Here is a 57,671-nt window from a genome sequence, read left to right as displayed (position 1 = left end):
CCGATTACGGCGATCGAATAGCGGTTGTCGCCTTGCAGCTTGCTCCCGATGGCCATGCCGAGCGCCGCCGAGATCGACGTGCTCGAGTGCGCAGTGCCGAACGTGTCGTAGTCAGACTCGTCGCGACGCGGGAAGCCCGAGATGCCGCCGCGCTGGCGCAGCGAGTGCATCTGATCGCGGCGACCGGTCAGGATCTTGTGCGGATAGGTTTGATGGCCGACGTCCCAGACGATGCGATCGTTCGGCGTATCGAACACATAGTGCAGCGCAATCGTCAGCTCCACCGTGCCGAGATTGGACGACAGGTGGCCGCCGGTCTGCGACACGCTGTCGAGCACGAACGCCCGCAGCTCGTCGGCGAGCGGCTTGAGTTGGCGACGATCGAGGCGGCGCAGGTCCGCCGGATCGTCGATGGTTTTCAACAAGTCGTACATCGTCGTTCCATTGTAGGAAAACTTACGTGCCCGCCTTTCTCTCGCGCACCCCGTAGCGATTCGCGCGTGGCAGCGGACTTCGTGTTCAGCTGACCCGGTTCACGACCAGGTCGGCAAGCTCGGCCAGACGCTGCGCGCGTTCGCCGAACGGCGCCAGCGCATCGTGCGCGTCACGGCGCAATTGCGCGGCCAGTGCACGCGAGGCGTCGAGCCCGAGGATCGACACGTAGGTCGGTTTGCCGTCCTTCGCATCCTTGCCGGCCGTCTTGCCGAGCGTAGCGGAGTCGGTCGTGACGTCGAGAATGTCGTCGACCACCTGGAACGCCAGCCCCACGGCTGCCGCGTAGGCGTCGAGCGCTTGCAGCGCCCCGGCATCGGGCGTGGTGCCGGCCAGCGCGCCCATGCGCACCGACGCACGCAGCAGCGCGCCGGTCTTCATGCGATGCATCGTTTCGAGCTCGGGCCGCGTGAGCTTCAAACCCACGCTCGCGAGGTCGATCGCCTGACCACCCGCCATGCCGACCGAGCCGCTTGCCAGCGCGAGCTCGCGCACGAGCGCCGCTTGCGCGGGCAGCGCCAGCGCCGCCGAATCGGTCAGCGCGACGAAAGCCTGCGATTGCAGCGCGTCGCCCACGAGCAGTGCCGTCGGCTCGTCGTATTGCACGTGAACCGTCGGCTTGCCGCGGCGCAGCGCATCGTCGTCCATGCACGGCATGTCGTCGTGAACGAGCGAATAGACGTGGATCATTTCGAGTGCCGCCGAAGCCGCTTCGAGCGACTCGGCGCGCGCGCCGGTCAGCTCGCCGGCCGCATGGCACAGCAACGGGCGCACGCGCTTGCCGCCACCCAGTACCGCATACCGCATCGCCTCGTGCAGACGGTCCGGCAGGACGTCAGGGCCGGGCAAATAATGTTCGAGTGCTGTCTCGACGCGCGCGAGCACCGCGCGCATCCATTCTTCAAAAGTCATAGATCGTCTCCGCTATCCGCGGGAGCTGCGCCGGTGGGCAGCGGCTTGAGCGTCTCGCCATCGAGCACGCGCACCTGCTGCTCCACCTTTTCCAGTTGTTGTTGACAAAAAGCGACGAGGGCCGCCCCACGCCGATACGCCGCCAGTGATTCCTCGAGGCTCAGCGTACCGCCCTCCATGCGCGCGACCAGCCCCTCCAGTTCCGCCACGGCCGCTTCATAGCTCTCGGGCAGCGCGGCGTCGCCGTTCTGTCCGCCGGACGCGGAAGCGGTGGGGTCCTGGGGTGCGGTTTTCGCCATCTGAACAGGGTGAATTAAAAGACAAGTCGGACATTCTACGGCAAAAGCGCCAATGCCGACCCATTCTGCCCCCGTCACCCTGCTCCAGTCGCCCCACTGAACCCTCGCCACGGCCGGCATTCGGCGCCGTAGCCCATGATGAAAAGTGATGGAGCCGCAGCATCTGTCTATCGGGATAGTTTCCACGCCGTCGCGATTTTGCGACAAACGACGGGGCGCATGGTCATTCTGATCCCGCCCGATTTTCCGCAGGGCGACGCAGGCCGTCGCCGGCAATCCCCCCGATAGTCCCGAGCACGATGCGCCCATGGCGCCGTCAGGCCGGCGGGCGGCTCACGCAAGGCGCGCCACTGTCACTATTTTGCATGTAACGTTCGTCGATTTTTCATACGAACGGCCGGCGCTGCATGGCGCCGATCAAACACCCGTGGATCTCGGGTGCACCGCTCCGATTTCGCGCCCCCTCTTGGCCCGACGGGCATCCGCGCATTCCGTTGACGAACGCACTCGAACACGCCTCGTCTCAAGGCTGGGCAAAACCCACCTCACCTCCGCTCATGCCACGCGACCACCGGCGCACACGCCCACCCGCAAATGCGTAGAGTGGCTACGCTTTCCGGTTCTTCTCCCGATCGCTCCCCTCGCACGGCCATTGCATGGCACCTGAGCCACGGCGCTCCGGCGGCAGCTGGCAGGCCTGCCTTTCCGCCGTCACGTTCACGCATCGGTGGCTGCCCGGAAAGCCAGGTGTTGTGTCGTGGCTCTGTTCGTCTTTCGTTTCGTTCGCGCGCGGTTGCGTGCTGGCGGTTCATACGCGTTGCGCGCGCCCCTCACCTCTACGATAGGAAGAACATGCAATGAATCTGAGAAACCATGTCGCGCTGCTGGCCATGCTCTCCGCCTTGACGTTCGCGGGCCCGAGCTGGGCGCAAGTGACGGTCCAGGGTACCGTCACCCAGCTGATGCTGCCCGATGACGGCGCACCGCTCCTCGACTACGAGCACCTCGACTTCGAACACGCTTCACCGATGCCGCTGCCCGATCCGGGCATGAAGATTCCGAGCCTCACGCAAACGTTGTCGATGCAGGCAACGTCGGCGCAGCCCGAGATGGACAACATGTTTCGCTGGAAGAAGGCGTTCCCCGCCTCGCCCGGCGACGGCAAAGAAACACCCATTCAGATCGTGCCGGCCGCGTCGCCCGGCGTACAGCCCGCGGTCATCCCGTACGACTACGGTACGTCATTACAGCAATACACGACGGCCCGCGCCAATGCTTACGGCGACGATACTCAGCATCACTATCCATTCAGCGCCACGGGCAAGCTGTTCTTCAACGTCGGCCATTCGACCTACGTGTGCACGGGCGCACTGGTCTCACCCGGCGTCGTCATCACAGCCGCGCATTGCGTCGCGAATTTCGGTCAACGGCAGTTCTATAGCAACTGGACGTTCGTGCCGGCCTACGAAAATGGCAAGGCGCCGTTCGGCGTTTGGAAAGCACATGCTGTACAACTGCTGACGGCCTATTACATCGGCAGCGATCGATGCGCGGTCAAGGGGGTCATCTGTCAGAGCGACATAGCGGTCATCACGCTGCGCGGCCAGAACGGCACCTACCCCGGCCGTCGAGCCGGCAACTATGGCTATATTTGGGACGAAGGCGGCTACTCGAACGCCACCGCACAGGTCACACAGCTCGGCTACTCGAACCTGCTCGACGGCGGCGCATTGATGGAGCGGACCGATTCGCTCGGCTACATCGCACCGCAACTGGCCAGCAACACGGTCATCGGTTCGATGATGGACTCAGGCTCAAGTGGCGCGCCGCTCATCATGAACTTCGGCGCGTGGCCCACTTTGCCCAACGGCTCGGTCTGGGGCGAGTTCCCCGTCTACAACGTCATCGTCGGCGTGACAAGCTGGGGTTCCAAGGACCCTCAAGCCAAGCAGCAAGGTGCGTCGCCGTTCCTGCGCTCCACCCTCGATCCGATCATGACCGCTGCGTGCACAGTCGAAACAGGGGTCTGCAACTGATCGACGCGCCCCGCCGCCGCTGCCACCCACTAAGCACCTTTGCCGTTAATCGCCCTCGTCGCGCGTTCGATGCCTGCCCATCATCAGACGTTTCGCAGACGGGGCTCCAGGCGGGGCACGGCTTCGGGGCATTTTTTACGCAAATCATAGACTTAGTACCCCAAAAGGAGGGGAACGGGTATAATCGCGGGCTCCCTAAATCGAATTTTCGATGGTTGGGTTGTTCACTGCTTTCACGTCTTCATCGGGAGTGGGAATGTCCAATCTGAGCAATGCATTGCAGCTCAAGGCCATTTCGAGCCAGCTGCCAGTCACGGCTTACTTTGACGAAGCGCTTCTTGCGCGCGAACTAGAAACACTATTCAAGAAAGGTCCCCGCTACATCGGGCACGAGCTGATGGTGCCTGAAGCGGGGAATTATTTTGCGCTGCCCAGTGAAAACGAAGGCCGCATCCTCGTGCGCAACCAGCGCTCGCAGGTCGAACTGCTCTCGAACGTCTGCCGTCACCGGCAGGCCATCATGCTCAACGGGCGCGGCCAGACTGAGAACATCGTCTGCCCTCTGCACCGCTGGACGTACAACCTCGACGGCGAACTGCTCGGCGCACCGCACTTCGCCGACAACCCGTGCCTGAACCTCGGCGCCTCGCCGCTGCAAAACTGGCAGGGGCTGCTGTTCGAAGCTTCGGGCCGCGACGTGGCGAAGGATCTCGCCAAGCTCGGCACCGCGCATCACTTCGACTTCACGGACTACATGTTCGATCACGTCGAAGTGCACGAGTGCAACTACAACTGGAAGACGTTCATCGAGGTCTACCTCGAGGACTACCATGTCGTGCCGTTTCACCCGGGCCTCGGCAGCTTCGTCAATTGCGACGAGCTGACCTGGGAATTCGGCGAGTGGTACAGCGTGCAGACGGTCGGCGTGCACGCCGGCCTTGCGAAGGCAGGCAGCCCGACGTACCGCAAGTGGCACGACGAAGTGCTGCGCATGCGCGGCGGCACACCGCCCGAATACGGCGCGATCTGGATGGTCTATTACCCGGGCCTCATGATCGAGTGGTATCCGCACGTGCTCGTCGTGTCCTGGCTGATCCCGCGTGGCCCGAGCAAGACGACCAATATCGTCGAGTTCTATTACCCCGAGGAAATCTCGCTCTTCGAACGTGAGTTCGTCGAAGCGGAGCGCGCCGCCTATATGGAAACCGCGCGCGAAGACGACGAAATCGGCGAGCGCATGGATGCCGGCCGTCTCGCGCTGATGCAGCGCGGGGAATCGCAAGTCGGCCCGTATCAGAGCCCGATGGAAGACGGTATGCAGCACTTCCACGAGTTCCTTCGGCGCGAACTCGTAACGATCTGAGTTTTTGCGTCATGCCGCAAGCGGACGGGCAAGAAGGGTATGCTCCCCTTCTTGCCCGTCTTTTTGTCTAGACTGGGATTAACGCCGCTTCAGTCGGATTCGCTCGCATACGAGGAGCCACATCATGCCGCACACCCACTACACGACACTGATCTCGGCCGCCAACCTCGCGGAACGCCTCGCGAATGCGCCGGGCAGCGTGTTCGTCTTCGACTGCAGCTTCGACCTCGCGAACCCCGATGCCGGTGAAAAAGCCTATGCGGCAGCGCACCTTCCGGGCGCACACTATCTGCATCTGGACCGCGACATGTCCGGCACGAAAACGGGCACCAACGGCCGCCATCCGCTGCCCGATCGCGCCGCTTTCCTTCAGGCGCTGGTCGCTCGCGGCGTCAAGCAAGGCCAGCAAGTCGTCGCCTATGACGCACAAGGCGGCGTCTACGCATCGCGGCTATGGTGGCTGATGCGCTGGCTCGGCCACGATTCGATCGCCGTGCTCGACGGCGGCCTGCAAGCATGGCAAGCCGGAGGCTATCCGGTCGAAACGACTGTACCGGCGCCCGCCGCTGCCGGCGACCTCAAAGCCGCCGCGCCGCTGGCGGTGACGGTCGACGTGCAGGCGGTGCTGCACAATCTGACGACTCGCGAAAACATCGTCCTCGATGCGCGTGCGGCCGATCGCTATCGCGGCGAGAACGAAACGATCGACCCGGTGGCCGGCCACATCCCCGGCGCGCTGAATCGCTTCTTCAAGGACAACCTCACGGCGGACGGCCGCTTCAAGTCAGCCCATACGCTGCGTGACGAGTTCACGGCCGTCATCGGCAACCAGCAGCCCGAACATGTGATCCTGCAATGCGGCTCCGGCGTAACGGCCTGCCACAACGCGCTCGCCATGGAAGTGGCCGGCCTGCACGGCGCCGCGTTGTACGCAGGCTCGTGGAGCGAATGGTGCGCCGACAAGTCGCGCCCAATCGCTACCGGCGCGAACCCGTAAGCCCCGTTCCCGCACGGCGCAGCCGCGACGTCAGGCTACGCCGTGCACCCTGAGGCCAACGGGTCGCCTTGACGCGAGTAAAGAGTGGGGGCGATCGCGAGATAGCCGAGCTCGGCTAAGCGGCCACAGACGTCCGCCCCCTTGTTGCGCCTTAATGCAGTGTCAATGCAGTTTCACGCGCGGCAGCGTGGTACGCCTCAGCCAGTGAGCCACCGTATCGAGCATCATCCGCGGATAGCCGTGCAACGCCGCGATATGCAGCCGATACAGCGACATGTACATGAAGCGTGCAAACAAGCCTTCGACGAGCATACTGCCGCCGATCAGCCCGCCCATCAGATTGCCGACCGCACTGAAATGGCCGAGCGAGACGAGCGAGCCGAAATCGCGGTACGTGAATTCGGGCAACGGCTTGCCCTCGAGCCTGCAAGCGAGCGCCTTCAGCAGAAAGCTCGCCTGCTGGTGTGCCGCCTGCGCGCGTGGCGGCACGTTGCGCTCGTTGCCTGGCCACGGGCATGCAGCGCAGTCGCCGAGCGCAAAGATGTTGTCGTCCAGTTCGGTCTGCAACGTGCGCCGCACCGACAATTGACCGAGCCGCGTGACGGAAAGCCCATCGAGCTTGCCGAGCACGGTCGGCGCCTTGATGCCGGCCGCCCACACGCAAAGATCGGCGCGCACCGCCTTGCCGCTCGCCGTACGCACCGTACCGGGCGCGACCTCCGCCACGGTCTCGCCGATCATCTGCTTGACGCCGAGCTTGGACAGCAGCTCCGACGTCGCGCTTGAGACGCGCTCCTGCAGCGCGGGCAGAATGCGCGGCCCGGCTTCGATCAACACGATGCCGATGTCGTAGCGCGGGTCGAGCTTATGCAGCCCATATGCGGACAGCACCTGCGCGGTGTTGCGCAATTCGGCCGACAGCTCCACGCCCGTGGCCCCACCACCGACAATGGCGACCTGAATGCGCGGCTCCGGTTCGGGCGACGCGCCGGGACCATTTTCGACTGCCTCGGGCTGCTGGTGCTCTGCACGCATGCATGCGGCAATCAAACGCTTGCGAAACCGCTCGGCCTGCTCGACGGTATCGAGTGCGATCGAATGCTCCGCAGCCCCCTGCACGCCGAAGAAGTGCGTCGTGCTGCCGATCGCGATCACGAGCGTGTCGTATTCGAGCTCACGCTCCGGCAACAGCTCGGCGCCGTCGTCGTCGATGACGGGCCCAAGCGTGATGCGTTTCGCGGTGCGGTCGACGCCCGTCAGCTCACCCTGCTGAAATTCGAAGCCATGCCAGCGCGCCTGCGCCGCGTATTCGAGCTCCTGCGTGAACGGATCCATGCTGCCGGCCGCCACCTCATGCAACAGCGGCTTCCAGATATGCGTCGGATAGCGATCGACGAGCGTCACGAGCGCACGCGCGTTGCCTTTGTTTCTTCGCGGACCATAGCGGTCGCCGAGACGCGTCGCCAGCTCGAGCCCGCCTGCCCCTCCCCCCACGACGATGAAACGATGCATGCTGATCCTCCGTATGTGCCGTTGCGGATTCGTTTGCTCGCACGCGCGCCACGAGACCTGGGAGCAGCCGATAAACAGCCGATAAGCGACAGGCAGGCGAAGGACGTCAGCGCCTCAATGCGCTTCTTCCCAGTTCGCGCCGACGCCCACCTCCGCCACGAGCGGCACCTTGAGCGCCGCGACGCCGCACATCAACTGCGGCAGTTTCTCGCGGACGGTCGGCAGTTCGTCGTCGGGCACTTCGAGCACGAGTTCGTCGTGGACTTGCATGATCATGCGGCTATTGGCCTGCTCGCGCTCGAGCCAGGACTGAACCGCGATCATCGACATCTTGATGAGATCCGCCGCCGTGCCCTGCATCGGCGCGTTGATGGCCGCACGCTCGGCCGCCTGACGACGCGGACCATTGCCGCCATTGATCTCGGGCAACCACAGACGACGGCCGAACACCGTCTCCACATAGCCCTTTTGCTTGGCGCTGGCACGCGTGTCGTCCATGTAGCGCGCGACGCCCGGGTAGCGGGCGAAATAGCGGTCGATATAGAGCTTGGCCGCATCGCGCGTGATGCCGAGGTTCGATGCGAGGCCGAAGGAGCTCATGCCGTAGATCAGGCCGAAGTTGATGACCTTCGCGATGCGACGCTGATCGCTCGTCACCTCGAGCGGCGTCACGCCGAACACTTCGGCGGCCGTGGCGCGGTGGATGTCTTCGCCTTGCGAGAAGGCCCGCAGCAGCGATTCGTCGCCCGAGATGTGCGCCATGATCCGCAGCTCGATCTGCGAATAATCGGCCGAGATGATCTTGCTGCCCTCCGGCGCGATGAACGCTTCGCGAATGCGGCGCCCTTCGGCCGTACGCACGGGGATGTTCTGCAAGTTGGGATCGTTCGAGGCGAGGCGGCCCGTCACCGCGACGGCCTGTGCATAGTTCGTGTGCACACGCCCGGTGCTCGCATTGACCATGCGCGGCAGCTTGTCGGTATAGGTCGACTTCAGCTTCGAGAGCCCGCGATGCTCGAGCAACAGCTTGGGCAACGGATAGTCCTCGGCAAGCTTTTGCAGCACTTCTTCGTCGGTCGACGGCGCACCGCTCGGCGTCTTCTTGATGATGGGCAGTTGCAAGCGCTCGAAGAAAATCTGGCCGATCTGCTTCGGCGACCCGAGATTGAACTCGCCACCGGCAAGCACATAAGCCTCGGCTTCGAGCTCGACGAGCCGCGTCGCGATCTCGCTGCTTTGCCGACGCAGCTTCTCTGCATCGATCAGCACGCCATTGCGTTCGATCGTGCGCAGCACGCGCGAAGTCGGGATCTCGATCTCGCGATATACGCGCAGCAGCCCCGGCTCCGATTCGATCTGCGGGAACAGCGTCGTATGCAGCTGGTACGTGATGTCGGCGTCCTCGGCCGCATATTCGGCTGCAGTAGCGAGCGGCACTTCGTCGAAGCCGATCTGTTGCGCGCCCTTGCCTGCGACGTCCTCGTACTTGATCGTCTTGACGCCGAGGTGACGCATGGCCAGGCTGTCCATGTCGTGCGGACGATGCGATTCGAGCACGTACGATTCGAGCAGCGTGTCGTGCTCGATGCCGTCGAATGCGATGCCGTAGTTGGCAAGCACCTGCTCGTCGTATTTCAGATGCTGGCCGACCTTCTTTTTCTCGGCGCTCTCGAGCCAGGGCTTGAGCTTGGCGAGCACTTCGTCGCGCGGCAGCTGCTCGGGTGCATCGGGACCACGGTGGGCCAGCGGAATGTAGGCTGCAGAGCCTGCCTCGACCGACAACGAGAAGCCTACGAGCTGAGCCGTCATCGGATCGAGCGAGGTGGTCTCCGTATCGAACGACGTGAGCGGCGCCGCATCGATCTTCGCGAGCCACGCATCGAAGTGCTCCCACGTTTGCACGGTCTCGTAGTGGCGCTCGGGCGCGAGCGTCGGCGCAGACGCCGTGGCAAACAGATCAGCCTCGCCCTGTACGGCCTCATCGCCTGGTGCGGCGCCATTGCCCTGCGCATCTTCGGCGCGCGCGATCAGCGCTTCCACTTCACGCAGCCAGGTCTTGAGGCCGTGGCGCATGAAGAGCTCGCGTAGCTCGAGCGGCGCTTCGGGACGCGTGGCGAGCGTGTCTTCGATCGAGGCGACGTGGCCGTTCAGATCGCATGCACGCTCGACCGTGACGAGCTTTCTCGCGAGCGGCAGGAAGTCGAGCGCACGGCGCAGGTTCTCACCGACCGCGCCCTTGATCTCGCCCGCGTTGGCCATGACGCCATCGAGCGTTTCATACTGCGTGAGCCATTTGACAGCCGTCTTCGGCCCGCACTTGTCGACGCCGGGCACGTTGTCGACGGTGTCGCCGATCAACGACAGGTAATCGACGATCAGCTCGGGCGGCACGCCGAACTTGCCGATCACGGCATCACGATCGAGCGTCTCGTTGGTCATCGTGTTGACGAGCGTGACGTGATCGCTGACGAGCTGCGCGAGGTCTTTGTCGCCTGTCGAGACGATTACGTTCATCCCTTGGCGTTCGGCCTCGGCGGCCAGTGTGCCGATCACGTCGTCGGCCTCGACGCCGTCGACCATCAACAGCGGCCAGCCCAGCGCGCGCACGGCGAAATGGATCGGCTCGATCTGCTTGACGAGGTCCTCGGGCATCGAGGGACGATGGGCTTTGTACTCGGGGTACCAATCGTCACGGAACGTCTTGCCCTTTGCGTCGAACACGCACGCGCTATACTCTGCCGAGACTTCCTTGCGCATGCGTCGTAGCATGTTGACGATTCCGTAGAGCGCACCGGTCGGTTCGCCGCCAGGGCCGCGCAAGTCAGGCATCGCATGGTAGGCCCGATAGAGATAGCTTGATCCGTCGACCAATACCAGGGTCTTACCTTTCAGGTTCCGTTCAGCAGGCATTATGAACAAGAGAAAAGTGATTCCGAGTCTGCGATCACTCGCAGATCAAGAACGCGCGACAGCCAAAAAGGCTCGCGCATCGTGGCAGATGTTCACGATTATGGCAGAGTTCATCGAGGCGACCGAGTACCTTTCGGAGATTCGCCCGGCTGTCAGCATCTATGGTTCGGCGCGTTTGAAACCGAGTTCGCCCTATTACAAGCTCGCCACTCAGATCGCCCGCAAGCTGTCCGATGCCGGCTTCGCCGTCATTTCGGGCGGCGGCCCCGGCATCATGGAAGCGGCCAACAAAGGCGCGCACGCGGGCAAGGCTCCGTCGGTCGGGCTCAACATCGAATTGCCGCACGAGCAGTCGGGCAATCAGTGGCAAGACATCTCGTTGCGCTTCCGCCACTTCTTCACGCGCAAGGTTACGTTCGTCAAAAACTCCGATGCCGTCATCGTGATGCCGGGTGGCTTCGGCACACTCGACGAACTGGCTGAAGTGCTCACGCTGATCCAAACGAAGAAGTCGCGTCACGTGCCGATCATCCTCGTCGGCGGCGAGTTCTGGACGGGGTTGCTCAAGTGGTTCGAGACGGCACTCGTGCCGATGGGGCTCATCAATCCCGACGACGTGAACCTCATGCAAGTGATCGACGATCCCGACCAGGTGCTCGAGGCAGTGCTCGCGTTCTACGAGGATCGCGAGGAACAAGCCGAGCCTCATGCGGCGAAGTCGGATGAGGATCGGATGTTCTATCTGTGAGTCGTTGAAACGTTAAGACGTTGAGACGCTGAATCGAACTCGATTCGCAGATCAAAGGCCTGCCCCATCGTCATGTGCGCAGCACGGCACGTGGCGATGGGGTTATTTCGTTTACTGGGTCATGGGGCTGACCCGGCACGTTCTCGTGCGGCGATCCAATCGCCGGATTCCTACCTCTCCTATTCCATCATTTGGGTGACGTTTCCAGGCGGCAATTTTCTTTCGCATCTTCTGTATAAGCGTCTGATAAATTTGACAAAAGGTCAGCATGACTCGCATCTGGATGATGCTGCGTGAGTTGCTTGACGACTTGACGCTAGCGGGGAAACGACCGTGGACAGACAGAAATTTGAAGCTGAGCTCACGAAGCTCTTTATGGAAGCCATCAAGCTCAGCGCAGAGACTGCCAAGCTCTCGGCGGAAGCGAGAAAACTGGACCGCGAAACGCGCTGGCTCCCGTTACTCTGGGCAACCGCACTTCTTGGTGCCGCGCAAGCCCTCGGCAAACTGTTCCCCCTCTGATCCAAGACGACGAAACCCGCCACAAGGCGGGTTTCGTCTATGCGCCACACACTGCTTACCACCGCTTTTCTACTGAAACGCCACCTCTGCAAAACTACGCAGCTTCCGACTATGTAGTCGATCGAGCCCGTTCATCCGCAACAACTCCATCGCCTTCACGCCGATCTGCAAATGCTGATCGACCTGCGCGCGATAGAACTGATCGGCCATACCGGGCAGCTTGAGCTCGCCATGCAGCGGCTTGTCCGACACGCACAACAACGTCCCATACGGCACACGGAAGCGGAACCCGTTCGCCGCAATCGTCGCGCTCTCCATATCGAGCGCCACCGCGCGGCTCTGCGATAACCGCTGTACCGGCTCGCGGTGATCGCGCAACTCCCAGTTACGGTTATCGACGCTCGCCACCGTCCCCGTACGCATCACGCGCTTCAACTCAACGCCTTCGAGCTGCGTCACACTCGCCACAGCACGCTCGAGCGCAACCTGCACTTCGGCCAGCGCAGGAATCGGCACCCACAATGGTAGATCGGCATCGAGCACGTGGTCTTCGCGCACGTAGCCGTGCGCAAGCACATAGTCGCCAAGCCGCTGCGTATTGCGCAGGCCCGCGCAGTGCCCCAGCATGATCCAGGCATGCGGACGCAACACCGCGATGTGGTCGGTGATCGTCTTGGCATTGGACGGGCCCACGCCGATATTGATCATCGTGATCCCGCTGCCGTCCGCGCGCTTCAAGTGATACGCCGGCATCTGCGGCAAACGCGCAGGCACGGAGCCCTCGTCCGCCTGCTCGCCGAGATTCGCGTTGTAGGTGATCACGTCACCAGGCTCGACGAACGACGTGTACTCGCTGCGATAGGCACGCAGTTCGTCGTCATCGGTATGCTCCATCATCTGATGACCCAGCTTCGTGAACTCGTCGATATAGAACTGGTAGTTCGTGTAGAGCACGTAGTTCTGGATGTGCGTCGGCGATGTGGCCGTGTAGTGCTTGAGCCGATGCAACGAAAAATCGACGCGCGGCGCCGTAAACAGCGCGAGCGGATCCGGCTCACCCGGCAACGGCTCGAACGTACCGTTGACGATGCGATCGTCCAGCTGCGCGAGATCGGGGGTATCGAACACGTCACGCATCGCCATGAGCCGCTCGCGGCCGAGCTCCCCTTCGAGGTGGATGCCCTCGGCAAACGCGAAGTGAATCGGGATCGGCTGAGCAGACACGCCGACTTCGATCGCCACGTGATGATTCTTCGCCAGCAGACGTAATTGCTCGCGGTAGTAGTTGCCGAACAGATCGGGACGCGTGACCGTCGTCTCATAGACGCCCGGGCCCGCGACGAAACCATACGAGCGGCGCGAATCGATGTGCGTGTTGATCTCGGTCGTCACGCGCACGAACGGATAACATGCACGCACGCGCTCTGGGAACGATTCGTTGCGTCGGTAGCGGGCGAACGCATCGCGCAGAAACGCCGTATTCGCCTCGTAAATGGCCGACAGCCTGGCGACCGCATCGGCCGCGTCAAGAAAGGCTTCAGTCGGAAACTCGTTCGGGCGCATGGCCCGCGCAGATTGCGTCAGATCGTTTTTCATCGTCATTTGCCTCGTTCGATGAAACGACATTACCACGAAGTGCAAATGTGCCGAGCCCCGGCCGAACGGCCTATGCCGCCCGCGCCGCACGAGTCGCGAACCTGTGCAAACATGCGACGGAAAGCACTGTCGGGCAGCCGAAAAAGCGGCCTCATTTGCTAGAATCGAGAGATTCCTTGGAGAAATATCATGAAGCCGTACGTTCCCGCCGCCGTTGCCGCGCTGCTCGCCGTGTGCAACGTCGCCGTAGCGGCACAGCCCGCCGACAACGCGCAAGCGCGCGCCGCTGCCCGTTCTGCCAACGAGGCAGCCGGGTTGCCCGATCTGACCGCCATCAATCGTCCGGCCGCCGAGGTCACGTCTAAAGTGAACATCAACGACGTGCCGCGTACGCCGAGCTATCACGAAAAAAGCGTGAACGGCACCGAGATCACCGAGTACCGTGACAAGGGCAAGCCCGTCGAAATCGACGTGCATTCGAATTTCGGCACGCACTATCAAATGAGCGCCTCGCCCGATACGTCGCCCAAAGTGCACGATGCCGGCCAGCCGTCTACCCGCCTGCCGTCGATCAACCTGCATTATTGACCTGAACTGAACGGCCGACGGACCCGCCGCTTGACGTGGCCGGCCCGTCGGCCGTGTCCTTGCTTGTGCGCGGCAGCTCGAGTCGGTCTTCGCCGCTCCGCCGCGTTGCACCACCTCCGTTTCACCCGAACCCGAAGCCTTTTGCAATGGCCGTATTTACCGTCGTCACCGACACCGATCTCGCGCAATGGATGCGCCACTACGATCTCGGCGAAATCGTCGATTTCCGTGGCATTCCGTCGGGCATCGAAAACAGTAATTTCTTCGTCACGACGACGCACGGCGCTTACGTCCTCACGATCTTCGAGAAATTGACGGCCGAGCAGCTACCGTTCTACCTCGATCTGATGCGCCACTTGGCCTCGCATGGCGTACCGGCGCCCGATCCCGTGCCGCGCAACGACGGCGCGCTGTTCGGCCTGCTGCACGGCAAGCCCACCGCGTTCGTCACGAAGCTCGCGGGCTCGGCCGAACTCGCGCCCGGCGTGGAGCACTGCGCCGAAGTCGGCCAGATGCTCGCGCGCATGCACTTGGCCGGCCGCGACTTCGAGCACCGCCAGCCGAACCTGCGCAGCCTTGGATGGTGGCAGCAAACGGTGCCGGTCGTATTGCCGTTCGTCGGCGACGCACAGCGCGAATTGCTCGAGGCCGAGCTCGCTCATCAAACGGCGTTTTTTGCGTCAAGCGATTACGCGGCGATGCCCGAAGGCCCTTGCCACTGCGATCTGTTCCGCGACAACGTGCTGTTCGCGCCGGCCGCGCCCGACACGGGACATAGCGTGCGGCTGGGCGGGTTCTTCGATTTCTATTTCGCAGGCTGTGACAAGTGGTTGTTCGACCTCGCCGTGACCGTCAACGACTGGTGCGTCGACCTCACCACGGGCCGTCTCGATCCGGCGCGCACTGAAGCGATGTTGCGCGCCTATCAGACCGTGCGCCCGTTCACGCCAGAAGAGCTGCGCCACTGGCGCGACATGCTGCGCGCTGGCGCCTACCGCTTCTGGGTCTCGCGTCTGTATGACTTTTATCTGCCGCGTACGGCTGCCCTGCTTCAGCCGCACGATCCGACTCACTTCGAGCGCATTTTGCGCGAACGTCTGAGCGGCACCGATACGCTCAGCGCCCTGTCCTCATGCAACTGATCGAAGTCCCCGCAAAAACCGGCTATGTCTGGTTCCGCCAAGGCATCTGGCTGTTCCGCAAGAACCCCCTCGCCTTCGTCACCATTTTCTTCACCTATCTGCTGGCGATGTGGGTGGTGTCGCTAGCCCCCATCATCGGAACGGTGCTGCCGCTCGTGTTCATTCCAGGCGTGGCAGTCGGGTTCATGGCTGCCTGCCGAGACACGGTCGCGGGCAAGCCCGTGTTTCCGACCATTCTGATCGACGGATTCCGTTCTTATGGTGGGGCAGCCGCGCGGCGGCTCATCGAGCTCGGCGGACTTTATGTCGTGGCCATGGCGCTCGTATTCGCAAGCTCGGCGCTCGCCGACGGCGGGACATTATTCAGATTGATGATGATCGGTACGGGCGTCACGCCCAATGCGCTCGCCGATTCGACCGTGCCGCTCGCGGCACTGGTCGCGCTCGGCTGCTACGTGCCGGTCGCGATGGTGTTCTGGTTCGCGCCCGTTTTGACGGTCTGGCACGATGTGCCCCCCCTCAAGGCGATGTTTTTCAGCCTCGTCAGCTGCTGGCGCAACCGCGGCGCTTTCATCGTCTATGCGGGGCTGTGGTTCGGAACAGCCTCGTTCATGTCGTTCGGGCTGGCGATCCTGATGGATGCGCTGGGCGCGCGCCCTTACGTGCTGATCGTGCTGTTTCCCGCGACGATCACCCTAACGACGATGCTGTACTGCTCGTTTTACGCGACCTACCGCGGCTGCTTCGGCGTTCAGGAACGCAACGGCAACGGCGAGCGCACCAACCCGTAGGGTTGGCCGGTCAGGCAAATGCCGGTGCGCTTAATACTGGCTTTGCCACGACGGATAAGCGATCGCCGCTTCGCGGTCGAGCTTGCGCATGCGAAATTCGAGGTCGTAAAGATCGGTCGCCTCCGACAGATAGGCGTCATTGCGCTCCTTCGCGCGTTGATCGGCGGACTTCGTCAGGAACAGGAACAGTTGGCTCAGCAGGAACATGATCGACCTCGGTAGTGATTAGGGTTTGTACCTAATGCATAACCCGTATTATAGGGAAAACCCTAGACACTCGCTACCGTGTCGATCGACTGTGGTTAAAACGCATCACTGCGCGCGCTCTGGCGTCCGTACGACGGCTAATGCCGGGCTGCTGCCGGACGCTCGGCGGCTGTCGGGCGGCGCCGCCGCCGCTGATCTCGAAAGAACTCCCACAACATCGCGCTGGCATTGGGGCCCTTGTCTGAATGGAACGGCATGGCTTCGTCACCGCCCGACCACGCGTGTTCCAGATCGGCCACCTGACACAGCCGCACGAGGCTCCGCCCCTCCATTACATGATCATGCGTCACGACACCCGGATCGCGCGTCTCGCGCGTGCGGCCCGCGCGCCATGCGCCCATCGCATCGACAAAACCGTTGAGCCTTAGAAAGGCAAGCGCCAGTTGCTCCGCGTTCTTCAAAACGACCACGCGATCGGCCTCACCGTGGACGATGATCGCCGGCATGCCCGGGTAAGCGGACATGTTGGTGGCGGCATCGATGAGCGCAATCGGGTCGTGCCGCGTGCCGCGCCGCATGACGTCCATCGCCGTGATGCCCGAGTGCGCCTCGCCTAGGGCGGGTCCCGAGTGCAAGCCGACTGCAGCGAAACGCTCCGGATAATGCAGTGCCAGCAACCCCGCAAGGCCGGCCCCCGCCGACATGCCGACCAAATAGACACGCTCGCCGTCGAAGCCATATTCGTCGACGAGTGCCTCGACGAGCGAGACGACGGCATGCGCTTCGCCCCGCCCCGCGGCATCGCGATCGTCGTACCAGTGCCAGCAGCGGTGGGCATGGGCATGCTTGGACTGCTCGGGGTAGACCACGGCGAAGTCGTTCTCGTCGGCGACGAGATTCATGCGCGTGCCGGTCGCAAACTCGTCGATCGTCTGTTTGCAGCCGTGCAGCATGACGACGAGGGGCAGCCCTCGCGCCGTCTTACCTGGTGGCAGGTAGAGCCCGTAGGACAAGTGATTGACGAGTTGCCCGGCCTGCGGCGGTGCCGAATGGTAGGAGCGCACCCATTGGCCCTTGGCCCAGGCCGCCGGGCGCGGACGGACACGCGATTCGCGTGGCGTGGCGGGCTCGGTGTCGCTGGGCGGCGGGTGCGGACTCTTAGTCATCGTTCGCAAATAGTCGTCCTGACCATCCGGCAAGTTGGTCATCAAGCTCTTCAGGCCGCGCAACCACAGTTTGGTGAGGCTTTTGGTCATCGGATGAGGGCTCGCTAAATAAGACAGCGCACCGGCGCACCGCCATTCAATGATGCATTGCACAATAATACTGCGTCTGCACGTTCCGCCACGTACTTACGAACTTTCTTACAATTCGTTTCGTCGGCGATGGCTATACTGTGCACTCATGCCTTTTCGCTGTCCTCCCGTCGGGCGGCTCCTGCGTTAAGAACGTATGACGCACCGGCTTGTGACACCCGGTTGCCACGCGGCCGGCCTGCCCGATATGTACGACTTACCGACTCACCTCTGGTTTTCGATCACGCGTCTCGGCGGCGCGGGTCTCACACTACCGCTCGCCCTGACGATCGCGCTATGGCTCGCGCTCGGCTATACCTGGCGGCTGGCGGTGGGTTGGCTCAGCATCGTCGGCGCGGCCGCCGGCGTCGTCATGCTGACGAAGATCGCGTTTCTGGGCTGGGGCGTTGGCGTACGCGAGTGGGATTTCACCGGCGTCAGCGGTCATGCGATGCTCTCCACGGCAGTCTATCCCGTTGCTTTCTTCCTGACGCTACTGCCCACGCGCGCGCGCATCCGCCTGTTCGGCGTCCTGCTCGGGCTCGCGGCGGGCCTCGCGGTCGGTCTCTCACGCGTCGTGCTCGATGCGCATTCGCCGTCCGAAGCCGTCGCCGGCTGCACGGTCGGTGCGTTCGCCGCGCTGCTGTTCATCTGGTCGGCCTGGGATGCCAAGCCCGGCAAGCTGTCCGCGGTACCCGTCGCCGTGAGCCTGCTAATGCTGACGGTCGCCCTGCACGACGTGCGCGTGCCTACGCAACGCTGGATCACGCACATCGCGCTGCACCTGTCGGGCCGTGAGCGACCGTTCATCCGTGCGCGCTGGAAAGCCGGCCTCCAAGCGCCGCGCCCTGTTGCGCCCGGCAAGCCCGCGCACAGCGCCGCCATCGCCCCCACCTTCGCCTAAGCGACACCCTCCCGCATCCGGTTTGCGGTATGTTCGTCATTGATCAATGCGCTATAAGCTTCGGTATATTACGATGGCGCTTTTCTCATCCGACCCGTTTGCCATGACTGCCTCCGCGCCGTTCGTCCGCCGTTTGCTCAAGCATGCTTGCACCGTATCCGTCGCCGTTTTCGCGCTGTCCGTCCAGACGAACGCGCAGGCCGGCGAACTGGTCGTATCGGCCGCCGCGAGCCTCACCAATGCATTCAAGGATGTCGGCGCAGCGTTCGAGCACGAGCATCCGGGCACCAAGGTGCTGCTCAACTTCGGCGCCTCCGATGTGCTGATGCAGCAGATCGTCAACGGCGCACCGGCCGACGTGTTCGCCTCGGCAGACGAAACCGCGATGAACAAGGCCGTCGATGCAAAGGTCGTCGCTGCGGATACCCGGCGCGACTTCGCCGCCAATTCGCTCGTCATGATCGTGCCGGCCGACAGTACGTTGAGCATCAAGTCGGTCAGCGAGCTCGCCACACTGCCGCAGGTCAAGCGCATCGCACTCGCCGATCCGGCGTCGGTGCCCGCCGGCCGTTACGCGAAGGGGGCGCTCGAGGCTGCTGGCCTGTGGGACAAGATCAACCCCAAATCGGTGCTCGCGGCGAACGTGCGGCAGAGCCTCGATTACGTGTCGCGTGGGGAAGTCGATGTGGGCTTCGTGTTCGGTACCGACGCAGCGATGATGTCGCAGCGTGTCAAGGTCGTCGCGACACTGCCGACGACGAAACCGATCGTCTATCCGATCGCCGTCGTCGAGGGCACGAAGCGGGCCGCCGATGCGCACGCGTTCATCGACTACGTGCTGTCGCCCGCGGGTCAGGCGCTGCTCGCCAAATACGGCTTCAAGCCGCCGGCGGCGCATTGATGCGCGCGTTGACGCCGCTGCGAATCGCCTTCGCGTTACAGGATCAGGCTCTGACTCGCTCGATAGGAATGCCGCGATGACGACCGATGCCTGGATTCCGTTACTGCTGTCGCTGAAGGTCGCGCTCTGGGCAACGGCGCTCGACGTCGTGCTCGGCGTCGCGGCGGGGCTCGCACTCGCGCGTTGGCGCTCGGGCATGCGCGACGTCGTCGACTCGCTGTTGACGTTGCCGCTCGTGATGCCGCCGACCGTGCTCGGCTACTACCTGCTCGTGCTGCTCGGGCGGCGTGGCATCCTGGGCGCGTGGCTCGGCAAGCTCGGCATCGAGCTCGTGTTCACGTGGCAAGGGGCCGTCGTCGCTGCCATGATCGTCGCGTTTCCGCTCGTGCTCAAATCGGCACGCGCAGCATTCGAAGCCGTCGATCCGCAATTCGAACAGGCCGCGCGCACGCTCGGCATCGGCGAGACGGCCATTTTCTTTCGCGTGACGCTGCCGCTCGCCGCGCGCGGCATTCTCGCGGGCGGGCTGCTTGCATTCGCGCGCGCGCTCGGCGAATTCGGCGCGACGCTGATGGTCGCGGGCAATCTGCCGGGCCGTACGCAGACGCTGTCGGTCGCCGTCTATGCAGCCGTGCAGGCTGGCGACGACACCACGGCCAACCTGCTCGTGCTCGTGACCTCCGCCGTATGCATCGTCGTGCTGCTCGTGGCCGGCCGGCTCGTGCCACAGCACTCGCTTTTGACTTCGCGCTGAAATGACACCGCCCAGGCGCACACTGACATGACGCTGCTCGTCGACATCCGCAAAACGCTCGTCACGCGCGAGCGCCGCTTCACGCTGACCGTGTCGTTCGCCGCTACGTGTCAGCGCATCGTGCTGTTCGGGCCATCCGGGGCCGGCAAGACGCTGACGCTGCAAGCGATCGCGGGCCTCATGCGGCCCGATCGCGGCAGCATCTCGCTCGGCGGCCAGCCGCTATTCGATGCAGCGCGCGCCATCGATGTGCCGACGCGCGAACGTCGTGCCGCCTACCTTTTTCAGGACTACGCACTGTTTCCACATCTGAACGTGCGGCAAAACATCGGCTTCGCGCTGCGGGGCGGCTGGTTCAATCCGAGTGCGCGCGAGACGCGCGCAGAAGTCGACTACTGGATCGATGCATTCGAGCTGAGCCATTGCGCTGGCAACTTGCCGGCCCAGTTGTCGGGTGGACAAAGGCAGCGTGTGGCACTTGCGCGCGCGCTCGTGACCAAGCCGCGCATCCTGCTGCTCGACGAACCGTTCGCGGCACTCGACGCCCACATGCGCGAGCGCATGCGCCGCGAGCTCTCCGATCTGCAATCGCGGCTCGACATTCCGATGGTGCTCATCACGCATGATGCGGCCGACGTCGCGATGTTCGGCGATCAGGTGGTGCAGCTGACGGATGGCCGTGTGCAGAAAGGCGCCGACTATACGACGTTCGCCACGCGCAACGCGTCGTAAACGACTAGTCGTTCGTCCCGAGAATCACGCTCGACGCCTTGAACGCGGCGATCGCCGGCTTGCCCTCGGCAAGCTCCAGCGCATCGACGCTTTCGTTGGTCACGACGGCCGTCACGACCGGCGCGTTCGCACCGCCGTCGGCATGGTCAAGTGCCAGCGACACTTCTGCATTGACCGCGCCGCGCACGACACGCGTGACCGTGCCACGCAGCTGATTGCGGGCCGAGATGCGCAGCGTCCCACCACTTCCGGCGTCGTCGACGATCAACATGACCCACGACGCCTTCACGAGCGCGAAGGCGGAGGCGCCGATGGTCAAGCCGAGTGACTCCGTACTCTCGTGGGTGAGCACGGCAACAATCGCCTGCCCCCCCGGCAAAGCCAGCGCCACCTCGTCGTTGACCGCCCCCCGCTTGACCGACGACACGGTGCCGTAAAGCTGATTGCGTGCGCTCGTTTTCATGCCGATTCTCCCAATCATTGCCCAATCGACCGCGAAGTCTTCGATGGCCGCGCTCGCGCGTTCGATGAACTTGCGATGCTCGCGCTCGACGGCACGGAACGTTTCGATAAGCCGCAGCCCGCGCGGCGTCAGCGTCGTGCCGCCACCGCCCTTGCCGCCCGCTGCCCGCACGACCAGCGCTTCGCCAGCCAGATTGTTCATCGCGTCGATGGCGTCCCATGCGGCCTTGTAGCTCATACCCACGGCCTTGGCCGCCCCAGTGATGGAACCTGTCTCGCGAATGGCCGAGAGCAGCGCGATGCGGGTCGCGCCACCAATCGTTTCAGCCCCCGTGCGCAACCACAGCGAACCGCCGAGCTCGAGCGGTGCGGGGCTCGAGCCTGGCTCCGCAGCGGCAGGCGCAGAAGACGACAACAACGACTCGCTCATGAATTCGGCCCGAGAAAGGATAGACGTGGGCCATTATAGTTAGCCTCGTATGCGCATCGGGTTTGCGCTCACGCGTCCCGTACGATCTTCGGCTTGCGCAACTCGCGCAACAACCGTTCGCCTTCGTGCGCCGCGCAACGGTTCACCGCTTCACACCAGCCGCGCGCGAAGCCTTTCTGATATGGCGTCACCTCGAGCTCTTCGAGAAAGCGCAACGCCGTGGCCGCGTCGCTGCCTTCGCCGAGCACGCTCTGTAGGCGGCCCAGCTGTTTGGCGACCTCACGGCGTGTTTTCGGCGACGCCAACCCTTCGAAGAACTCGAGCGTATAGCGCAAGCGCTTGGCCTCGATGCGGCGACGATGTCGTCCCGCCACATCGAGCGCCGTCAGCGCGGACTCGGCCGTCAAGCGCTGGTAATGCTTGCGCACCCGCTTGGCCGCGTATGCGGTCAGCGGCAGATCGGCTTCGGGCTGCGGTCCATTCGCGAAATGCTGGCCAGCCAGCCAGTCGAGCCACGCCAGCGACAGCGCCGCATGGCGACGCGAGCGCAGCGCCTGCTGCACGCTTGCACGCGCTTGCAGCCGGCGCGCTTCGGCGGCGGCATGTGCCTTGTGCCAGGTCTTGGCGTCGATGTCGGCCGCTGCCAACGTCGGCAGCGTGGCATCGACGAAGACATCGAGATCGCGTGCCTCGCCGAGCAGTCCGCCGAGCCAGTCGATGCCCGGTGCGACGCGCGTCATCCAGGTATCGTCAGTCCAGCGCGGAAACGTCTTCAACAGGGTCTTCATGCGCCGCAACGCCACGCGCATCTGATGCACGAACTCGGTCGTCGAGCTTTCGCGCACACCGTGCTCGTTGCCGAACCAGTGCCGCGCGACGTTGCAGCCGATCGCCACGAGCGCCTCGTGCGGCGTTTTCGCATCGAAGAGTTCGACGCGCGCGGCGCGCACGGGCTCGCTCGACGGAGCCTCGCCGCGGGCGCGCGCGAATACGTCGGTCAGCGTAGGGAACGCCGGCAGGATGTCGACAAGTCTTTCCGCCACCGCAAAGACGGCGCGCGCGGCGGCCGCAGCGGCCCGTGCTGCTTCGTCATGACCCTTATGCGACTCGGTGCCCGGGTCGCATGTAGCCGACAGATGGAGTTCGCAAAAACGAGGCAACGCGCGCGGATGCGTGGCGGCGCTCTCCGGGGCTGCGAGGTCATATGCATCGAGCAGCGCGATGTCGACGACCGGCCCAACAGAGGTCTGCCAGCGCCAGACCGTCCGGTTCATCAACAACACCGACGACGGCACGAGCGCATCGGGCATGCCGAGCGCATGGCCCACTTCGGACGACAACGCATCGTTGAACGCAAGCGGTGTGCCGGCTTCGAGCGCCACGTCGCAAATGGCCTCGTTCAACCTCACGCCTGGCACGAGCCGCTTCGCGCGCGTCGCGAGCAGGCGTCGCGCGCCTGAGCGCTCTTCGAGCAGCACGCGCAGCGCGGCATCGCCGATTTGAAAGACCCGTACGGTCACGGGTTCGCGCGCGTGCAGCAGCTCGACGCTGCGCGTTCGCGAGAGCCTGTCGGCCAGTTCGTGGCCGATGCTCGGTGTACCCGCATGCGACTGGCCGCGACGCCCATGCGCTGCGCGCTCGTTCATCCATTCATTCGCGGACTGCGCTTCGATCTCGAGCACGAGTTCGACAGTACGGGACATGGGGGCTCCAAAGCGTGCTGGCCTTGTCCATGTTACACACGAGCGGCCCGGCGCGGCATTCCCAAATATGCACCGCGTCGGCATGCCGCACAAGTGCCGTGCCGGCCGTCAGAGGATCACACGTATTGCGCCATGCCGTCGCCGAACGACCAGTTCTCGGGCAGCACCTCGACGAGATTGATGAACACGTCCTTGGGCCGCACGCCGGGGCTTTCCTCGAGCCGCTCGACGATGCGCTTGTAGAGCGCCTGCTTGGTTTCGCGCGTGCGCGTGTTGCTGACGGTCAGCTGAATGACGACGAAATCGTCGCTGCGATCGATGCCGAGGTACTGCCGGTCGTAGATGAAGTTTTCTGGCTCCTGTTCAGTGATCAACATGAACTGATCGTCGGAGGGCACATTGAACGTTTCGACAAGCGCGCGTTGGACGCTTTCCGCCAGCGCTTGGCGGTATTCGGTGGATTTGCCCTTGCGCAGCGAGATTCGGGTAAGCGGCATAACGAACTCCTGTCGGAAATGGCGATTAGTGAACGGTCAACTCGATGAATGATTGAAACCGAGCAAGCAGATTACTGCCGCGCTATCATCATGAACAGTCATGATTGATGATTTCATTCATTTTCATCAGAAATGAAAGATTTGCTCGACCTCGACGCCGTGCGGGCGTTCGTCCAGGTGGCCGACTTGTGCAGCTTCACGCGAGCGGCCGATGCGCTCGCCACCACACAATCGGCTGTCAGCCTCAAGATCAAACGGCTCGAAGCGCATCTGGACAAGGCGCTGCTCGAACGCACGCCGCGCTCGGTACGGCTATCGGCGGCCGGGCAGGCGTTTCTCGGCGCTGCACGCGAATTACTGCACGCGCACGAGCGCGCGGTGACGTCGGTCGGCACCGAGCGGCGGCGGCTCAAGCTGGGCCTCAGCGAGCATGTGGCCGGCCCCGATCTGACGCTGCTGCTGAACAGCATGCATCGACACGATCCGCAACTCGTCGTCGAAATGCATCTGGGGAGCTCCACCAGCCTGCTCGCGCGCTATGACGAGCGGCAGTTCGACGCCGTCATCGTGCGCAACGAATCTGACCAGGGCTCGGCCCCATCGATGCGCAACGATGCCGTGACGTTGTTTACCGAACCGCTCGCGTGGCTGGCTGCGCCCGACTGGGTGCCGCCAGCCGGCGAGCCGTTACCGCTGGCCGTACTCGCGGCGCCGTGCGGCGTGCGCTCGCTCGCCATCCGTGCGCTCGATGCGGCTGATATTCCCTGGCAGGAAACGTTCGTCGGCGGCGGCATGGCAGCCGTGGGGGCGGCGCTCGAGGCCGGGCTGGCCGTTTCGGCGCTCGCACGGCGTGTAGTGCCCGCAACGCTCGTCGACGTCGGGGCTCGGCTGGGATTGCCCGCGCTACCCGCGTCGCAGGTCGTCATGTACTCGCGTGTGCGGGAACCCCGCTCCGCAGCGTCGTTGCGGGCCTTGGCGGCTGCGCTTGGACGGCACTGAGGTCGACATTGGCGTAGGCCTTGGTGCCAGATGTGCGGATGGGTGTCTGCGTCAATTAGCCGTGTCGATCACGTAACGCACGAAGCCGCTGTGCGGCGTATAGCTGTCGTATAGCGCACGCGCACGATAGTTGTTCTCTTTCGTATTCCAATACAGCCGCGACCAGCCTTGGCGCCGCGTCTCATCGACCAGCCAGTCGATGAGCTGGCGGCCGATGCCGCCCGCGCGCACGGCCGGATCGACGAACAGATCCTGCAAATAGCAGACGGGGGTCAGCAACGACGTGCTTTCGTGCACGAGGTAATTCGCCATGCCGACGACCACGCCGCGCTCGTCCTCGGCCACGATCGCGTACACGGGCGAGGCGGCATCGAAGATGCGAGTCCACGCGTGACGCGTGATCGCCTCCGACGGCTCGCGTTCGTAAAAGCGCGTGTAGCCGTCCCAGAGTTCGCGCCAGCGCGCCTCGTCGCGCGCTTCGATCCTGCGTATCGTGATCGTCATCGAATCGGTCTCCTGATCATCGGGGTATCGGGGTCGCTTTCATCGCTGTGCGGCGCCGTGCAGGGCCACCGGCGCAATCTACCGCAGCGCGGCAATTCCCGCAGCGAAGTCATCGCCTACACTGAAACACTGCCCCATCGCTTTGTTTGCCCAATATGGCGCACTTATTTTTCGCCGCATCGATCCAGCGGCATTTCGCCCTGCCTGAACGTGACGTGGCTGCGCGCTCGGTCGGCGAAGCGCTGTCGGCCGCGTTTGTCGACGAGCCGAGGCTGCGCGGTTACATCCTCGACGATCAAGGAGCCCTGCGCCGCCATCTGGTCGTGTTCGTCGACGGACGGCCCGTGCACGACCGACAACGGCTGTCCGATGCGGTCAGCGAAGCGAGCCGCATCTACGTCGTGCAAGCGCTGTCGGGCGGTTAGATCCGCCTGCCGCCTGCTTAGAGAAGACCGCGGGTACGATATAGGCCGTCGGCGTCACCCTTAGCGCCGCTGCGCACCGCTTACGCGTGCGCATGATCGTCGGGCTCCACCGATAACCTCATGCCGACTGCTCTCAGCACCGCAAGTAACGTCTTGAGCGTAGGATTGCCTTTCGCTGAGAGTGCCCGATAGAGTGACTCACGACTAATCCCCGCCGAGGCCGCCACCACGCCTAAACCGCCGTAGGCTTCTGCCACCGTACGCAGTGCCAGGAGACCCGCCGCCCGATCATCGGGGCTGTCGAGTGATTCCATCGCGGCTTTCAGATATGCGACCGCCAATTCGTGGTCGTTTCGCAGTTCGGCGATTTCCGCCTCGTGGTGCGACACCGCACCCGTGAGTTTGCTCACGACTACCTCCGTTTCCATTTCAACCACCATTCCTTGGCCCGTTTGATGTCTGCCGTCTGGCTGCTCTTGTCGCCGCCACAAAGCAACAAGACGATGAGCTTCCCATGCCGGCCGCAATACACGCGGTAGCCAGCGCCAACATGGACGCGCAACTCAATGACACCTTCCCCTACGGGTTCACAGTCACCGAAATTCCCAGCCTGGACCTGCCTTAGGCGCATCCGGATGCGCGCTTGAGCCGTCTTGTCGCGAATTGCACTGAGCCATTCCGTTATCGGCTCGCGGCCGTCCGCGCTCCGATATCGAAGGAGTTCGATCATGGATATGATTGTAGCTTAAAAGCTACAATTGTGCTGCGTTGGGCTGACCTAGTCGAGTCGACCAATCGGATAACCTCGCTTCCTACCCTAAGCCTGGACTTCCCCGGGGCAGTCCAGGGCCGGCTATCCTGAATGCAGCCGCAGATTCTCAGCCGGTACGTATCAATAGAGGTGCGAAAGGTAACGCCGTGTGCTGCGTCCTACAATGAAGAACTGTGGGTAAGCCGGGGACTAAAGTCCGGGACTTCTCGGAGCAAATGGATGAACGATCGACTGCTCGTCGCCACCCGCAAGGGACTGTTCGAGTTCACGCGCACCTCGCGCGGCGACAGTGCACCGCCAAGCTGGCAGCAGAATGCGTTGCACTTCGTCGGCGAGCCCGTGAGCGCGGTGCTGCCCGATCCGCGCGACGGCACGCTATATGCCGCGCTCAACCTCGGTCATTTCGGCGTGAAGTTGCATCGGCTGCGCGCAGGCCAGACCGAATGGGAGCCGTGCACGACGCCCGCCTATCCGCCCAAGCCTGAAGCGGCCACCAACGCGGACGGCGGCACCAGTGCAGCGGCGCCGGAAGACAATACGCCGTGGTCGGTCGAGCAGATCTGGACGCTAGAGCCCGGCGGCGCCGACGAACCCGGCTCGCTATGGGCCGGCACGATCCCGGGCGGGCTCTTTCGCTCCGACGACGGCGGCGAAAGCTGGACGCTGAACCGCGCGCTATGGGACCGCCCCGAGCGGCGCGAGTGGATGGGCGGCGGCTACGATCATGCCGGCATTCATTCGATCATGGTCGACCCGCGCGACAGCCGTCACGTGACTGTCGGCGTGTCGTGCGGCGGCGTATGGCAAACCTCGGACGGCGGCACACACTGGCGGCCGGCCGCGCGCGGCATGGAAGCCGACTACATGCCGCCGGAGCGGCGCGGCGAAGAGAACGTCCAGGACCCGCATCGGGTCGTACGCTGCCCGGCGCAGCCCGACGTGCTGTGGACACAGCATCACTGCGCGATATTCCGCTCGACCGACGGCGCCGAAAACTGGCACCGCATCGAGGCTCAGCCGTCGAGCTTTGGCTTCGCCGTAGCAGTGCATCCGCGCGAGCCCGATACCGCCTGGTTCGTGCCAGCGGTCAAGGACGCCTGCCGCATTCCGGTGGATGGGCATTTTGAAGTCACGCGCACGCGCGACGGTGGGCGCACGTTCGAGCGCTTCTCGCAGGGCTTGCCGCCGGCACCGGCGTACGACCTCGTTTATCGGCACGGGCTCGACGTCGACGCGACGGGCACCCGGCTCGCGATGGGCTCGACGACAGGTGGGCTCTGGATGTCGGACGATGCGGGGGAGCACTGGCAGGAGGTGTCGGCACATCTGCCGCCGGTTTATTGCGTGCGGTTCGTGTGAGCCGGAGCCCGAGACTGTGAGCTTGTTCAGGTCAGTGGCAGCACCCACGTGCTGCCGAAATGCGCGCGCGAACGCCTCGGGGCCGTCATAGCCGCACTCGAGCGCGATCTCGACGATGCGCTCGCCATTGCGAAACGCGAGTCGGTACAAAGCCCGCTTGAGCCGGGATAGCTGCACATAGCGCGCCACGCCGATACCAAACCACACCGTGAACTGTCGATGAAAGTGATGCTTCGACAGCACCGCCACGCAGCTCAAGCGCTCGACGTCGAGCCGCTCGTCGAGATGCGTATCGATATACTCGAGGACTGCGCGAAAAAATCCATCTCTGACCGATGCCGTTCCCGACTCGACAACTCGCCACGAACCCCCACACGCGCGCCAATCTGCTGATGCTGTTTGCCGCGATGATATGGGGCTCCGCGTTCGTGGCCCAGCGCGTGAGCCTCGATGTCATCGGTCCGTTCCTGTTTACGGGCCTGCGCTTTCTGCTCGGTTCGGCCGTCGTGCTGTCGATGAGCCTGCGACCCGCGTCGCGCCCGGCGCTCGTCTCCCTCGTGCAACGCCCTCGCCTCGCATGGCCCGGCATCGCACTCGGCATCGTGCTCGCCGTCGCCATCTCCATGCAGCAGATCGGCTTGCGCGATACGCAGGTCGCCAACGCCGGCTTCATCAGCTCGCTATACGTGATCGTCGTGCCGCTCTTGGGTGCCGCGCTCGGCCATCGCACCGGCCCCGGCACCTGGCTCGGCGCGCTGCTCGCCGTCCTCGGTATGTATTTCCTCAGCGTCGATAGCTCGTTCGTCGTGCACAACGGCGACTGGTATCAACTCGGCTGCGCGCTCGTTGTGTCGTTGCAAGTCCTGCTCGTCGGACGCTTTGCGCGCTCGCGCGATCCGCTCGTGCTGTCGTTCGTCCAATTCGCGACGTGCGGCATCGTGTGCCTCGCGATCGGGCTCGCGTGCGAGCCGCTGCGGCTGCAATCGGTCATGCGCGCGCTGCCCGCGATCCTGTATGGCGGCGTGCTGTCGGTCGGCATCGGCTACACGATCCAGGTGGTCGCGCAACGCCATGCGGCCCCCGCGCACGCGGCCGTCATCTTCAGCATGGAAGGCGTGTTCGCCGCGCTCGCGGGTTGGCTCGCCCTGGGCGAGACGCTGACGACACGCGCGCTCGGCGGCTGCGCACTCATGCTCACGGGGCTCATCGTCTGCCAATGCTGGCCCGATCGCGCGGCGTCTCGGGCCGCTGGAGCGCTCGACACGACGAGCTAGGCGATTCGATCCGCGCACGTGCGCGGTCTTGCTCGGCTTGCCTTAATCCAGAGATGGACTAGCATGAAGTCACAGTCCGCTTCGAGATTGTCCAGCATGCCTGCCGCCACCTCGCATCGACCGTCGTCCGCCAGTTCCAGTACGCACGCGGCCCAAGCGCCGGATACCGAGCATTCAGTCGCCGAGATGTCGGCAGCCGGACTGCGCGCGTTCTTCAACATCGCACGCGACTGGGATCTTTCGTCGGATGAACAGATCGTCCTGCTCGGCTCGCCCGGCCGCTCCACGTTCTTCAAATGGAAGGCCACGCCTGAATCCGCGCGGCTCTCGCGCGATACACTCGAGCGGCTGTCGTTGCTGCTCGGCATCTACAAGGCATTGCAGATCCTGCTACCGAACGCGCAGGCCTCCGATGCATGGGTCAAGCGGCCCAACACCGCAGCGCCGTTCGGCGGCGCACGCGCGCTCGATCGTATGCTGGCCGGCAACGTGAGCGACCTCGTCGCCGTGCGGCAGTATCTCGACGCCATGCGCGGCGGCTGGACGTGACCGCCGACGATCGGCTGTCGCGCTGGCGCATCACCGCGCTCGATTGGGCACCGGCCTATCGTGTGATCCCGACGCGCTTTCCAGCCGTCAACCTGTTCGATCGCGTCGCCACGGCGGAAGACTTCGGTGCGCTGTACGCGCTCGAAGCGATGACGAACGACCGTTTGCGCACCGAAGTCGGCGAGCTCGATCTCGTGCCCGCCGCCGAGCGCCGCTTCGGCCCCGGCTGCGGACCGATCATGGCGGCGTTCACGCATTTGAATCCGCTCGGCAGCCGCTTTTCCGATGGGACGTACGGCGTCTTCTACTGCGCGCGCGAAGCCCGCACGGCCATTGCCGAAACGCGCTTTCATGCTGGCGCGTTTCTGTCCGCTACGAACGAGCCGCCTGTCCGGCAGCAGATGCGGCTTTATACGGTAACCGCCCGCGGCGAAGTGATCGATCTGCGTGGCGAGGCCTCGTTCGACCCGGCCGTTCTTTCGCCGGGCGACTACGGTGCGGGGCAAGCGCTGGGCCGCGCCGTGCGTGCTGCAAGCGGCGCCGGTATCGTCTATCCGTCGGTGCGCGATGCTCAGGGCGAATGCCTGGCCGCCTTGAAGACGATCATCCTGCGCGACTGCCGGCACGCCGCCTATCTCGAGTACAACTGGAACGGCAGCACGATCGACAGCGTGTTCGAGCTCCATCAGCTCGAATGAGCGGGCCGCGCTAACGCTTCCCGCCCCGCGTCACGGCAGCGACATGTCGGCGGCCCCTTCCGCCAGAGCCGTATCGAGCGACACGGACCACGCGCGTGGCGTCAGCGCCTCGGTGATCGTCAGCTTGCCCGACAGCGCAAACGCGCCCGTATCGATGAAGACCTGCGAGCCGATACGGCCCATCTGGCGCATCGGCGTGTGGCCGCAGTATGTCGTCGACAAGCCGCGCTGGCGCGCTTCGTCGGCACTGCCAAGCGCGAGCTCTCGCCCCCACAGCATCTGTTGACGAACGCGCTCGGTGAAGTGCCCCGAATCGAGCTCGGCATCGTCGCCGAAGAACTCGGCATGCAACACGTTGAAGCGCCGGGCGCCTTCGCCGATCACGCGCGCAAGCGGCAGCCTGCGCAGGCGCTGCGCGTACTGCCGCAGCTGCTCGTCAGGCAGCACATCACTCCAATCTCCGCCGATGCTGTACCACCACGCGCGCGGCATGCTGCCTTCAGCGACCTGGCACAGCGCATCTTCGTGGTTGCCGAGTACCGAATAGAACCAGGGCTTGTCGAGCAACGCGATCGCATCCTCCGACTGGCTGCCGCGATCGATCAGGTCGCCGACAGAAAACAGCCGGTCGCATATTGCGTCGAATTCGATTTCGCGCAGCAAATAGCGCAACGCGTCGACGCAACCATGCAGATCGCCGACGACGAAGTCCCGGCCCTGCATATTCGACGCATGCCGGCAAATGACGGGGAAGTGCTCGCTACTCGTACCCATATGGGCATGATAGTCCCGCTCTCGCGGCGCATTCGAACGCCTTCGCGCACCCCATCACGTCATGGCTGGCGCACGCGCAGCTTGGCGACATCAGCAGCCGTCAGCGTCGCACGTGGGTCACCGAACTGCCTGGTCACATAATTGGCGAGCGCGGCGACCTCGTCGTCGTTCAGCTCGGACGCGAAGGCCGGCATCATCACGTCCGCGTCCTTCGTCTTGCGGCTCACGCCGTGCAGGATCACCATGGCGAGATTGCCTGCATCAAGCGCGCCAACGGCGCTGTTGTGAATCAGCGAAGGATAGGCAAGCGGCTTGTCGGCGCCGATGCCCCGCCCTGTCCAGGCATGGCACGTTGCACAGTTGGCGAGGAACAGTTGCGCGCCGTTCACGCCCGCGATGGCCGTCCCGCGCAAGCGCGTGACATCGTCGGCAGGCTTGCCCCATTGATCGCGTGCGCGCGTGGCGCCACCGGCAACGGGTGGCAGCGACCGCAGATAGACGCCGATCGCGCGCAAGTCGGGATCGCTCAAGTACTGCGTGCTGTTCTCGACGACATCGGCCATCGGCCCTGCTGCATTGGCCCGCCCGGCCACGGCGCCCTTCGCCAGATACCGTACGAGATCGTCGTCGCTCCAGTTGCCGATGCCACCCGCCTTGTCGGGCGTGATGTTGAAGGCATGCCAGCCAGCCTGCACTTCGCCGGAGAATCGCTCGCTGGTCTTGAGCCCTTGCATGAAGTTGCGCGGCGTATGGCATTCCTCGCAGTGCGCGAGCCCTTCCACCAGATACGCGCCGCGATTCCACTGCGGACTCATCTTGGGATCGGGCACGAAACGGCCCTCGCGGAAATTGAACAGGTTCCAGAAGACCATGAGCCAGCGCTGATTGAACGGAAAGCTCAGGTCATTGCGTGGCGGCGCATAGCGGATCGGCGCGAGCGTGTTCAGATAGGCACGGATCGCAAGCAGGTCCCGCCCTGCGACGCGCGTGTACTCCGTGTAAGGGAACGCCGGATACAGATGCTCACCGCTCTTGCCGATACCCTCCTGCATTGCACGGACGAATTGCGCGTCGCTCCAGCGGCCGATGCCCGTGTCGGGGTCGGGCGTGATATTCGGCGTATAGATCGTGCCGAACGGCGTGCTCATCGGTAAGCCGCCCGCGAACGGCCGGCTATTGTCCGCCGTATGGCAAGCCATGCAGTCGCCCGCGCGCGCGAGGTATTCACCGCGTTTGACGAGGTCGGTGCTGTTGGCGTCGTCGCGCGGCGCGGCTGCGAGCGCTGCGTTGCTGCCGGCGTTCGGGTTCGGTGCACCGGTCGCATCCGAAGCGGCGGTCTGCATCGTGGCTGGAGAAGCTGGAGAAATCGACGAAGCCGGCGGCACCCTCGAAGCACTTTGCGCCTGCGCTCGCGAAAGCGGCAACTCGTCGGTGGGGGAAGCCTCATCGTCGTCCGATGCATGCCACGCCAGAAACAGCGCGAACAGCGCAAACGCCGCGGCGAAGGACGCCACGCGAACCGGCCGGCGATAGCCGCCGAAGCTGGCGTCGTGACGTGCGTGACCCGGCTCGGAACGAAAGCGGTGGTTCGTCATCGGAATTCTCGTCGGATCGTCGCGCAATCAGAGTTCATGTTTGAGCTTGTCGGCAAGACGCAGCGCGAGCGCCGCGATCGTGAGCGTGCAGTTGACGGACGCGGCCGTCGGCATCACGCCGCTCGTGGCGAGAAACAAATTTGGCGAATCGTGCGCGCGGCAGTCGGCGTCGACGACCGAGTCGGCCGGATCGAGGCCCATGATCGTCGTGCCCATGATGTGATTGTTCGGCGCAAAGCGATCGTCGAAGGCGACTTCGGTGCCGCCGAACAAATCCGCGATCTGCGCGTAGACCTCATGCGTGTGGGCAGCGCTCTTCTTCACGTAGTCGTTGATCGCATAGTGGATCTCGGGCTTCGGAATGCCTAGCGCATCCTTGTGCTCGGCCGACGGCACGACGCGGTTTTGCGGCTCGGGCAAATGTTCGTGAAAGCTATTGATCGTCAGCGTGCGCGCCGCGCGGTCGCGGATCTGGCGGTCGAGCTCGGCGCCCGTCACGCCCTTGTCGAGCAGCGCAGCCGTGACCGCCATCGTCGGCACGCCGTTCGAGAGGTGCAGCTTCTTCGCGGCGTATTCGGCGCGAAACGCGCCGTCGCGGAAGTTGACGACCGAGGTCATCTCCATCGGACCGCGTCCGGGCCACAGCGCCTCGTTCGCAAGAAAGCTCACGCCCGTGCCGGGGTGGTCCATCAAATTGCGGCCGACCTGATCAGAGCGATTGCCGATGCCGGTCGGAAACTTGTCGGATGTCGACATCAGCATGAGCTTCGGCGTCTCGATGCCGTTGGCCGCGAGCACGAAGAACTTGCCCGTGACACGCGTGGTGCCACCGGCCGGGTTCTTGTAGTGCACGGCCGTGATGAGCCCCTTGTCGTCGGCCTCGATGCGATAGACGACGGCTTCGGGAATCAGATGTACGCCGGCCTGCTCGGCCTTCGTCGCGTGAATGCCGCCGTTGTACATCGCGGCAATCGGGCAGATCGGCATGCAATTGTTGTTGCCGCAGCAGGTCGGGCGCCCATCGTACGGGCGGCTGTTGCGTGCGACGGGCTCCGGCACGACCTTGAAGCCGTTCCCGTTGAGCACGCCGCTAAAGCGCGAGTCCATGTACGACAGCGGCAGTTGCGACATCGGATAGGGCCGTGAGCGCGGCGAGCCGAGATCGACTGACGCGTCTGGCCCGGATACGCCGAGCTGCACTTCGGCGGCGTAATACCACGGCTCGAGCGTTTCATACGGGAACGGCCAATCGCGGCCCATGCCGTACAGCGTCTTGAGCTTGAAGTCGGATGGCAGCAGGCGCCACGTAGCCGCGGCCCAGTGCCACGTCGTGCCGCCGACGAGCCGCAGGTATTGCGAGTTGTACGGATACTCGCCTTTTTGGATCAAATAGCCGTTCTCGGGCGAATACTCGGGATGCGGCGCGTACGGCATCGACGGATACGGCGTCGCAAAGTCGGCTTTGGCCGGCGAATTCCGGAAGTTCTCGACGATCTTCCCGCGTGCGATGCGCGGGCCAGCCTCGAGCATGATGACCGACGCGCCCGCGAGCGCGAGCTGATGCGCGACCAGACTGCCCGCAACGCCTGAGCCGACTACGACGACGTCGGCCGAAGTGTGGTTTGCCATATACGTGAAGACTTCTTGCCAGATCGGTTGTTCGTTCGGGAGCGATAGCAAAGTGCATGCCAATTATGGCGCTGCACGCAGGCCGCTCACGCGTCGGTCGGCTTGTGCGTCCAGTAAAACGGCACATCCCGGCAATAGGACGGGATCGTCAAAACATCGCTGACGGGATCGAACATCAATGCGCGTTCATAGGCCAGGACCTGCACGGTCGGCATGTCGCCGACCAGGCCCAGATACCAGGCACGCATGATTTTCCCGACCGTCTTGGCAAGCGGTGCGTCGCTCGCGGCCAGCGCGGCCGTCACCGTGTCGCTGGGCACCCCGCCATGGGTCTTGAGCCAGATATTCAGGTCTGCTATGTTTTTTTCGAACGCGGCGTCGGCTTTCACGAGCGCGTCATAAATACGACGTGCGAGCGTCGCGTCGAGCGTCTTGCGGCCTGTCAACTGTCGCGACAGCGCGACGAAGGCATCGAGCCCGCCACCGGCTGGCGGGGCGTAACCGAAGGCACCGGCGGGCTGGGTGGACACGCCGAGCGTCGCGGCGAACGCAAGCGAGGCGGCCGACGCGCAAGCGCCGAGTATGAACTGTCTGCGGGCGAAGGCCGGCAGCGCATCGTATTGCCGGCCTGTTCGGGCGTCTGGCATGTGGGCTTCCTGGGTCCTGGACATGACGGCTGCCGGCCGTGCTGCCGGCAGCGTGCCCCCGAATCCGGTCTTGACGCCGCCCTCCCGAACGGTGGCGGTCTTTCGTTATGTGCGGTGGCGCGCTGGGCCCACTGACCCGAAATATAGCTGCGTCGGCGCCGTTCGACAATCGTCGGGCCGCCGCCCCCGCTGCACCGACGGCGTGCGCGAGAGACATCAAGCCTCGTCGTAGGCGCGTTGCAAGCCGGCAATGTCGAGCTTGCGCATCTGCATCATCGCCCGCATCACGCGCGTCGAGCGCGTCTTGTCCGGGTCGACCAGCAAGCGGCCCAGCACCCTCGGCACGACCTGCCAGCAGATGCCGAACTTATCGCGCAGCCAGCCGCATTGCTGCGTCTCGCCACCGGCAGAGAGCCGCTCCCATAGCGTGTCGACCTCGTCTTGCGTCTCGCACTCGACGAACATTGAAATGGCCGGCGAAAACGTGAAGGCCGGGTTCGGTCCGCCATTCAGGGCGATGAACTTTTGCCCGTCGAGCTCGAACGTCACGCTCATGACGCTGCCCGTCTCGCCGGGCCCAGCCTCGCCGTAATGCATGACCTCGAGCATGCGCGAGCGCTCGAACACCGACATGTAGAAACGCGCGGCCTCCTCGGCCTGATCGTCGAACCACAGAAACGGGGTGATCGTTTGCACACTGCCTCCTGGGTTTCTCGTTAAACGAAAATCGGGCCGTAAGCCAACAACCGCGAACCACATGCACGAGCCCTCGCCGTATACGACGGTCGGGCCGCGGCGACCTCGACAAGTGTCGAACGGATGTGAGCCAAATGGCGCGTCGATGTAAAAACGCACCGCTGGCTGCTGTCACCTTTACACCGATTTACACCAGCCCGTGTCGCAGGCCCTTGGCACAAACCTTATGCCATTGGCGCTCAACGCGCGCATACTCGTCGCTATCGGCGACGCCGGCCCGCGACACGCGCCGCGCCCGGCCGCTGCGGCATGCAACCTGCTTGCGCTTCCCAGGCGCTTCGCATCGCCACAGCGCCGGACCGACGCCGATCCATCCGCTGCGTCGACGCGCACGAGGGCCTGTTCGCGTGAATGACAGGCTTCTTGAGCGCCGCCCTGTATGGCGATGCGATCGCACGCTTCTCTCGTGCATCCACCACGCCGGACGACACTGGAATCGACCGATGGAACTACGTCACGCGTATGCGCCGCGGATCTACTTCATTCACCCTCTGCTCGTCGGGCCCCTCGATGCGTGGCCCGCCCAGTTCGAGCACGCCGCGGCTCTCGGCTTCGATCACGTTCTGATCGGTTCACCGTTCGCGCCGGGTCACGCTCATCATCAGCAACTCGTTGCCGACCATCGGCGGCTGCATCCCGTGTTCGATACGTCCCTCGGGGCCGACGACGCCTTGCAAGCGCTCGCCGACACCGCGCGCCAGCATGGCATCGCGCTGCTCGCCGATCTGATCGTCGACCGCTTTGCCGCCGATGGCACGCTGTACCGCGAACACCCACACTGGTTCCTGCCGTTCGAGCCCGAGCGCACACGACTCGACCCGCGTCATGCTCGACACGAGGACAACGCCGCCTACGCGAATTTCGCCGATGCGCACGCGGCCGAGCAGCTCGGCGCCTGGTGGAGCGAACGGCTCGTCCAGCTCGTCGATGCCGGCATCGCAGGGTTTCGCTTCGACTCGCCGCACCACGTGCCCGTCGACATCTGGCGCAAGCTACGCGCAGCCGTGCGTGGGCGTCGTCCCGACGTGCGGCTGCTGGCGGCCACACCCGGCCTCACCCGCGACGACCTGGCCCGGCTCGCCGAGGCGCGCTTCGACAGCGTGTTCTCGTCGGTGCGCTGGTGGGATTTCCGCGAGGACTGGCTCGCCGATGAACACGCAGCGCTCGTGCGGTTGGGTGCGCCCATCGCGTTTCCTGAAGCGCCTTACGGCACCCGGCTCGCGAACGACTTCGCCGGCGAAAGCGATGCGATCGTCGTCGAGCGCGCCTACCGCCGTGCCATCACGGCAGCGGCGGGCATCGGCGCGGGCTGGCTCGTGCCGATGGGCTTCGAGTACGGCTTGAGCGAGCCGATGTCGTACACGGGCGGCAACGCTGAACGCTATCGCGCCGCTTGCGCATCCGCTCGCTTCGATCTGTGCGGCGAGCTCGAGCGCGCCAATGTGCTGCGGCAGCAAACGCCGCTTCTGGGGTCCGTCGGCGAACTCCGTGCGTTGTCGCCGGCCGGCGCGAACACAGCCGTGTTGCTGCGCGGCGGACATGGCGATCTGCGCCATGCTGAGGAAGCCGTACTATTGATTGCCAACCCTGACCTGCATAGGCCGACGCTCGTCGAGCCGGCCCGTTTTCTCGACGGTGTGCCAGGCAGCTTCATGGCCTTCAAATCGCTGACGAGCGCCTGCACGAACCCGTCCGAACCGTTGACGCCGTTCGCGCTCGCGCCCGGCGAAGCACGCCTGCTACGCGCGCACGCCTGCCCGCGCATCGCCGAGCGTCACGCCCCCAGGAGCGCCGCCACGGCGGCCGTCACGCAGGCGCTCGCCGCGCCTCGCATCGCGATCGAAAGTGTCGAACCGTCGGTCGATGGCGGGCGCTTCGTCGTCAAACGCGTGGTCGGCGAGGAAGTGGAAGTACGCGCGGCCATCTTCGGCGAAGGCCACGACAAAATCGCGGCGGCCGTGATCTGGCGCGCGATCGACGAAGTCGCGTGGCACGAAACGCCGATGACTCCTGCGGGGCCAGCCGGGCTCGACGTATGGCACACGCGCATTGCGCTCACGCGCCTGGGCCGTTACGAATTCACCGTGATCGCTTGGCGCGACGATTTCGCCTCCCTGGTCGATCACATCCGCAAGAAGCTCGATGCCAATCAAGCCGTCGATCTCGAGCTCGAAGAAGCGCGCCATCTGCTCGCGCGCGTGATCGTCGAAGCCAGGACGGCCGATGCGACCGGCACGCAGCATCCGGTTCACCACGAACATCGCGGTCATGACGCACAGCGCTCGGCCATCGGGCGGCTCGAGGAGATGGCATCGCAATTCGCGCATGCGAGCCCGGCCGTGCGAATCGACCTCGTGCTCGCACAGGAGACCGCCGAAACCGTGGCGCGCGCGAGGCACCGCCCGTTCCTCGCACACGATGCCAAGACGTACCGCATCGACGCCGAGCGCGCGCAAGCACGCTTTGCGAGCTGGTATGAGCTGTTCCCGCGCTCGATGAGCGACGACGGGGTGCGCCACGGCACATTCGACGACGTGATCGCCAAGCTGCCGCGCATTCGCGACATGGGTTTCGACGTGCTGTACTTCCCGCCGATCCATCCGATCGGCAAAACCAATCGCAAAGGCCGCAACAACGCCTTGCACGCTCAGCCCGGCGATGTCGGCAGCCCGTATGCGATCGGTAGCGAAACGGGTGGCCACACCGCGCTGCATCCCGAACTCGGCACGCTCGACGATTTCAAGCGCCTGCTTGCGCAAGCCCATGCGCACGGCCTCGAAATCGCGCTCGACTTCGCGATCCAGTGCTCGCCCGACCACCCATGGCTGACCGAGCACGCGGCATGGTTCGCTTGGCGGCCCGACGGCACGCTGCGCTATGCGGAGAATCCGCCGAAGAAGTACCAGGACATCGTCAACCCGGAGTTCTATGCGCATGATGCCAAACCCGCACTATGGCTCGCGCTGCGCGATGTCATCCGCTTCTGGATCGACGCAGGCGTGCACATCTTCCGCGTCGACAATCCGCATACCAAACCGTTGCCATTCTGGGAGTGGATGATCGACGACATTCGCGCGCGCGATCCCGACGTGATCTTTCTGTCCGAAGCCTTCACGCGCCCGCGCCTCATGTATCGGCTCGCCAAGCTCGGCTTCTCGCAGTCGTACACGTACTTCACGTGGCGCGAATCGAAGCGTGACTTCATCGACTACCTGACCGAGCTCACGCAGACGAACGTGCGCGAGTTCTTCCGCCCGCACTTCTTCGTCAACACGCCCGACATCAACCCGCGCCATCTGCAAGCGTGGGGCCGCGCGGGCTTCATGATGCGCGCCGCGCTGGCCGCGACGCTCTCGGGCCTGTGGGGCATATACAGCGGCTTCGAGCTGTGCGAAGCGGCAGCACTGCCGAACAGCGAGGAGTATCTGGATTCGGAGAAGTATCAACTGCGCGCGTGGGACTGGCATCGGCCCGGCAACATCGTCGAGATCATCGGCGCGCTCAATCGCATCCGGCGGTCGAACCCGGCCCTGCATACGCATCTGGGCCTGACGTTCCTACCCGCGCACAACGACCGCATCCTGTTCTTCGAGAAGGCGACGCCCGCGCACGAGAACGTGATCCTCGTCGCGATCAGCCTCGATCCGTTCGAGCCGCAGGAGGCCGACATCGAGCTGCCATGGCAGACGCTCGAGCATTGGCGCATGCACGAATGGGATGCGCTTGCCGTCACCGATCTGATGAACGGCGCCCGGTTCGCATGGCACGGGCGGCGCCAGCACGTGAGGATCGAACCGGATACGCGCCCTTTCGCGATCTGGCGTATTGCGCCAGCTGCGGGGCTGCCGCGCGACGAACAGGCGCATGCATGGCTCGCGCGCACGAACGATGCCGAGGAGGCTCACCATGAAACGTGAAGACCAGCACCTCGATACGGCCGCGGCACGCGCCGAGCAGCCACCCGACGCGCGCCAACGCACGCGTACGGGACGACGCACGAAGCCGTCCCCCCTCTCCGACGATCCGCTCTGGTACAAGGACGCGATCATCTACCAAGTGCACGTGAAGTCGTTCTTCGATGCAAACAACGACGGGCTCGGCGACTTCCCGGGACTCATCGAGAAGCTCGACTACATCGCGGAACTCGGCGTCAACACGATCTGGTTGTTGCCGTTTTATCCCTCGCCACGCCGCGACGACGGCTATGACATCGCCGATTATCGCAACGTCCACCCCGACTACGGCACGCTCGCCGACGTGCGCCGGTTCATCCAGGGTGCGCACGCGCGCGGCATCCGCGTCGTGACCGAGCTCGTCATGAACCACACGTCGGATCAGCACCCGTGGTTCCAGCGAGCGCGCCGCGCCAAGCCGGGCTCGAACCATCGCAACTACTACGTCTGGTCCGACAACGACAAGAAGTACGCCGGCACGCGCATCATCTTCATCGACACGGAGCCGTCGAACTGGACGCACGACCCGCTCGCGGGCGCCTACTACTGGCACCGGTTCTACTCGCACCAGCCCGATCTGAACTTCGACAATCCGTCGGTGATGCGGGAAATGCTGAGCGTCATGCGCTTCTGGCTCGACATGGGTATCGACGGGTTGCGGCTCGATGCGGTGCCCTACCTCGTCGAACGCGAAGGCACGAGCAACGAGAACCTGCCCGAGACGCATGAGATCCTCAGGCGCGTTCGCGCGACGATCGATGCCGAGTATCCGAACCGCATGTTGCTGGCCGAAGCGAACCAGTGGCCCGAAGACGTTCAGGAATACTTCGGCTCGGAAGACGAATGCCACATGGCGTTCCATTTCCCGCTGATGCCGCGCATCTACATGGCGATTGCCAGCGAGGACCGCTTTCCGATCACCGACATCATGCGCCAGACACCCGAGCTGCCGCCGTCGTGCCAGTGGGCGATCTTCCTGCGCAATCACGACGAGCTCACGCTCGAGATGGTGACGGACTCCGAGCGCGACTATCTGTGGAACACGTACGCGAGCGATCGCCGCGCGCGGCTCAATCTCGGCATTCGCCGCCGGCTCGCGCCGCTGATGGAGCGCGACCGCCGCCGCATCGAGCTGATCAACTCGCTATTGCTGTCGATGCCGGGCACGCCCGTCATCTACTACGGCGACGAGCTCGGCATGGGCGACAACATCCACCTCGGCGATCGCGACGGCGTGCGCACGCCGATGCAATGGTCGTCGGATCGCAACGGCGGATTCTCGCGCGCCGACCCCGAACAGCTCGTGCTGCCGCCCGTGATGGGCTCGCTATATGGGTTCGATGCGGTCAACGTCGAGGCGCAGACGCGTGACCCCCATTCGCTGCTGAACTGGACACGGCGCCTGCTGGCCACGCGCCGCTCGAGGCATACGTTCGGGCGTGGCAGCATTCGCTTTCTGCGCCCCGCCAATCGCAAGATCCTCGCGTACCTGCGCGAGATGGAAGGCGAGCCGCCGATTCTGTGCGTGGCCAATCTGTCGCGCGCGCCGCAAGCCGTCGAGCTCGACCTCTCCGAGTTCGCGGGCCGCGTGCCGATCGAAATGACGGCCGACTCGGTCTTCCCGGCCATCGGTCAGCTCACGTATTTGCTGACATTTCCGCCGTACGGCTTCCTGTGGTTCCTGCTCTGCAAGACCGACGAGCGCCCGGCCTGGAGCCAGCCCGGCTCCGAACAGCTGCCCGAGTTCGTGACGGTCGTCATCCGCACCGGGCAGACGGGGCCGACGCCCGAGAACGTGCGCCTGCTCGAATCGGAAGTGCTGCCCTCCTACTTGAGCCGGCGCCGCTGGTTCGCGTCCAAGGATCAAAAACTGCACGCGGTGCGGCTCGCCGCGTTGACCACGATCCCCGATGCGGGCTTCGCATTCACCGAGATCGAGGCCGATGTAGGCCGCCATACCGAACGCTACGTGCTGCCGCTCGCCGTGAGCTGGGGCACCGATACGACGGTGCCGCTGTTCATCCAGCTCGCCCTGGCGCGCGTGCGGCGCGGCAGAAACATCGGACACCTGACCGATGCATTCGCGCTGCCTCTGTTCGCGCATGCCGTGCTGAAGAACCTGCGCGATCGGGCGCGGGTGCCGACCGTGCAAAAGAGCGAAATCCGCTTCATCCCCACCGAGCGCATTGACGAACTCGACGCGCTCGGCGATGCGCCCGAGATCCGCTGGATCGCGGCCGAGCAAAGCAACAGCTCGCTCGTGATCGCCGAGCGGGCCGTGCTCAAGCTGGTGCGGCGACTCGTCGGCGGCCTCCATCCCGAAGTGGAGATGAGCCGTCATCTGACCGAGATCGGCTACGAGAACAGCGCGCCGCTATACGGCGAAGTGGTCCGCGTCGATCCGGCCGGCGTGCCGCACACGCTGGCGATCCTGCAGGGCTTCATCGAGAACCAGGGCGATGCGTGGAACTGGGTGCTCAATTACCTACGCCGGGTCGTCGACGAGCTCGCGCTTGCGGCCGAACCTGACGAATCCGAACCCGAAAAGATCGAGGGCTATCGCGTGCTGACGGGCACCATCGGCCGACGCCTCGGCGAGCTGCACGCAGCGCTGGCCGCACCTTGCACCGATCCGGCTTTCGCCGCGGAGAGCGCCACCGCGGCCGACGTGCGAGGCTGGATCGAGGGGACGCAGACGATGCTCGGCGAAGCGCTCGATCTGCTTGCCTTTGAGCTCGCGAAGCCGGGCGACTCGCTGTCGGACGAGACACGTGAGATCGCGCAACATCTGCTCGAGCGGCGCGAAGAACTGGCGCAGGTGATCGCATCGCACGTGCCGCACAAGCTCGACGCCCTGCGCATTCGCGTGCATGGAGACTTCCATTTGGGCCAGGTGCTCATCGCGCAGAGCGACGTGTACCTGATCGACTTCGAGGGCGAACCCGCTCGCCCGCTCGAGCGGCGCCGCATGAAGCGCTGCCCGCTCGTCGACGTGGCCGGCCTGCTGCGCTCGCTGTCGTATGCGAGCGCAGCGGCACAGTCGACGACCGAAGCCGCCCCCGCGCAGACGGCCGAACGCAAGCGCAGCCTGTTCGAACGCTTTCACGAGCAAGGTGCGGAAAGCTTCCTCGCTGGCTATCACGAAGCCATCGAGCACCTCGAGCGCCCACTCGTCTCGCCGGACGTCGAAGCCGCGCTGCTCGATTTGTTCCTCGTCGAAAAGGCTGCCTACGAAGTACGCTATGAAGCGGCTAATCGCCCGGCCTGGCTCGGCTTGCCCGTGCGCGGGCTCGCCGCGCTTGCCCGCCGTCTGCTCGGAGAAGGGGGGGGCCACGGCGGCAAGCCGTCTGCCGACACCGACGGCACGGGTGATAGTCCATCGCCTGCGTCGTCCTGAATGCGGTATCGGCCATGAACGATCAATCCGCCCTCATCCATCCGATCTTCGACCCCGACCCGCAGGCGGGCCTGGCGGCCGTCGACCTGGAAGCGCTAGTCGACGCGCGCCATCCCGACCCGTTCTCGCAGCTCGGCATGCATCGCACGTCGTCGGGCGTCGTGGTGCGCGCGATGCTCCCCGGCGCGGCCAGCGTCGTCGTGATCGAGCGCGACAGCGGGGCATGCCTCGGCAAGCTGCGGCTGATCCATCCCAATGGCCTGTTCGCCGGCCTCGTCGAACGCGCTGCGCCGTACCGTCTGCGCATCGACTGGCACGGCACCGAACAGGAGATCGAGGATACCTACTCGTTCGGCCCCTTGCTCGACGAAGCGGCTTTGAATCGTCTCGCCTGCTCCGATCCGTACGCGGTGCTGCAATGCCTGGGCGCGCGGCCGGACGTGCTCGACGGCGTGCCTGGCGTGCGCTTCGCCGTGTGGGCGCCCAACGCGCGTCGCGTGTCGGTCGTCGGTGACTTCAATACGTGGGACGGGCGCCGTCATCCGATGCGGTTCCGGCATACCGCTGGCGTGTGGGAGCTGTTCGTGCCGCGCCTGACCGCAGGCGCACGATACAAGTACGAGATCCTCGCGTGCGAGGGTCATGCATTGCCCCTGAAGGCGGACCCGTGTGCGATGCAGACCGAGTCCGCGCCGGCCACCGCGTCGATCGTGGCCGACGTCTCGCGTATCGAGCAATTCGAGTGGACCGACGGCGCATGGATGTCGAGCCGCGCCGCACGGCAAACACCACGGGCACCGATCGCGATCTACGAGGTGCATGCGCAGTCGTGGCTGCGCATCGACGAGCAAGGCCACCGCGGCCTGAACTGGACGGAGCTCGCCGATCGCCTGATCCCTTACGCGATCGACATGGGCTTTACGCACCTCGAATTCCTACCGATCGCCGAGCATCCGTTCGGCGGCTCGTGGGGCTATCAACCGCTCTCGCCGTTCGCGCCATCGGCGCGCCTGGGTCTGCCCGAAGGCTTCGCCGCGTTCGTCAATCGCGCGCATGCGGCAGGGCTTGGCGTGATCCTCGATTGGGTGAGCGCACATTTTCCGAACGACGCGCATGGTCTCGTCGCTTTCGACGGCACGCCGCTCTACGAGCACGCCGATCCGCGCGAGGGCTATCACCCGGACTGGAACACGTTGATCTACAACCTCGGGCGCAACGAGGTCGCCGCGTTCCTGATCGCGTCCGCGCTCGCCTGGCTGCTGCGTTATCACGTCGACGGGCTGCGCGTCGACGCAGTGGCCTCGATGCTCTATCGCGACTACTCGCGCGCCGAGGGTCAATGGGTGCCCAACATCCATGGCGGCCGCGAGAACCTCGAGGCGATCGCGTTCCTGAAGCGCGTCAATCACGAAGTCGCGCATGCGCCCGGCGTCGGCGGAGCCGTGACGATCGCCGAGGAATCGACGGCCTGGCCCGGCGTGACCGCTCGCGCCGAAGACGGCGGCCTCGGCTTCAACTTCAAATGGAACATGGGCTGGATGCACGACACGCTGCATTACATGCGCGAAGACCCGATCCATCGCCGCTACCACCATCACAACATGTCGTTCGGCATGGTCTACGCCTACTCCGAGCGATTCGTGCTGCCGCTGTCGCACGACGAAGTCGTGCACGGCAAAGGGTCGCTGCTCGGCAAGATGCCCGGCGACACGTGGCAGCGCCTTGCGAACCTGCGCGCGTACTTCGGCTTCATGTGGACTCATCCAGGCAAGAAGCTGCTGTTCATGGGCGGCGAGTTCGCGCAATGGGCCGAGTTCGATCACGACGCATCGCCGCAGTGGCATTTGCTCGACGACGCCCTGCATCAAGGCGTGCAGCTGCTCGTGCGCGATCTCAATCGTCTCTATACGCATGAACGTGCGCTGCATGTACTCGATGCCGAGCCCGGCGGCTTCGAATGGCTCGTCGGTGACGACGACGACAACAGCGTATTCGCCTACCGCCGCTGCGACGGCAGTGGACGCGAGCTCGCCGTCGTCTGCAACTTCACGCCCGTGCCCCGTCATGGCTACCGCATCGGCGTACAACGCCCAGGCCGTTGGGAGGAAATCATGAATACCGACGCGAGCGTGTACGGCGGCTCGAACGCTGGCAATGCGGGGCGCGTCGTGACCGACCCCATCGCGAGCCACGGCAAGCCGCAGTCGCTGCTGCTGACGCTACCGCCGCTCGCGACGATCGTCCTGCGTGCGCAATGACGGTACGCCACGTCATCTACCCATGCAAAGGGAATGGTGAGCATGGCCAACTCGCTGCCCGATCGCCTCGAAGCCGGTGCCCCCTATCCACTCGGCGCGACCTGGGACGGTCTCGGCGTCAACTTCGCGGTGTTCTCGGCGAACGCCTGGCGCATCGATCTATGCCTGTTCGATCCGAACGGACATAAGGAGCTCGCGCGCTTTCCTCTACCCGAATGCACGGACGAAGTCTGGCATGGCTACCTGTCCGGCGCGCACCCGGGCACCGTCTACGGCTTTCGCGCGCATGGGCCGTTCAAGCCGCAGCAAGGCCATCGCTTCAATCCGTTCAAACTGCTGCTCGACCCGTACGCAAAGAAACTCACGGGCGCGTTTCGCTGGTCCGATGCGCTGTTCGGCTATCGCGCGCATTCGAACCGCCTGGACTTGTCGCTCGACAAGCACGACTCGGCGCCCGCCATGCCCAAATCCGTCGTCGTCGACGAAGCGTTCGACTGGTCGCGCGACGTGCGTCCGGACGTGCCATGGGGCGAGACGGTCATCTACGAAACACACGTCAAGGGCGTGTCGATGCTCGGTACGGACTTTCGCCCGCACGAGCGCGGTACGTTCGCCGCGCTCGCCTCGCCGCAGTTCATCGACCATCTGCACAAGATCGGCGTGACGGCCGTCGAACTGCTGCCGATCCACGCATTCCTCGACGAGCGCGCCCTGCTGACGCGGCATCTATCGAACTACTGGGGCTACAACACGGCCGCGTTCTTCGCACCGCATCCGGCGTACCTGTCGACGCGGCGCCTCAGCGAGTTGCGTATCGCGGTGCGGCAACTGCATGCGGCCGGCATCGAAGTCATTCTCGACGTCGTCTACAACCACACGTGCGAGGGCAATGAGCTCGGGCCGACCGTCGCGTGGCGCGGCCTCGACAACGCGAGCTACTATCGCCTGATTCCCGGCGAGGAGCGTCACCACATCAACGATACCGGCTGCGGCAATACGCTCAATCTGTCGCATCCGCGCGTACTGCAAATGGTGATGGACTCGCTGCGCTACTGGGCCGGCGCCTATCACGTCGACGGCTTTCGCTTCGATCTTGGCGTCACACTCGGGCGCGAGGGCACCGGTTTCAATCCGGGCTCGGGTTTCTTCGACGCGATCCGGCAAGACCCGCTGCTGTCGCACTGCAAGCTCATCTCCGAGCCTTGGGATGTCGGTCCGGGCGGCTACCAGCTCGGGCATCATCCGCCCGGCTTCGCCGAATGGAACGACAAGTACCGCGATTGCGTACGGCGCTTCTGGCGTGGCGACGCCGGCATGCGCGCCGAGCTCGCCGCACGCATCGCCGGCTCGGCCGACTTGTTCGATCATCGGTTCAGACGGCCTTGGGCCTCGATCAACCATGTCGCGTCGCATGACGGTTTCACGCTGGCCGACGTGGTCTCGTACGAACAAAAGCACAACGAAGCAAACGGCGACAACAACGCCGACGGCCACAACGAGAATTGCAGCGCGAACTGGGGCGCCGAAGGCCCGACCGACGATGCGCAAATCAATGCCACGCGCGGATGCGTCTCACGCTCGATGCTCGCGAGCCTGTTCACGTCGCTGGGCACGCCGATGCTCGTGGCTGGGGACGAATTCGGCCGCAGCCAGCACGGCAACAACAATGCGTATTGTCATGACAATGCGCTGTCGTGGCTCGACTGGACGCAAGCTCGATCACCAGCAGGTCAGGCACAGATCTCGTTCGTCGCGCGCCTCGCGCAATTGCGCAGGCAGCATCCGCTGTTGCGCGAAATGCATTTTCCGCACGGCGAGCACGATGTTCTGCCCGACATCAAGAATATCGGCTGGTTCGACGAGCACGGCGAGCCGCTGACCAGCGAGTCCTGGCAGGTACCCGAGGGACGTACGCTGACACTGCGCCGCGCCGGCGCGGCCGCAGACGGCAAGCTCGAAGTGCTGCTGCTCATGCATAACGCGTCGCACGCGACGATCGCCTTCACGCCGCCCCCCCCGTCGCTGGAATGGAATGTGCTCATCGATACGACGATCCCCGACGCGCCAACGCACACACTCAGGCAGACACCACTGCCGATCGGTGCGCATGGCTTCGTCGTCCTCGTCGCGTGGCCGGTAACGGGGATGGGCTCGATCACTGCGGACGAATCGGCCTCATCTGCCGACTCGACCGGCAGCCCAGGCTAGGTGCCGACGTGCTCATCGGTAAAGCGAGGTATGACGCCATGTCCGAATCACCGTCACTGTCGAATTCGACCATTCGCTACACTCACCCGCTACCGTTCGGCGCACAATTGCTCGACACCGCTTCGTCCAACGGCAGCCGGCCACGCACGCGCTTTCGTCTATGGGCGCCGTCGAGCCATGCCGTCGCGCTCGAGATCGAATACGAATCCACAACAAACGTTGTCGACTTGACATCATCTGGCAACGGTTGGTTCGAATCCGAATTCGAGTGCGGCGCCGGCGCGCGTTATCGCTATCGGCTCGACGATGGCCTGCTGGTCCCCGATCCGGCTTCGCGCTTTCAGCCCGAGGATGTGCACGGCCCCAGCGAAGTCGTGGACGCGCGGGCCTACGCCTGGCAGCATGCGGATTGGCGCGGCCGGCCGTGGGAAGAGATGGTCATTTATGAACTGCACGTCGGCGCGCTGGGCGGCTATGCGCGCGTTGCGCAGCGCCTGCCGCAGCTCGCCGCCCTCGGCGTGACGGCCATCGAGCTGATGCCCGTCGCCGACTTCCCGGGCCGTCGAAATTGGGGCTACGACGGCGTGCTGCCGTTCGCCCCCGACTCGGCATACGGCCGCCCCGACGATCTGAAGGCACTCATCGATTGCGCCCACGGGCACGGGCTCGCGGTGCTGCTCGACGTTGTCTACAACCATTTCGGCCCCGAAGGCAATTATCTGCCGCGCTACGCAGCGGCCTTCTTCCGCGACGACGTGGCCACGCCGTGGGGCCCCGCCATCGACTTCAGGCGCATCGAGGTGCGCGCGTTCTTCTGCCAGAACGCGCTGTACTGGCTCGACGAATACCGCTTCGACGGGCTGCGGGTCGACGCGGCGCATGCGATCGGCGACGAGAGTTGGCTGCGCGAACTGGCCGAGCGCGTGCGCACGACCGTCGATCCCGAGCGCCGCATCCACCTCGTGCTTGAAAACGAGCACAACGCGGCCGGCCTGTTGCAAGCCGGCTTCGACGCGCAGTGGAATGACGACGCGCACCACACGCTGCACGTGCTGTTGACGGGCGAACAAGAGGGCTACTACCGGGCCTACGCCGACAAACCGATCGAGAAGATCGCGCGCGTGCTGTCGGAAGGCTTCGCCTATCAAGGCGAGCCCTCGCCCACGCACGACGGCAAGCCGCGCGGCGAACCGAGCGCGCATCTGCCGCCGACGGCTTTCGTGATGTTTCTGCAAAACCACGATCAGGTCGGCAATCGCGCATTCGGCGAACGACTGCGCACGCTCTGCGCGCCGCAAGCGCTGCTCGCGGCGACGGGGCTCGTGCTGCTGTCGCCGCACATTCCACTGCTGTTCATGGGAGAAGAGCGCGGCTCGACGCAGCCGTTTCTGTACTTCACCGATTACGCGGGCAAGCTGGCCGACGCGGTGCGGGAAGGCCGCTCGAACGAATTCGCAACGTTCGCGGCATTCAGCGATCCCGAGCGACGCGGGCGCATTCCCGATCCCAATGCGTTGCAGACGTTCGCGCTTTCGTCGCCTATGCAGGACGAAAGCTACGCCTCTGGCGACAGTAACGTGCAACGCATCCAAGGCTCCACCAGCGAACGCGATGCATGGCAGCACTTCTATCGCTCGGCGTTGGCCGTGCGTGCCAAGCTGATCGCGCCACGGCTCGCCGGCTCGCGGGCACTCGGCACGACGCTTCTGCGAACGACGAACGATCACGAGACGAACGCGCTCGTGGCCCGCTGGCAGCTCGGCGACGGCGAAACGCTGGCGCTCGCACTGAACCTCACGCCCGAAGCGTTGCCGTTCACCGAGCGGCCCGACGGCATGGTCGTCTTCGAGACGCCACCGCGCACGCGCGACCGCGTCGACGCCTACGAGCTACCGCCTTACGCATTCATCGCCTGGCTCACGGGCGACGTGAACACCTATGCGCTGCGGCACGATACACGCATCGCACAGCCACGCGGGAGCAACGCGTGAACACGCACACGCCATCGACGCCACCGGCGTCGTCCTCGCCAAGCCCTATCCCGAGCCGCGAGACCATCGAGCGGCTCGCCACGCTCGAGGGCCTCGAAGTGCATTGGGAAGACGTGCACAAGCGCGCACAGCGCGTCGCACCCGAGACGCTGATCGCGTTGCTGGCCGCGCTCGGCTTGCCGTGCAGCACCCGTGACGAAGCCGAGCAAAGTCTTGCGCTTGCCCAAGCCGAGCACGATTCGCCGAAGCTGCCGCCCTTGATCACGGCTGAGTGCGACCACGCGATCGCGTTGCCCCGCAACATCGCCCAATCGGGCAGCCACTATCGCATCGAGCTCGAAAGCGGCGCGCGCATCGACGGACGCTTCACCACGCCACATGATGCATTGGCATTGCTCACGCCCATCACCGAGCCTGGCTATCACATGCTGACGCTGAATGGCCGCCAAGTGCGCCTGGCGGTGGCCCCGCCGCGTTGCTACACGATCGCCGATGCATGTCGCCACGCCGGCATGCCGGATCCCGAGCACGTGCGCGCGTGGGGCATCGGCGTGCAGCTGTATGGCTTGCGGCGCATCGGCGATGGCGGCATCGGCGACTATTCGGCACTCGCCGCGTTCGCGATCGACAGCGCACGACGGGGTGCCCATGCGTTGGCCGTCAGCCCCACTCATGCGATGTTCAGCGCGGACCCGCACAAGTTCAGCCCGTACTCCCCGTCCTCGCGGCTGTTCCTGAACGTCGCCCATATCGATCCGGCCGCCGTATTCGGCAAGGGTGCCGCACAGGCTGCGCTGCAGGCCGCGCACGCACGCGACGCGTGGGCCACGCTCGAGGCACAACCGCTGATCGACTGGCCAGCGGCGCTGATGCTGCGGCTCAAGGTGCTGCGCGCGCTGTTCGAACGCTTTTGCACACACGAACGCGCAGCGAATGGACCGCTTGCCGTCGACTTCGAGACGTTCCGCGCGCAAGGCGGCCGTGCACTCGAAGACCATGCGCGTTTCGAATCGCTGCATGCCGTACAGCGTGCCCGACATGGCGGCGAACATTGGCGCGAGTGGCCGCCAGAATATGCCGATCCGCGCGGCGTCGATGTCGACACGTTCGCGCGCGAGCATCGGCATGAGGTCGACTTTCATCTGTTCCTGCAATGGCTGGCCACGAAAGGGCTGGCCCATGCCCAGCGCGCGGCGCGCGATGCCGGGATGGCGATGGGGCTCGTCGCCGATCTGGCAGTCGGCTGCGACGGCGGCGGCAGTCACGCATGGTCGTATCGCGACGATATGCTCCAGAAGGTGTCGGTCGGCGCGCCGCCCGACACCTTCAACCCGGCCGGGCAAGCATGGGGGCTCACGACGTTCTCGCCGCGCGCGATGCGTGCACAGGGCTTCACGGCATTCATCGACATGCTGCGCGCCGCGTTCGCCCATGCAGGCGGCCTGCGCATCGATCACGTACTTGGCCTGCAACGCTTGTGGCTCGTGCCCGAAGGCGCGAGCGCAGCCCTCGGCGCCTATTTGCGCTATCCGTTCACCGATTTGCTACGGCTCGTTGCGCTCGAATCATGGCGGCATCGCGCGATCGTGATCGGCGAGGATCTCGGCACGGTCCCCGCCGGCTTTCGCGGGCGTCTGGCACGGCATGGCCTCCTCGGCATGCGCGTGCTGTGGTTCGAGCGCGACGACGGGGGACGCTTCAAGCCACCCGAGCAATGGCCTGACGATGCCCTGGCCACCACGACGACGCACGATCTGCCAACCGCTTCAGGCTGGTGGCACGGCACCGACATCGATTGGCGCCAGCGCATCGGCCAAACCGTGCCGCATGCGGACTCCAGCACCATCGTGACGCTCGCACAGGAGGAACGCGCCGTCGACCGGGCATTGCTCTGGCAGGCATTCCAGCGAGCCGGCATCGCGGCAAGCGACGTCGGCGCACCACCGATCTCCGAGCCACCCATCGACGAAGCACTCGTGTTCGTGTCATCGACGCCAGCGCCGTTCGTCGTCCATCCACTCGAAGATTTGCTGGGCCTTGTCGAACAGCCGAACCTGCCCGGCACGATCGACGAGCACCCGAACTGGCGACGGCGGCTGGACAAACCGATCGACGCGCTCTTCGAGGACCCGGTACTCGCGGATCGCCTGCTCGCCGCTACGCGCGCACGCGTGCCCGCAACGAGCACACCCGCTACCCAACCGCCCCGCCCATCATGACCGTCCCGCGCTCCACGCTTCGTCTTCAATTGCATCGCGGCTTCACGCTCATCGACGCGGCCGCTCGCGTCGACTACTTCGCGGCGCTCGGCGTGAGCCATCTGTATCTGTCGCCGCTGACGACCGCCGTGCCGGGCTCGACGCACGGCTACGACACGATCGACTACAGCCGCGTGAACCCTGAAATCGGCGGCGAGCCGGCGCTCGTGCGGCTTGCCGAGGCGCTGCACGAGCGTCAGATGGGCATCATCGCCGACATCGTGCCGAACCACATGGGCATCGCGGACGGGCACAACGCATGGTGGCTCGACATCCTCGAATGGGGGCGCCACAGCGCCCATGCACGCCACTTCGACATCGATTGGCATTCGCCCGACCCGGCACTGCGTGGCAAGGTGCTCGCGCCGTGCCTCGGCGCGCCATACGGCGAGGCGCTGGCGGCCGGTCATATCGAGCTGGCGTACGATCCCGAATGGGCACGCTTCGTCGTGCGCTATCACGAGCATGTGCTGCCGGTCTGTCCCGTCGACTACGCTACGATTCTGCGAGCCGGCGAACACACTGAGCTCAACGCACTGGCGGAACGTTTCGACGGCCTCACGACGCAGCCCGAAGACCAGGCGCGAGCGATACGCGCGCTCGATGCTTTAAGTGAGTTCGCGACCACGCACGGCGCGGGTTCGCTCGATGCGGCATTGGCCACCTACGCACCACCAACGAGCGGCGCGCTCGAACGTCTGCATCGGCTACTCGAGCGTCAATTCTTTCGCCTTGCCTGGTGGCGCACGGCCGCCGACGAAATCAACTGGCGACGCTTCTGCGACATCACGACGCTCGCGGCCCTACGCGTCGAGCGGGCCGACGTGTTCGATGCGGTTCATGCGCTGATCTTGCGTCTGTTCGCGCAGGGCATCATCGATGGCGTGCGCATCGACCACATCGACGGGCTCGTCGATCCGCGCGAATACTGCCGACGTCTGCGCGAACGGCTCGCCGGATGCGAAGCCGAACGCCCGCAGCAACTCGACGGGCCGCGCGCCTACCTCGTCGTCGAGAAGATCCTCTCTGGCGATGAGTTGTTGCCCGGCGACTGGGATATCGACGGCACCACCGGCTATGACTTCATGAACGACGTCGGCGCTTTGCTGCATGCCCCCGAAGGCGAAGCGCCGTTGACCGCCGTTTGGAACGAGCTCGCCGGCACCGCCAAAACGTTTGCCGACGAAGCGCTCGCGGCGCGGCGCAAGATCCTCGCCGAAAATCTGTCGGCCGAACTCGACCGCACCGCGCGCAGTCTGCATCGCATCGCTCGCGAACAGCCTGCGACGCGCGACTTCACGTTCACCTCGATTCGCCGTGCACTCGTCGAGCTCGCCGTTCACTTTCCCGTCTATCGCATGTATCCGTACAACGGCCAGCGCACGGCGGATGACGACGTCCACTTTCGCCGCGCATTCGAGGCGGCCAGAAAGGTGTTGCCGCGTGCCGATGACAGCGTGCTCGACCATCTCGACGGATGGCTCGGCGGCACCGACGGTCGTGACGAACGCGCAGGTGTCTATCCGCCTGCCGCGCCCGGACGCGAGCGGCGCTCGGCCAGCGCGCTCTTCGCGCAGCTGACGGCACCGCTAGCCGCCAAGGCGCTAGAAGACACGGCCTACTACCGCTATGGCCGCCTGCTGTCCCGCAATGAAGTCGGAGCCGACCCAGGCGAGTTCGCGCGGTCGATCGAGGCCTTTCACGCCGCCAACGTCGAGCGCGCACGCCACTTTCCGCACACGCTCGTCGCAACGGCCACGCATGATCACAAACGTGGCGAAGACATGCGTGCCCGGCTCGCCGTGCTCAGCGAGATTGCGCAAGAGTGGTGTGCGAAGCTGCGCGCGTGGTCGACGCTCAATGCGCCGCAGCGGCGCGAGCTCGGCGACGCCTGGCTCCCCGGCGCATCGCGCGATTGGGCGCCGGGGCCGACGGCCGAAGCGATGCTGTACCAGACACTGGTTGGCTGCTGGCCGCTCGATCTCGACCCGTCGAATACGGCCGGCGTCGAGGTCCTCGCGAATCGCGTCGCGACGTGGCAATTGAAAGCATTGCGCGAAGCCAAGTTGCGCACGAGCTGGCATGCGCCCGACCAAGCCTATGAAGCGGCGTCGCGTGACTTCCTGTTCGACATCCTTGCGCCGCAACGCCGCGATAGCTTCCTGCGTGAAGTGCACGCGTTCGTGGCGCGCATCGGTCGTGCTGGCGCCGTCAACGCGCTGCTGCAAACGGTGCTGCGCATGACCTCGCCGGGTGTGCCCGATCTTTATCAGGGATGCGAACTATGGGACTTCAGCCTCGTCGACCCTGACAATCGCCACGCGGTCGATTTCGCGCACCGACATGCCTGGCTCATCGATACGCCGCCCAGCGAACAGCTCGCCAACTGGCGCGACGGGCACGTCAAGCTCGGCATCGTGCATCGCGTGCTGACATTGCGGTCCGTCTCGCCGGCATTGTTCCTCGAAGGCGAGTACATCCCGCTGACGGTGCAAGGGCGCGCCGCCCGACACGTCGTGGCATTCGCGCGTCAACATGGCGATGCCTATGCGATCGTGGTCGGCACGCGCCTCGCCACGTCGCTGCTCTCGCCAGACGACGTGCCGCTCGTCGAGCCGCGGACATGGGACGACGCCGTTGTGCAGTTGCCCCAGGTACTGGCGGGCCGTGCGTTGTTCGATTGCCTGAGCCCCTGTGCGCCGAAGGCCGACGACGCCGGACGGCTCTTCGTGCGCGATGCGCTGAGCGCGCTGCCCGTGGCGCTGCTCGTGGAAGAAGGCGTGCCGAAAAGCTGAGGCCCTAAACCGCTGCGGTAGGCACGCGCAACACCAGTGACGAAGGCTCGCCGTCGCCGGCCGCGCTTTGTTCGAACGTGCCGCCATGCGCGAGCGCCACACGCTGTGCCAGCGCCAGCACCCAGGCAATACGCCCGGCCTCGCGCGGCTGCTGCGCCTGCTTGCGCGCGAACGGTTCGAAGGCATGCGGCAATTCGGCATCGCGCAATGCCGCGAAGCTCATCGTGTACGCCACCTCCGTACGCCAGAAGCCGCCGTCGATGCTGCTCGCCAGCTTGACCGTCTCGCCGGGCGCGCTCGCTTCGATGGCGAACGCCAGCATGACCCACAACGCCTCTGTCAGGCGTTCGCTGTCGCCGTCACATGATTGCCCCTCGAGCCGCGAATCGATAGCAATCGTGACGTTGCGCGCCGCACCCAGCGCACGGCGAATGTCGTCTGACGCACGCTCGAGCGCAGCCCGTACCGTGAAGCCCTCACGGCGCAACGCCAGTGCTTTCGTTTCGGCGCGCGTGGTATCGACGGCTTGTTCGAGCAGTTGCACCTGCTGATCGACGCCCGAACGAATGCCGGCCAGCGCGCGCTGCGCAGCAGCGTCGGCCGGGTCGAGCTTGCGCTCGAGCACATAGGCCCAGCTGTGAATCGCATTCAAGGGGCTGCGTAAGTCATGGGAGACGAGCGACAGCACGTGGTCGCGCATGAATAATGCCGTCTCGGCCCGCATGCGGGCGAAACGCTCATCGGATGTGGCAGCGGCAACGACATCGAAGGACGTTGACACGATCGGCCCCCTCGTGGAGAAACGCTTGGCCGCCCCTTTCCTGGCATGTCCGTGATCTCATCGAGACATCGAACCATGCGCGCAACACCTCGGTGCCGGGGTGCGTCCATAGCGTCGTTGAACAGAACGACATTATAGGCACCCTGCTCGAAACAAGCGCCTACAATGGCGGTTTCCAACGTGATTCAAGGAGTTACTTCATGTCGATCGTGACGACGGATTCCGGCCTCAAGTACGAAGATCTGACCGAGGGGACCGGTGCCGAGGCACAAGCGGGCCAAACGGTCAGCGTGCACTACACGGGCTGGCTCGCAGACGGCAACCAGAAGTTCGATTCGAGCAAGGACCGCAACGATCCGTTCGCGTTCGTGCTCGGCGGCGGCATGGTCATCAAGGGCTGGGATGAAGGCGTGCAGGGCATGAAAGTCGGCGGCGTACGCCGTCTGACGATTCCGCCGCAACTCGGTTACGGCCCGCGCGGCGCCGGCGGCGTGATTCCGCCCAACGCCACGTTGATCTTCGAAGTCGAATTGCTCGACGTGTGAGCGTTTGATGCGCGCGTGCGGCGTGTCCTCGCCGGTCGTATCGCTGCGGCGCTTCGCCGAGGCGAACGCCTGTGACGAGCACGACTTTCATCAAATCGTGCTCGGTCTCGACGGCTCGATGGAGATGATCGTCGAAGGCCGGGGCCAGCGCGTCGATGCGCATCACGCGTGGCTGATTCCCGCCGGCGAACGCCACGAGTATGCGGGCGTCGGCGAAAACCGCCAGCTCGTGCTCGACATGCCGCCCGCCTCGCTCGCAGTGCCCGAGCGCCTGTTCGCGCAGGCGCATACGCTGACGTTGAACGACGCACTCACGCAGCTCGTGCGCGAGGTGGCGTTCAATGTCGCCCGTATCGACGGCGCGATCGCCATCGACGATACGCCGGCTCGCGCGCCGATGTGCCGCTTCGGCTGGGATGCCGCGGCGCGGCTGGCAGCGGCGCTGATGGCCAGCACGGGCAGCGACGCGCCAGCGATCGGCCTCGACTTCGCCCGCATCGATCGATGGTTGCGCGCCCATCTATCTGAGCCCCTGCGCGTGGCCGATCTCGCCGCGCACTGCGGCTTCGGCCTGCGCCGTTTTCATCAGTTGTTCGAAGAGGCGTTCGGCACCACGCCGCATCGCTACCTGCAACGGCTGCGCCTCGACACCTCGCTCGGACTCCTGCGCGATGCACGCCACTCACTGACCGACATCGCGCTCGAAGTCGGCTTCGCCGATCAAAGCACTTACACGCACGCGTTCACGCGCCGCTTCGGGCTCGCTCCCGGGCAATGGCGCGCATTGCGCGCCCATTGAGCGAAGCGCCGCTAATCATTCAACTGCGCTTCGATACTCCTGGCGTACGGTGAAGGCGTATCGCCCGTGATTACCGAAATCTAGCGTCCCTCGAGCCCGCGCGCGAGATCGTTGCAGATGTCGCCCGCATGCTCGAGCCCCAGCGCGAGACGCAGCAAGCCTTCGGTGATGCCAGCCTCCGCGCGCGCTTCGGGCGTGATGCGGCTGTGCGTGGTCGTCGATGGATGCGTGATCGTCGTACGCGTATCGCCGAGGTTCGCGGTGATCGAGCACAACTGCGTGCCGTCGATCACACGCCAAGCGTTCTCGCGTTGCGCTTCAGGCGTGTCGCCGACGACCTCGAACGCGACGACCGCGCCACCCGAACGTTGCTGACGCTGCGCGAGCGCGTATTGCGGATGCGACTCGAGCCCTGGGTAAAACACGCGCTTCACGGAGGGATGACGCTCGAGCCAGCGTGCCACTTCGAGTGCATTGGCCGATTGCCGTTCGGCGCGCAGCGACAGCGTCTCGAGCCCCTTGAGCAGCACCCATGCGTTGAACGCCGAGAGCGTCGGCCCCGCGCTACGCACGAACGGAAACACCTTCTCCATGATGAGCTGTCGCGAACCGACCAACGCGCCGCCCAGCACGCGCCCTTGCCCGTCGATGAGCTTCGTGGCCGAGTGCATGACGACGTCGGCACCGAGCTTGAGCGGCTGCTGCACAGCCGGGCTGCAGAACGAGTTGTCGACGACGAACAGTGCGCCGGCGGCTTTGGCGATCTTGCCGATGGCTTCGATGTCGGCCAGTTCGGTCAGCGGGTTCGACGGCGTTTCGACGAAGAACAGCTTCGTCTCGGGCCGCACGGCATTGCGCCACGCGTCGAGATCGTTGGGATCGACGAACGTCGTCGTGATGCCGAAGCGCGTG

49 protein-coding genes and 1 pseudogene (2 of these 50 cut by a window edge) are annotated in these 57,671 nt (G+C 64.8%); 27 read left to right on the top strand and 23 right to left on the bottom strand.

The window, feature by feature from the left end:
- The 3 genes from dxs to D7S89_RS14600 form a co-directional block, all read right to left on the bottom strand.
- A protein-coding gene (gene dxs, locus D7S89_RS14610; RefSeq protein ID WP_121278423.1) for a 1-deoxy-D-xylulose-5-phosphate synthase crosses the window boundary here: on the bottom strand, positions 1-434 show its 5' end (the start). 1,462 nt of this gene lie to the left of the window's left edge; 434 of the gene's 1,896 nt are visible here — the first part of the coding sequence; it begins with the start codon at positions 432-434; the stop codon falls past the left edge of the window.
- Between the two features lie 85 nt (positions 435-519).
- Positions 520-1,404: a polyprenyl synthetase family protein gene (locus D7S89_RS14605; protein WP_121278422.1), complete on the bottom strand. Its 885-nt coding sequence runs from the start codon at positions 1,402-1,404 to the stop codon at positions 520-522.
- Complete coding sequence (locus D7S89_RS14600) at positions 1,401-1,703, bottom strand: exodeoxyribonuclease VII small subunit (RefSeq protein WP_121278598.1); 303 nt, start codon at positions 1,701-1,703, stop codon at positions 1,401-1,403. Before D7S89_RS14600 ends, D7S89_RS14605 begins: the two co-directional genes overlap by 4 nt.
- An 857-nt stretch (positions 1,704-2,560) precedes the next feature.
- Between D7S89_RS14600 and D7S89_RS14595 the strand changes: the two genes are divergently transcribed.
- The 3 genes from D7S89_RS14595 to D7S89_RS14585 all read left to right on the top strand — a co-directional run bounded on the left by D7S89_RS14595 (position 2,561) and on the right by D7S89_RS14585 (position 6,099).
- Positions 2,561-3,739 carry a trypsin-like serine peptidase gene (locus D7S89_RS14595; RefSeq protein ID WP_121278421.1) on the top strand — a complete coding sequence of 393 codons (1,179 nt, stop codon included), beginning with the start codon at positions 2,561-2,563 and terminating at the stop codon, positions 3,737-3,739.
- Positions 3,740-3,995: 256 nt separating this feature from the next.
- Complete coding sequence (locus D7S89_RS14590) at positions 3,996-5,102, top strand: aromatic ring-hydroxylating oxygenase subunit alpha (RefSeq protein ID WP_121278420.1); 1,107 nt, start codon at positions 3,996-3,998, stop codon at positions 5,100-5,102.
- 124 nt (positions 5,103-5,226) lie between these two features.
- Entirely contained in the window at positions 5,227-6,099 is an 873-nt protein-coding gene (locus D7S89_RS14585) for a sulfurtransferase (RefSeq protein ID WP_121278419.1), read from the top strand.
- Between the two features lie 35 nt (positions 6,100-6,134).
- Here D7S89_RS14585 and D7S89_RS28300 read toward each other — a convergent pair whose 3' ends face one another.
- The 3 genes from D7S89_RS28300 to polA form a co-directional block, all read right to left on the bottom strand.
- The gene (locus D7S89_RS28300) at positions 6,135-6,266 is read right to left on the bottom strand and encodes a dienelactone hydrolase family protein (RefSeq protein ID WP_425470819.1); all 132 of its coding nucleotides are present in this window, start codon (positions 6,264-6,266) and stop codon (positions 6,135-6,137) included.
- Positions 6,262-7,611 carry an NAD(P)/FAD-dependent oxidoreductase gene (locus D7S89_RS14575; RefSeq protein ID WP_121278418.1) on the bottom strand — a complete coding sequence of 450 codons (1,350 nt, stop codon included), beginning with the start codon at positions 7,609-7,611 and terminating at the stop codon, positions 6,262-6,264. Before D7S89_RS14575 ends, D7S89_RS28300 begins: the two co-directional genes overlap by 5 nt.
- Positions 7,612-7,725: 114 nt before the next feature.
- On the bottom strand, positions 7,726-10,521 hold the full coding sequence (gene polA, locus D7S89_RS14570; RefSeq protein WP_121278417.1) for a DNA polymerase I: 2,796 nt from the start codon (positions 10,519-10,521) through the stop codon (positions 7,726-7,728).
- A 1-nt stretch (position 10,522) separates the two neighbouring features.
- On the opposite strand from polA, the gene D7S89_RS14565 reads away from it, so the two are divergent.
- Entirely contained in the window at positions 10,523-11,269 is a 747-nt protein-coding gene (locus tag D7S89_RS14565; protein WP_121278416.1) for an LOG family protein, read from the top strand.
- Between the two features lie 333 nt (positions 11,270-11,602).
- Positions 11,603-11,791, top strand: a complete 189-nt coding sequence (locus tag D7S89_RS14560) for a hypothetical protein (RefSeq protein ID WP_121278415.1) — start codon at positions 11,603-11,605, stop codon at positions 11,789-11,791.
- A gap of 69 nt (positions 11,792-11,860) precedes the next feature.
- Here the strand turns inward: D7S89_RS14560 and D7S89_RS14555 are convergent, their stop codons facing one another.
- Positions 11,861-13,387: an AMP nucleosidase gene (locus D7S89_RS14555; protein WP_121278597.1), complete on the bottom strand. Its 1,527-nt coding sequence runs from the start codon at positions 13,385-13,387 to the stop codon at positions 11,861-11,863.
- 189 nt (positions 13,388-13,576) lie between these two features.
- Between D7S89_RS14555 and D7S89_RS14550 the strand changes: the two genes are divergently transcribed.
- From D7S89_RS14550 to D7S89_RS14540, 3 genes are all read left to right on the top strand, one after another.
- Positions 13,577-13,975: a hypothetical protein gene (locus tag D7S89_RS14550; RefSeq protein ID WP_121278414.1), complete on the top strand. Its 399-nt coding sequence runs from the start codon at positions 13,577-13,579 to the stop codon at positions 13,973-13,975.
- A 146-nt stretch (positions 13,976-14,121) separates the two neighbouring features.
- A complete protein-coding gene (locus D7S89_RS14545) occupies positions 14,122-15,117 on the top strand; it encodes a homoserine kinase (protein WP_121278413.1) in 996 nt (331 codons plus the stop codon).
- Entirely contained in the window at positions 15,108-15,908 is an 801-nt protein-coding gene (locus D7S89_RS14540) for a BPSS1780 family membrane protein (protein WP_121278412.1), read from the top strand. Before D7S89_RS14545 ends, D7S89_RS14540 begins: the two co-directional genes overlap by 10 nt.
- A gap of 30 nt (positions 15,909-15,938) precedes the next feature.
- Here the strand turns inward: D7S89_RS14540 and D7S89_RS14535 are convergent, their stop codons facing one another.
- The gene (locus D7S89_RS14535; protein ID WP_121278411.1) at positions 15,939-16,115 is read right to left on the bottom strand and encodes a DUF3563 family protein; all 177 of its coding nucleotides are present in this window, start codon (positions 16,113-16,115) and stop codon (positions 15,939-15,941) included.
- Between the two features lie 137 nt (positions 16,116-16,252).
- Complete coding sequence (locus D7S89_RS14530; protein WP_121278410.1) at positions 16,253-17,371, bottom strand: extracellular catalytic domain type 1 short-chain-length polyhydroxyalkanoate depolymerase; 1,119 nt, start codon at positions 17,369-17,371, stop codon at positions 16,253-16,255.
- Positions 17,372-17,618: 247 nt separating this feature from the next.
- On the opposite strand from D7S89_RS14530, the gene D7S89_RS14525 reads away from it, so the two are divergent.
- From D7S89_RS14525 to D7S89_RS14510, 4 genes are all read left to right on the top strand, one after another.
- A complete protein-coding gene (locus D7S89_RS14525) occupies positions 17,619-18,314 on the top strand; it encodes a phosphatase PAP2 family protein (protein WP_121278409.1) in 696 nt (231 codons plus the stop codon).
- Positions 18,315-18,387: 73 nt separating this feature from the next.
- Entirely contained in the window at positions 18,388-19,215 is an 828-nt protein-coding gene (gene modA, locus D7S89_RS14520) for a molybdate ABC transporter substrate-binding protein (RefSeq protein ID WP_183085199.1), read from the top strand.
- 76 nt (positions 19,216-19,291) lie between these two features.
- Positions 19,292-19,969: a molybdate ABC transporter permease subunit gene (gene modB / locus D7S89_RS14515; protein ID WP_121278408.1), complete on the top strand. Its 678-nt coding sequence runs from the start codon at positions 19,292-19,294 to the stop codon at positions 19,967-19,969.
- A 27-nt stretch (positions 19,970-19,996) separates the two neighbouring features.
- Positions 19,997-20,701: a sulfate/molybdate ABC transporter ATP-binding protein gene (locus D7S89_RS14510; protein ID WP_121278407.1), complete on the top strand. Its 705-nt coding sequence runs from the start codon at positions 19,997-19,999 to the stop codon at positions 20,699-20,701.
- A 4-nt stretch (positions 20,702-20,705) separates the two neighbouring features.
- Here the strand turns inward: D7S89_RS14510 and D7S89_RS14505 are convergent, their stop codons facing one another.
- The 3 genes from D7S89_RS14505 to D7S89_RS14495 form a co-directional block, all read right to left on the bottom strand.
- Positions 20,706-21,593: a TOBE domain-containing protein gene (locus D7S89_RS14505; RefSeq protein WP_121278406.1), complete on the bottom strand. Its 888-nt coding sequence runs from the start codon at positions 21,591-21,593 to the stop codon at positions 20,706-20,708.
- A 68-nt stretch (positions 21,594-21,661) separates the two neighbouring features.
- Complete coding sequence (locus tag D7S89_RS14500; RefSeq protein ID WP_183085198.1) at positions 21,662-23,296, bottom strand: CHAD domain-containing protein; 1,635 nt, start codon at positions 23,294-23,296, stop codon at positions 21,662-21,664.
- Positions 23,297-23,412: 116 nt separating this feature from the next.
- Positions 23,413-23,793 carry a tautomerase family protein gene (locus D7S89_RS14495; RefSeq protein WP_121278404.1) on the bottom strand — a complete coding sequence of 127 codons (381 nt, stop codon included), beginning with the start codon at positions 23,791-23,793 and terminating at the stop codon, positions 23,413-23,415.
- Between the two features lie 132 nt (positions 23,794-23,925).
- Here D7S89_RS14495 and D7S89_RS14490 point away from each other — a divergent pair, with 132 nt between their 5' ends.
- The gene (locus D7S89_RS14490) at positions 23,926-24,792 is read left to right on the top strand and encodes a LysR substrate-binding domain-containing protein (RefSeq protein WP_121278403.1); all 867 of its coding nucleotides are present in this window, start codon (positions 23,926-23,928) and stop codon (positions 24,790-24,792) included.
- A gap of 51 nt (positions 24,793-24,843) precedes the next feature.
- Here the strand turns inward: D7S89_RS14490 and D7S89_RS14485 are convergent, their stop codons facing one another.
- Positions 24,844-25,296: a GNAT family N-acetyltransferase gene (locus tag D7S89_RS14485; RefSeq protein ID WP_121278402.1), complete on the bottom strand. Its 453-nt coding sequence runs from the start codon at positions 25,294-25,296 to the stop codon at positions 24,844-24,846.
- Positions 25,297-25,451: 155 nt separating this feature from the next.
- Between D7S89_RS14485 and D7S89_RS14480 the strand changes: the two genes are divergently transcribed.
- Positions 25,452-25,721 carry a MoaD/ThiS family protein gene (locus D7S89_RS14480; RefSeq protein ID WP_121278401.1) on the top strand — a complete coding sequence of 90 codons (270 nt, stop codon included), beginning with the start codon at positions 25,452-25,454 and terminating at the stop codon, positions 25,719-25,721.
- A gap of 80 nt (positions 25,722-25,801) precedes the next feature.
- Here D7S89_RS14480 and D7S89_RS14475 read toward each other — a convergent pair whose 3' ends face one another.
- Positions 25,802-26,131 (bottom strand): addiction module antidote protein, encoded by a 330-nt coding sequence (locus tag D7S89_RS14475; protein ID WP_121278595.1) that lies wholly within the window; start codon positions 26,129-26,131, stop codon positions 25,802-25,804.
- Between the two features lie 2 nt (positions 26,132-26,133).
- The gene (locus tag D7S89_RS14470) at positions 26,134-26,460 is read right to left on the bottom strand and encodes a type II toxin-antitoxin system RelE/ParE family toxin (protein ID WP_121278400.1); all 327 of its coding nucleotides are present in this window, start codon (positions 26,458-26,460) and stop codon (positions 26,134-26,136) included.
- Between the two features lie 252 nt (positions 26,461-26,712).
- Here D7S89_RS14470 and D7S89_RS14465 point away from each other — a divergent pair, with 252 nt between their 5' ends.
- The gene (locus D7S89_RS14465) at positions 26,713-27,852 is read left to right on the top strand and encodes a WD40/YVTN/BNR-like repeat-containing protein (protein ID WP_121278399.1); all 1,140 of its coding nucleotides are present in this window, start codon (positions 26,713-26,715) and stop codon (positions 27,850-27,852) included.
- 51 nt (positions 27,853-27,903) lie between these two features.
- Here D7S89_RS14465 and D7S89_RS28150 read toward each other — a convergent pair.
- A pseudogene (locus D7S89_RS28150) lies at positions 27,904-28,095 on the bottom strand (helix-turn-helix domain-containing protein); the annotation flags it as partial.
- A 92-nt stretch (positions 28,096-28,187) separates the two neighbouring features.
- Here D7S89_RS28150 and D7S89_RS14455 point away from each other — a divergent pair.
- The 3 genes from D7S89_RS14455 to D7S89_RS14445 all read left to right on the top strand — a co-directional run bounded on the left by D7S89_RS14455 (position 28,188) and on the right by D7S89_RS14445 (position 30,373).
- Positions 28,188-29,126, top strand: a complete 939-nt coding sequence (locus D7S89_RS14455) for a DMT family transporter (protein ID WP_245982914.1) — start codon at positions 28,188-28,190, stop codon at positions 29,124-29,126.
- Between the two features lie 186 nt (positions 29,127-29,312).
- The gene (locus D7S89_RS14450; protein WP_121278593.1) at positions 29,313-29,675 is read left to right on the top strand and encodes an MbcA/ParS/Xre antitoxin family protein; all 363 of its coding nucleotides are present in this window, start codon (positions 29,313-29,315) and stop codon (positions 29,673-29,675) included.
- On the top strand, positions 29,672-30,373 hold the full coding sequence (locus tag D7S89_RS14445) for an RES family NAD+ phosphorylase (protein WP_121278398.1): 702 nt from the start codon (positions 29,672-29,674) through the stop codon (positions 30,371-30,373). The genes D7S89_RS14450 and D7S89_RS14445 overlap by 4 nt, the downstream gene beginning before the upstream one ends.
- Positions 30,374-30,403: 30 nt before the next feature.
- Here the strand turns inward: D7S89_RS14445 and D7S89_RS14440 are convergent, their stop codons facing one another.
- The 5 genes from D7S89_RS14440 to D7S89_RS14420 form a co-directional block, all read right to left on the bottom strand.
- Positions 30,404-31,147 carry a metallophosphoesterase gene (locus D7S89_RS14440; protein WP_121278397.1) on the bottom strand — a complete coding sequence of 248 codons (744 nt, stop codon included), beginning with the start codon at positions 31,145-31,147 and terminating at the stop codon, positions 30,404-30,406.
- 59 nt (positions 31,148-31,206) lie between these two features.
- On the bottom strand, positions 31,207-32,742 hold the full coding sequence (locus D7S89_RS14435) for a c-type cytochrome (RefSeq protein ID WP_121278396.1): 1,536 nt from the start codon (positions 32,740-32,742) through the stop codon (positions 31,207-31,209).
- 27 nt (positions 32,743-32,769) lie between these two features.
- Complete coding sequence (locus tag D7S89_RS14430) at positions 32,770-34,371, bottom strand: GMC family oxidoreductase (protein ID WP_121278592.1); 1,602 nt, start codon at positions 34,369-34,371, stop codon at positions 32,770-32,772.
- Positions 34,372-34,457: 86 nt separating this feature from the next.
- A complete protein-coding gene (locus D7S89_RS14425) occupies positions 34,458-35,018 on the bottom strand; it encodes a sugar dehydrogenase complex small subunit (protein ID WP_121278395.1) in 561 nt (186 codons plus the stop codon).
- 216 nt (positions 35,019-35,234) lie between these two features.
- Positions 35,235-35,714: a VOC family protein gene (locus D7S89_RS14420; RefSeq protein ID WP_121278394.1), complete on the bottom strand. Its 480-nt coding sequence runs from the start codon at positions 35,712-35,714 to the stop codon at positions 35,235-35,237.
- Between the two features lie 503 nt (positions 35,715-36,217).
- Here D7S89_RS14420 and D7S89_RS14415 point away from each other — a divergent pair.
- Genes D7S89_RS14415 through treY form a run of 7 tightly spaced genes read left to right on the top strand, consistent with a single transcriptional unit; the run spans position 36,218 to position 54,634 of the window.
- Positions 36,218-39,691 carry a maltotransferase domain-containing protein gene (locus tag D7S89_RS14415; RefSeq protein WP_121278393.1) on the top strand — a complete coding sequence of 1,158 codons (3,474 nt, stop codon included), beginning with the start codon at positions 36,218-36,220 and terminating at the stop codon, positions 39,689-39,691.
- Positions 39,681-43,124 (top strand): maltose alpha-D-glucosyltransferase, encoded by a 3,444-nt coding sequence (gene treS, locus D7S89_RS14410; RefSeq protein WP_121278591.1) that lies wholly within the window; start codon positions 39,681-39,683, stop codon positions 43,122-43,124. Before D7S89_RS14415 ends, treS begins: the two co-directional genes overlap by 11 nt.
- A gap of 14 nt (positions 43,125-43,138) precedes the next feature.
- Complete coding sequence (gene glgB / locus D7S89_RS14405; RefSeq protein ID WP_425470810.1) at positions 43,139-45,382, top strand: 1,4-alpha-glucan branching protein GlgB; 2,244 nt, start codon at positions 43,139-43,141, stop codon at positions 45,380-45,382.
- 42 nt (positions 45,383-45,424) lie between these two features.
- On the top strand, positions 45,425-47,590 hold the full coding sequence (gene glgX, locus D7S89_RS14400) for a glycogen debranching protein GlgX (RefSeq protein WP_121278590.1): 2,166 nt from the start codon (positions 45,425-45,427) through the stop codon (positions 47,588-47,590).
- Positions 47,591-47,628: 38 nt separating this feature from the next.
- Positions 47,629-49,581, top strand: coding sequence for a malto-oligosyltrehalose trehalohydrolase (gene treZ / locus D7S89_RS14395; protein WP_121278392.1), 1,953 nt, complete (start codon positions 47,629-47,631; stop codon positions 49,579-49,581).
- A gap of 47 nt (positions 49,582-49,628) precedes the next feature.
- Entirely contained in the window at positions 49,629-51,800 is a 2,172-nt protein-coding gene (gene malQ, locus D7S89_RS14390) for a 4-alpha-glucanotransferase (protein ID WP_121278588.1), read from the top strand.
- A complete protein-coding gene (gene treY, locus D7S89_RS14385) occupies positions 51,797-54,634 on the top strand; it encodes a malto-oligosyltrehalose synthase (protein WP_121278391.1) in 2,838 nt (945 codons plus the stop codon). The genes malQ and treY overlap by 4 nt, the downstream gene beginning before the upstream one ends.
- A 4-nt stretch (positions 54,635-54,638) precedes the next feature.
- On the opposite strand, the gene D7S89_RS14380 is transcribed toward treY, so the two are convergent.
- A complete protein-coding gene (locus tag D7S89_RS14380; RefSeq protein WP_342766897.1) occupies positions 54,639-55,415 on the bottom strand; it encodes a sensor histidine kinase in 777 nt (258 codons plus the stop codon).
- 200 nt (positions 55,416-55,615) lie between these two features.
- Here D7S89_RS14380 and D7S89_RS14375 point away from each other — a divergent pair, with 200 nt between their 5' ends.
- Both D7S89_RS14375 and D7S89_RS14370 read left to right on the top strand, forming a co-directional pair.
- On the top strand, positions 55,616-55,960 hold the full coding sequence (locus D7S89_RS14375) for an FKBP-type peptidyl-prolyl cis-trans isomerase (protein WP_121278389.1): 345 nt from the start codon (positions 55,616-55,618) through the stop codon (positions 55,958-55,960).
- A 7-nt stretch (positions 55,961-55,967) separates the two neighbouring features.
- The gene (locus D7S89_RS14370; protein WP_121278388.1) at positions 55,968-56,759 is read left to right on the top strand and encodes an AraC family transcriptional regulator; all 792 of its coding nucleotides are present in this window, start codon (positions 55,968-55,970) and stop codon (positions 56,757-56,759) included.
- Between the two features lie 80 nt (positions 56,760-56,839).
- Here the strand turns inward: D7S89_RS14370 and D7S89_RS14365 are convergent, their stop codons facing one another.
- Positions 56,840-57,671: the 3' portion of an O-succinylhomoserine sulfhydrylase gene (locus tag D7S89_RS14365; protein WP_121278387.1), read on the bottom strand. Its footprint extends 362 nt past the window's final position; the window shows 832 of its 1,194 coding nt (coding positions 363-1,194); its start codon lies off the right edge, out of view; the stop codon is at positions 56,840-56,842.

The sequence above is a fragment of the Trinickia fusca genome, assembly GCF_003628145.1.
GTDB lineage: Bacteria > Pseudomonadota > Gammaproteobacteria > Burkholderiales > Burkholderiaceae > Trinickia > Trinickia fusca.
This window is presented reverse-complemented; position numbering and strand designations above follow the sequence as displayed.

Bases quoted from the DNA above. Each gene is read 5' to 3' on its own strand.
- D7S89_RS14605 (WP_121278422.1), bottom strand. From the start codon at position 1,404: ATGACTTTTGAAGAATGGATGCGCGCGGTGCTCGCGCGCGTCGAGACA.
- D7S89_RS14600 (WP_121278598.1), bottom strand. From the start codon at position 1,703: ATGGCGAAAACCGCACCCCAGGACCCCACCGCTTCCGCGTCCGGCGGA.
- D7S89_RS14595 (WP_121278421.1), top strand. From the start codon at position 2,561: ATGAATCTGAGAAACCATGTCGCGCTGCTGGCCATGCTCTCCGCCTTG.
- D7S89_RS14590 (WP_121278420.1), top strand. From the start codon at position 3,996: ATGTCCAATCTGAGCAATGCATTGCAGCTCAAGGCCATTTCGAGCCAG.
- D7S89_RS14585 (WP_121278419.1), top strand. From the start codon at position 5,227: ATGCCGCACACCCACTACACGACACTGATCTCGGCCGCCAACCTCGCG.
- D7S89_RS14575 (WP_121278418.1), bottom strand. From the start codon at position 7,611: ATGCATCGTTTCATCGTCGTGGGGGGAGGGGCAGGCGGGCTCGAGCTG.
- polA (WP_121278417.1), bottom strand. From the start codon at position 10,521: ATGCCTGCTGAACGGAACCTGAAAGGTAAGACCCTGGTATTGGTCGAC.
- D7S89_RS14565 (WP_121278416.1), top strand. From the start codon at position 10,523: ATGAACAAGAGAAAAGTGATTCCGAGTCTGCGATCACTCGCAGATCAA.
- D7S89_RS14555 (WP_121278597.1), bottom strand. From the start codon at position 13,387: ATGAAAAACGATCTGACGCAATCTGCGCGGGCCATGCGCCCGAACGAG.
- D7S89_RS14550 (WP_121278414.1), top strand. From the start codon at position 13,577: ATGAAGCCGTACGTTCCCGCCGCCGTTGCCGCGCTGCTCGCCGTGTGC.
- D7S89_RS14545 (WP_121278413.1), top strand. From the start codon at position 14,122: ATGGCCGTATTTACCGTCGTCACCGACACCGATCTCGCGCAATGGATG.
- D7S89_RS14540 (WP_121278412.1), top strand. From the start codon at position 15,108: ATGCAACTGATCGAAGTCCCCGCAAAAACCGGCTATGTCTGGTTCCGC.
- D7S89_RS14535 (WP_121278411.1), bottom strand. From the start codon at position 16,115: ATGTTCCTGCTGAGCCAACTGTTCCTGTTCCTGACGAAGTCCGCCGAT.
- D7S89_RS14530 (WP_121278410.1), bottom strand. From the start codon at position 17,371: ATGACCAAAAGCCTCACCAAACTGTGGTTGCGCGGCCTGAAGAGCTTG.
- D7S89_RS14525 (WP_121278409.1), top strand. From the start codon at position 17,619: ATGTACGACTTACCGACTCACCTCTGGTTTTCGATCACGCGTCTCGGC.
- modA (WP_183085199.1), top strand. From the start codon at position 18,388: ATGGCGCTTTTCTCATCCGACCCGTTTGCCATGACTGCCTCCGCGCCG.
- modB (WP_121278408.1), top strand. From the start codon at position 19,292: ATGACGACCGATGCCTGGATTCCGTTACTGCTGTCGCTGAAGGTCGCG.
- D7S89_RS14510 (WP_121278407.1), top strand. From the start codon at position 19,997: ATGACGCTGCTCGTCGACATCCGCAAAACGCTCGTCACGCGCGAGCGC.
- D7S89_RS14505 (WP_121278406.1), bottom strand. From the start codon at position 21,593: ATGAGCGAGTCGTTGTTGTCGTCTTCTGCGCCTGCCGCTGCGGAGCCA.
- D7S89_RS14500 (WP_183085198.1), bottom strand. From the start codon at position 23,296: ATGTCCCGTACTGTCGAACTCGTGCTCGAGATCGAAGCGCAGTCCGCG.
- D7S89_RS14495 (WP_121278404.1), bottom strand. From the start codon at position 23,793: ATGCCGCTTACCCGAATCTCGCTGCGCAAGGGCAAATCCACCGAATAC.
- D7S89_RS14490 (WP_121278403.1), top strand. From the start codon at position 23,926: ATGAAAGATTTGCTCGACCTCGACGCCGTGCGGGCGTTCGTCCAGGTG.
- D7S89_RS14485 (WP_121278402.1), bottom strand. From the start codon at position 25,296: ATGACGATCACGATACGCAGGATCGAAGCGCGCGACGAGGCGCGCTGG.
- D7S89_RS14480 (WP_121278401.1), top strand. From the start codon at position 25,452: ATGGCGCACTTATTTTTCGCCGCATCGATCCAGCGGCATTTCGCCCTG.
- D7S89_RS14465 (WP_121278399.1), top strand. From the start codon at position 26,713: ATGAACGATCGACTGCTCGTCGCCACCCGCAAGGGACTGTTCGAGTTC.
- D7S89_RS14455 (WP_245982914.1), top strand. From the start codon at position 28,188: ATGCCGTTCCCGACTCGACAACTCGCCACGAACCCCCACACGCGCGCC.
- D7S89_RS14450 (WP_121278593.1), top strand. From the start codon at position 29,313: ATGTCGGCAGCCGGACTGCGCGCGTTCTTCAACATCGCACGCGACTGG.
- D7S89_RS14440 (WP_121278397.1), bottom strand. From the start codon at position 31,147: ATGGGTACGAGTAGCGAGCACTTCCCCGTCATTTGCCGGCATGCGTCG.
- D7S89_RS14435 (WP_121278396.1), bottom strand. From the start codon at position 32,742: ATGACGAACCACCGCTTTCGTTCCGAGCCGGGTCACGCACGTCACGAC.
- D7S89_RS14430 (WP_121278592.1), bottom strand. From the start codon at position 34,371: ATGGCAAACCACACTTCGGCCGACGTCGTCGTAGTCGGCTCAGGCGTT.
- D7S89_RS14425 (WP_121278395.1), bottom strand. From the start codon at position 35,018: ATGCCAGACGCCCGAACAGGCCGGCAATACGATGCGCTGCCGGCCTTC.
- D7S89_RS14415 (WP_121278393.1), top strand. From the start codon at position 36,218: ATGGAACTACGTCACGCGTATGCGCCGCGGATCTACTTCATTCACCCT.
- treS (WP_121278591.1), top strand. From the start codon at position 39,681: ATGAAACGTGAAGACCAGCACCTCGATACGGCCGCGGCACGCGCCGAG.
- glgB (WP_425470810.1), top strand. From the start codon at position 43,139: ATGAACGATCAATCCGCCCTCATCCATCCGATCTTCGACCCCGACCCG.
- glgX (WP_121278590.1), top strand. From the start codon at position 45,425: ATGGCCAACTCGCTGCCCGATCGCCTCGAAGCCGGTGCCCCCTATCCA.
- treZ (WP_121278392.1), top strand. From the start codon at position 47,629: ATGTCCGAATCACCGTCACTGTCGAATTCGACCATTCGCTACACTCAC.
- treY (WP_121278391.1), top strand. From the start codon at position 51,797: ATGACCGTCCCGCGCTCCACGCTTCGTCTTCAATTGCATCGCGGCTTC.
- D7S89_RS14375 (WP_121278389.1), top strand. From the start codon at position 55,616: ATGTCGATCGTGACGACGGATTCCGGCCTCAAGTACGAAGATCTGACC.
- D7S89_RS14370 (WP_121278388.1), top strand. From the start codon at position 55,968: ATGCGCGCGTGCGGCGTGTCCTCGCCGGTCGTATCGCTGCGGCGCTTC.